This is a genomic window from Candidatus Accumulibacter necessarius (assembly GCF_036625085.1).
Genome location: NZ_JAZKUM010000002.1, coordinates 229,537 through 287,207 on the forward strand (window position 1 = coordinate 229,537; position 57,671 = coordinate 287,207).

The 57,671-nt window shown below is 60.5% G+C and carries 48 protein-coding genes and 4 pseudogenes (2 of these 52 only partly in view); 26 read left to right on the forward strand and 26 right to left on the reverse strand.

Going from position 1 to position 57,671, the window contains the following annotated elements; genetic code table 11:
* Positions 1-129, forward strand: the 3' end of a protein-coding gene (locus tag V5B44_RS05310; protein ID WP_332358068.1) for a hypothetical protein. The gene continues 804 nt to the left of window position 1, outside the view; the window shows 129 of its 933 coding nt (coding positions 805-933); its start codon lies off the left edge, out of view; it ends in the stop codon at positions 127-129.
* A gap of 1,165 nt (positions 130-1,294) precedes the next feature.
* Here the strand turns inward: V5B44_RS05310 and V5B44_RS05315 are convergent.
* From V5B44_RS05315 to V5B44_RS05330, 4 genes are all read right to left on the reverse strand, one after another.
* Positions 1,295-2,338: a hypothetical protein gene (locus V5B44_RS05315; RefSeq protein ID WP_332358069.1), complete on the reverse strand. Its 1,044-nt coding sequence runs from the start codon at positions 2,336-2,338 to the stop codon at positions 1,295-1,297.
* A gap of 258 nt (positions 2,339-2,596) precedes the next feature.
* Positions 2,597-4,063, reverse strand: coding sequence for a toll/interleukin-1 receptor domain-containing protein (locus V5B44_RS05320; protein ID WP_332358070.1), 1,467 nt, complete (start codon positions 4,061-4,063; stop codon positions 2,597-2,599).
* 419 nt (positions 4,064-4,482) lie between these two features.
* Positions 4,483-5,475: a caspase family protein gene (locus V5B44_RS05325; RefSeq protein WP_332358071.1), complete on the reverse strand. Its 993-nt coding sequence runs from the start codon at positions 5,473-5,475 to the stop codon at positions 4,483-4,485.
* A gap of 5 nt (positions 5,476-5,480) precedes the next feature.
* Entirely contained in the window at positions 5,481-5,852 is a 372-nt protein-coding gene (locus V5B44_RS05330) for a TIR domain-containing protein (RefSeq protein WP_332358072.1), read from the reverse strand.
* A 160-nt stretch (positions 5,853-6,012) separates the two neighbouring features.
* On the opposite strand from V5B44_RS05330, the gene V5B44_RS05335 reads away from it, so the two are divergent.
* Genes V5B44_RS05335 through V5B44_RS05345 form a run of 3 tightly spaced genes read left to right on the forward strand, consistent with a single transcriptional unit; the run spans position 6,013 to position 8,729 of the window.
* Positions 6,013-7,383 carry a caspase family protein gene (locus V5B44_RS05335; protein WP_332358073.1) on the forward strand — a complete coding sequence of 457 codons (1,371 nt, stop codon included), beginning with the start codon at positions 6,013-6,015 and terminating at the stop codon, positions 7,381-7,383.
* A 17-nt stretch (positions 7,384-7,400) separates the two neighbouring features.
* Positions 7,401-7,805: a hypothetical protein gene (locus V5B44_RS05340; RefSeq protein ID WP_332358074.1), complete on the forward strand. Its 405-nt coding sequence runs from the start codon at positions 7,401-7,403 to the stop codon at positions 7,803-7,805.
* A 3-nt stretch (positions 7,806-7,808) separates the two neighbouring features.
* Complete coding sequence (locus V5B44_RS05345) at positions 7,809-8,729, forward strand: hypothetical protein (RefSeq protein WP_332358075.1); 921 nt, start codon at positions 7,809-7,811, stop codon at positions 8,727-8,729.
* Between the two features lie 248 nt (positions 8,730-8,977).
* On the opposite strand, the gene V5B44_RS05350 is transcribed toward V5B44_RS05345, so the two are convergent.
* Together V5B44_RS05350 and V5B44_RS05355 are read right to left on the reverse strand one after the other, a co-directional pair.
* Positions 8,978-9,406 (reverse strand): hypothetical protein, encoded by a 429-nt coding sequence (locus V5B44_RS05350; protein WP_332358076.1) that lies wholly within the window; start codon positions 9,404-9,406, stop codon positions 8,978-8,980.
* Between the two features lie 50 nt (positions 9,407-9,456).
* Positions 9,457-9,930 (reverse strand): hypothetical protein, encoded by a 474-nt coding sequence (locus V5B44_RS05355; protein WP_332358077.1) that lies wholly within the window; start codon positions 9,928-9,930, stop codon positions 9,457-9,459.
* A gap of 242 nt (positions 9,931-10,172) precedes the next feature.
* Between V5B44_RS05355 and V5B44_RS05360 the strand changes: the two genes are divergently transcribed.
* From V5B44_RS05360 to V5B44_RS05375, 4 genes are all read left to right on the forward strand, one after another.
* The gene (locus V5B44_RS05360) at positions 10,173-10,835 is read left to right on the forward strand and encodes a hypothetical protein (protein WP_332358078.1); all 663 of its coding nucleotides are present in this window, start codon (positions 10,173-10,175) and stop codon (positions 10,833-10,835) included.
* Between the two features lie 925 nt (positions 10,836-11,760).
* Positions 11,761-12,276, forward strand: coding sequence for a hypothetical protein (locus V5B44_RS05365; RefSeq protein ID WP_332358079.1), 516 nt, complete (start codon positions 11,761-11,763; stop codon positions 12,274-12,276).
* Positions 12,273-12,509, forward strand: a complete 237-nt coding sequence (locus V5B44_RS05370; RefSeq protein ID WP_332358080.1) for a hypothetical protein — start codon at positions 12,273-12,275, stop codon at positions 12,507-12,509. Before V5B44_RS05365 ends, V5B44_RS05370 begins: the two co-directional genes overlap by 4 nt.
* A gap of 315 nt (positions 12,510-12,824) precedes the next feature.
* Positions 12,825-13,262 (forward strand): DUF488 domain-containing protein, encoded by a 438-nt coding sequence (locus V5B44_RS05375; protein ID WP_332358081.1) that lies wholly within the window; start codon positions 12,825-12,827, stop codon positions 13,260-13,262.
* On the opposite strand, the gene V5B44_RS05380 is transcribed toward V5B44_RS05375, so the two are convergent.
* From V5B44_RS05380 to V5B44_RS05445, 7 genes and pseudogenes are all read right to left on the reverse strand, one after another.
* Positions 13,216-14,049: a hypothetical protein gene (locus tag V5B44_RS05380; protein ID WP_332358082.1), complete on the reverse strand. Its 834-nt coding sequence runs from the start codon at positions 14,047-14,049 to the stop codon at positions 13,216-13,218. The two genes, V5B44_RS05375 and V5B44_RS05380, sit on opposite strands and share 47 nt — an antisense overlap.
* A gap of 138 nt (positions 14,050-14,187) precedes the next feature.
* Positions 14,188-17,007: pseudogene (locus tag V5B44_RS26580) on the reverse strand (ATP-binding protein).
* A gap of 111 nt (positions 17,008-17,118) precedes the next feature.
* Positions 17,119-18,084, reverse strand: coding sequence for a PDDEXK nuclease domain-containing protein (locus tag V5B44_RS05425; RefSeq protein WP_332358089.1), 966 nt, complete (start codon positions 18,082-18,084; stop codon positions 17,119-17,121).
* A gap of 1 nt (position 18,085) precedes the next feature.
* Positions 18,086-20,977, reverse strand: coding sequence for a DUF1156 domain-containing protein (locus tag V5B44_RS05430; protein ID WP_332358090.1), 2,892 nt, complete (start codon positions 20,975-20,977; stop codon positions 18,086-18,088).
* Positions 20,978-22,030: a hypothetical protein gene (locus V5B44_RS05435; protein ID WP_332358091.1), complete on the reverse strand. Its 1,053-nt coding sequence runs from the start codon at positions 22,028-22,030 to the stop codon at positions 20,978-20,980.
* A pseudogene (locus V5B44_RS05440) lies at positions 22,027-25,556 on the reverse strand (helicase-related protein). The gene V5B44_RS05435 and the pseudogene V5B44_RS05440 overlap by 4 nt, the downstream one beginning before the upstream one ends.
* A 2-nt stretch (positions 25,557-25,558) precedes the next feature.
* Entirely contained in the window at positions 25,559-26,452 is an 894-nt protein-coding gene (locus V5B44_RS05445) for a WYL domain-containing protein (protein ID WP_332358092.1), read from the reverse strand.
* Positions 26,453-26,621: 169 nt separating this feature from the next.
* On the opposite strand from V5B44_RS05445, the gene V5B44_RS05450 reads away from it, so the two are divergent.
* From V5B44_RS05450 to V5B44_RS05470, 5 genes and pseudogenes are all read left to right on the forward strand, one after another.
* On the forward strand, positions 26,622-26,837 hold the full coding sequence (locus tag V5B44_RS05450) for a hypothetical protein (RefSeq protein ID WP_332358093.1): 216 nt from the start codon (positions 26,622-26,624) through the stop codon (positions 26,835-26,837).
* 155 nt (positions 26,838-26,992) lie between these two features.
* A pseudogene (locus V5B44_RS05455) lies at positions 26,993-27,120 on the forward strand (DUF1016 N-terminal domain-containing protein); the annotation flags it as partial.
* A 410-nt stretch (positions 27,121-27,530) separates the two neighbouring features.
* On the forward strand, positions 27,531-28,544 hold the full coding sequence (locus V5B44_RS05460; protein ID WP_332358094.1) for a zinc-dependent alcohol dehydrogenase family protein: 1,014 nt from the start codon (positions 27,531-27,533) through the stop codon (positions 28,542-28,544).
* Between the two features lie 228 nt (positions 28,545-28,772).
* Positions 28,773-28,874 (forward strand): annotated as a pseudogene (locus V5B44_RS05465) (alternative oxidase); the annotation flags it as partial.
* A 104-nt stretch (positions 28,875-28,978) separates the two neighbouring features.
* Entirely contained in the window at positions 28,979-29,947 is a 969-nt protein-coding gene (locus V5B44_RS05470; RefSeq protein ID WP_332358095.1) for a homocysteine S-methyltransferase family protein, read from the forward strand.
* Positions 29,948-30,208: 261 nt separating this feature from the next.
* Here V5B44_RS05470 and gpmI read toward each other — a convergent pair whose 3' ends face one another.
* Both gpmI and V5B44_RS05480 read right to left on the reverse strand, forming a co-directional pair.
* Positions 30,209-31,849 carry a 2,3-bisphosphoglycerate-independent phosphoglycerate mutase gene (gene gpmI / locus V5B44_RS05475; protein WP_332358096.1) on the reverse strand — a complete coding sequence of 547 codons (1,641 nt, stop codon included), beginning with the start codon at positions 31,847-31,849 and terminating at the stop codon, positions 30,209-30,211.
* 295 nt (positions 31,850-32,144) lie between these two features.
* The gene (locus tag V5B44_RS05480) at positions 32,145-33,140 is read right to left on the reverse strand and encodes a hypothetical protein (protein ID WP_332358097.1); all 996 of its coding nucleotides are present in this window, start codon (positions 33,138-33,140) and stop codon (positions 32,145-32,147) included.
* Between the two features lie 259 nt (positions 33,141-33,399).
* On the opposite strand from V5B44_RS05480, the gene V5B44_RS05485 reads away from it, so the two are divergent.
* Positions 33,400-36,081, forward strand: coding sequence for an HAD-IC family P-type ATPase (locus tag V5B44_RS05485; RefSeq protein ID WP_332358098.1), 2,682 nt, complete (start codon positions 33,400-33,402; stop codon positions 36,079-36,081).
* A gap of 100 nt (positions 36,082-36,181) precedes the next feature.
* Here the strand turns inward: V5B44_RS05485 and V5B44_RS05490 are convergent, their stop codons facing one another.
* The 9 genes from V5B44_RS05490 to folE2 are packed head-to-tail and all read right to left on the reverse strand — an operon-like array spanning position 36,182 to position 43,933.
* Complete coding sequence (locus V5B44_RS05490) at positions 36,182-36,619, reverse strand: nuclear transport factor 2 family protein (RefSeq protein WP_332358099.1); 438 nt, start codon at positions 36,617-36,619, stop codon at positions 36,182-36,184.
* Between the two features lie 11 nt (positions 36,620-36,630).
* Positions 36,631-37,398: an SDR family NAD(P)-dependent oxidoreductase gene (locus V5B44_RS05495; RefSeq protein WP_332358100.1), complete on the reverse strand. Its 768-nt coding sequence runs from the start codon at positions 37,396-37,398 to the stop codon at positions 36,631-36,633.
* A gap of 4 nt (positions 37,399-37,402) precedes the next feature.
* Positions 37,403-37,945, reverse strand: coding sequence for a DUF3833 domain-containing protein (locus V5B44_RS05500; protein ID WP_332358101.1), 543 nt, complete (start codon positions 37,943-37,945; stop codon positions 37,403-37,405).
* Positions 37,945-39,222: an MFS transporter gene (locus V5B44_RS05505; protein ID WP_332358102.1), complete on the reverse strand. Its 1,278-nt coding sequence runs from the start codon at positions 39,220-39,222 to the stop codon at positions 37,945-37,947. Before V5B44_RS05505 ends, V5B44_RS05500 begins: the two co-directional genes overlap by 1 nt.
* A gap of 2 nt (positions 39,223-39,224) precedes the next feature.
* Positions 39,225-39,749 (reverse strand): chalcone isomerase family protein, encoded by a 525-nt coding sequence (locus V5B44_RS05510; protein WP_332358103.1) that lies wholly within the window; start codon positions 39,747-39,749, stop codon positions 39,225-39,227.
* Positions 39,746-40,978, reverse strand: a complete 1,233-nt coding sequence (locus V5B44_RS05515; protein WP_332358104.1) for a cyclopropane-fatty-acyl-phospholipid synthase family protein — start codon at positions 40,976-40,978, stop codon at positions 39,746-39,748. Before V5B44_RS05515 ends, V5B44_RS05510 begins: the two co-directional genes overlap by 4 nt.
* On the reverse strand, positions 40,975-41,757 hold the full coding sequence (locus tag V5B44_RS05520; RefSeq protein WP_332358105.1) for a DUF1365 domain-containing protein: 783 nt from the start codon (positions 41,755-41,757) through the stop codon (positions 40,975-40,977). Before V5B44_RS05520 ends, V5B44_RS05515 begins: the two co-directional genes overlap by 4 nt.
* Positions 41,754-43,085, reverse strand: a complete 1,332-nt coding sequence (locus tag V5B44_RS05525) for an NAD(P)/FAD-dependent oxidoreductase (protein WP_332358106.1) — start codon at positions 43,083-43,085, stop codon at positions 41,754-41,756. Before V5B44_RS05525 ends, V5B44_RS05520 begins: the two co-directional genes overlap by 4 nt.
* Positions 43,086-43,102: 17 nt before the next feature.
* Positions 43,103-43,933 carry a GTP cyclohydrolase FolE2 gene (gene folE2 / locus V5B44_RS05530; RefSeq protein ID WP_332358107.1) on the reverse strand — a complete coding sequence of 277 codons (831 nt, stop codon included), beginning with the start codon at positions 43,931-43,933 and terminating at the stop codon, positions 43,103-43,105.
* 389 nt (positions 43,934-44,322) lie between these two features.
* Between folE2 and V5B44_RS05535 the strand changes: the two genes are divergently transcribed.
* Positions 44,323-45,285 (forward strand): MerR family transcriptional regulator, encoded by a 963-nt coding sequence (locus V5B44_RS05535; RefSeq protein WP_332358108.1) that lies wholly within the window; start codon positions 44,323-44,325, stop codon positions 45,283-45,285.
* Between the two features lie 114 nt (positions 45,286-45,399).
* Here V5B44_RS05535 and V5B44_RS05540 read toward each other — a convergent pair whose 3' ends face one another.
* Together V5B44_RS05540 and V5B44_RS05545 are read right to left on the reverse strand one after the other, a co-directional pair.
* Positions 45,400-45,945, reverse strand: a complete 546-nt coding sequence (locus tag V5B44_RS05540) for a thioredoxin family protein (RefSeq protein WP_332358109.1) — start codon at positions 45,943-45,945, stop codon at positions 45,400-45,402.
* A 39-nt stretch (positions 45,946-45,984) separates the two neighbouring features.
* A complete protein-coding gene (locus V5B44_RS05545; RefSeq protein WP_332358110.1) occupies positions 45,985-47,487 on the reverse strand; it encodes a response regulator in 1,503 nt (500 codons plus the stop codon).
* Between the two features lie 663 nt (positions 47,488-48,150).
* On the opposite strand from V5B44_RS05545, the gene ribBA reads away from it, so the two are divergent.
* The 11 genes from ribBA to V5B44_RS05600 form a co-directional block, all read left to right on the forward strand.
* The gene (gene ribBA / locus V5B44_RS05550) at positions 48,151-49,284 is read left to right on the forward strand and encodes a bifunctional 3,4-dihydroxy-2-butanone-4-phosphate synthase/GTP cyclohydrolase II (protein ID WP_332358111.1); all 1,134 of its coding nucleotides are present in this window, start codon (positions 48,151-48,153) and stop codon (positions 49,282-49,284) included.
* Positions 49,284-49,799 (forward strand): 6,7-dimethyl-8-ribityllumazine synthase, encoded by a 516-nt coding sequence (ribH, locus tag V5B44_RS05555; protein ID WP_332358559.1) that lies wholly within the window; start codon positions 49,284-49,286, stop codon positions 49,797-49,799. Before ribBA ends, ribH begins: the two co-directional genes overlap by 1 nt.
* The gene (nusB, locus tag V5B44_RS05560) at positions 49,799-50,293 is read left to right on the forward strand and encodes a transcription antitermination factor NusB (protein WP_332358112.1); all 495 of its coding nucleotides are present in this window, start codon (positions 49,799-49,801) and stop codon (positions 50,291-50,293) included. The genes ribH and nusB overlap by 1 nt, the downstream gene beginning before the upstream one ends.
* A gap of 44 nt (positions 50,294-50,337) precedes the next feature.
* The gene (thiL, locus tag V5B44_RS05565; RefSeq protein ID WP_332358113.1) at positions 50,338-51,291 is read left to right on the forward strand and encodes a thiamine-phosphate kinase; all 954 of its coding nucleotides are present in this window, start codon (positions 50,338-50,340) and stop codon (positions 51,289-51,291) included.
* Positions 51,278-51,769, forward strand: coding sequence for a phosphatidylglycerophosphatase A family protein (locus V5B44_RS05570; RefSeq protein ID WP_332358560.1), 492 nt, complete (start codon positions 51,278-51,280; stop codon positions 51,767-51,769). Before thiL ends, V5B44_RS05570 begins: the two co-directional genes overlap by 14 nt.
* Positions 51,766-52,275: a CinA family protein gene (locus V5B44_RS05575; protein WP_332358114.1), complete on the forward strand. Its 510-nt coding sequence runs from the start codon at positions 51,766-51,768 to the stop codon at positions 52,273-52,275. Before V5B44_RS05570 ends, V5B44_RS05575 begins: the two co-directional genes overlap by 4 nt.
* A gap of 214 nt (positions 52,276-52,489) precedes the next feature.
* Positions 52,490-54,217: a type IV pilus assembly protein FimV gene (locus V5B44_RS05580; protein ID WP_332358115.1), complete on the forward strand. Its 1,728-nt coding sequence runs from the start codon at positions 52,490-52,492 to the stop codon at positions 54,215-54,217.
* A 164-nt stretch (positions 54,218-54,381) separates the two neighbouring features.
* The gene (recA, locus tag V5B44_RS05585) at positions 54,382-55,398 is read left to right on the forward strand and encodes a recombinase RecA (protein WP_332358116.1); all 1,017 of its coding nucleotides are present in this window, start codon (positions 54,382-54,384) and stop codon (positions 55,396-55,398) included.
* A 22-nt stretch (positions 55,399-55,420) separates the two neighbouring features.
* Complete coding sequence (locus V5B44_RS05590; RefSeq protein WP_332358117.1) at positions 55,421-55,858, forward strand: regulatory protein RecX; 438 nt, start codon at positions 55,421-55,423, stop codon at positions 55,856-55,858.
* A gap of 5 nt (positions 55,859-55,863) precedes the next feature.
* The gene (gene lptB / locus V5B44_RS05595) at positions 55,864-56,598 is read left to right on the forward strand and encodes an LPS export ABC transporter ATP-binding protein (protein WP_332358118.1); all 735 of its coding nucleotides are present in this window, start codon (positions 55,864-55,866) and stop codon (positions 56,596-56,598) included.
* Between the two features lie 81 nt (positions 56,599-56,679).
* On the forward strand, positions 56,680-57,671 hold the 5' portion of the coding sequence (locus V5B44_RS05600; protein ID WP_332358119.1) for an RNA polymerase factor sigma-54. The gene runs 430 nt beyond the window's last position; only the first 992 of its 1,422 coding nucleotides appear in the window; it begins with the start codon at positions 56,680-56,682; its stop codon lies beyond the right edge, outside the window.

A 57,671-nucleotide genomic window follows, 5' to 3' on the forward strand; every position in this document is an offset into this window, starting at 1 on the left:
GCCCGCATGTCAGCCCTGTTCGAACTAGCGAAAGACTGCTGCACGGACGATAGCGAACGGCAGGCACTGGATCAAATGTTTTCAGATTGGTGGCGCCCCGGCTTTGGCAAGCAAATCGATCTATCTTGAGTCACTCTGCCGGAGTCCGGGCAGTTCGTTGGTTGTGTCGCCGCGCATGCTGACAGAATGCCTCTAGACCCGGGAGGCTTCGATGCTCTCGATACGATTTGCCATGACTAAGTCTTGGCTCGGTTAGATGAGGTGCAAGCGCGTGCAGGTTACAATTGCACCGCTACCAATTGGTGTCCGAAATATGTAGCTTATTTCGGACAGCTGGATCTGGGCTGCGCTCTTCCAAGCATCTGGGCAGAGGTCGGTTTGACGTATGTCTCCGCCCGCTTGATTAGGCGAAGTCGGGGTCGATTATCCGTGGGAGTGGGTGTATCAGTGCCGCCGTTCCAAGCCGCGGAAACTTGACGGTATCGCTGACGGTATCAAGAGGGAGGAGTCTATGAGAAGTCTTGCAGACATTGGGTGCGCAGTGTGCCGTTGACAATCAGTGGGTATTGCCCACCCTCTACTACGATTCGTTGCCACAATTAAAAGCACAACTCGCGGATTCCGGTCTGTTCGTTCAGTCGCATGCGGAAAGCACCACGTCATAGACAGCATAAGATGAGTTCTTACGCTGATCGTCCCAAGACTTATAAGAAGCGGCAGGTTAATGTTGCGATATCGGAGAGGAATTGAATACTACCTGCTCTCGGTAGCTGCATGCCTCGGAGTTGGAGCCGAATCAATCAAGCCATTCCCTACCCTGGCTATTAGTGCAAACTTGCGCGCAGTGTCCGGAAGAACTCTTTCGTGGAGTACCCGCGAGCCGAACTTTCAGCAAGAAAATGGCGCTTATCCCGAAAGACGTCCGCTGCGGTCTTGGAGGCCGCCGCATACAGGTCCAAGTCTGTCAGGGAGCGAAGGTAAGGCCACTTGCGTAGATATTCCGGAACGGTCGTGGTTCCGCCTGCGTACGTAGCGAGCGGATACGCCTTTTCGGTGGCTATGCCGATTCCCATGGCACCCACCACGAAGACCGCGTCGCTTCCGAAACGATAGCCAGCAGTTGGGTGCAATTGCCTAACTCGTCCATTACGTGATCACCAAGCGCTTCACCGGAGAGATCCAGCGAGGGATCGATCACGTCTAGGTAGCTTTGAATACCGTGAACATTGAAAATGTCGCGCCGAAAGCTCGGTTGCTACTGTTGAGTCTGCCCGCTGGCGAGAGATAAATCTCGTTACGTTGTGTATCCAGTGTGGCTCTCCTTGTACTCAGAGACGGCACCGTTTTCGTCGATATGGATCAACCAATCACGAGGAAAGCCTTCCTCGCAATAGAGTGGAAGAAACGTACGCGCATGGGTCGAGTCCGCGAGAAAACAATTGAATTCATCGTCACTCACCAAATTACCTTCCGGACAAATGTTTATGAGCTCCAGGTCAGTCTGCTCCGAAATCGCCCAAGTCAATTCGTCTGCAGGTATTTCCACAATCTTTCGGTTTACACGATCCGGAGTAAATGCCATCTCTAAACGCTGTGAAGGACCAAAGTCCCCCATGTGCTGCTTAATAAAAAGCACAGCATCTGAGTGGGCAGCGATCTGCGAGAACCAAACAGCCCATGCCGGCACGCCGTTAATTGGCTCCTCTAGCCCAACAATATGGTCTAGGAACAAAAACTGTCCATACCATCCACGCGCGCCAAGGCTCGTTACCACATCAACTGCATTGCGGTAGATATCGTAGCCTGTATTGCCACACCCTCGGAACGGGTGAGAAACTAAAATTCGCGGCCCACCCAGACCGTGGACTAAATAACCTAGCTTTCTGCCTGGATGATAGAGTTGGCGAGATAAGCGGGCATTTATCACGTTATGGTTGAATCGACTGATCTCTATTTGCGTGTGAATTATGGTGTTGTCCCAAGTTGGCTGCATCGGCTCAGGTAGAAGTGCTCCTAATTCTTCTCCTTCCAGAATCTCAAGAAATACCAACTGATCTCTGGCTGCCGACCAAAAGTGATCAAACTCTTCGGGTTCCTGCGTCTGCGCGAGAAGCACCAATTGAAATAGTCCATGACCACCATATCGCAATTGTATTCGACGTAGATCTTCGGGCTCAATTTTCGAAATATTCTTGAGCATACTACCCTTGTCGCCACTGACTCTCCCTGATTCAGCGCGTGCCATAAGACTCAAGGAAAGCAGGTCATCAAGCGAAAAAGACTTCTCGGCACCACGAAGGAGCTGGTTCACGGGAATCAACCACGGTTTAGAAAGCATTGCCGAACTCCATGTCAAGTCAAGTAAGTCGTTATCGGGGGGAAGGCAAACAAAGCTACTGGTCGTCAGCATCAAGCGTGAAAAAGGCATCACTCAATTGTTTGAGAAATCAGTACTTGGTCTCATTTCTAATACGACTGTTGCGATTTGGTACTCGGTTGGCCTCACTAAAGTCATCGTTGCTTTAGCCTGTCCCGGAAATTCTCGGTGGCACGTCCACTTTCCAATGCAAATTTGAGGCATGTTTTCGTGCTGGCCTCATTTATCGTTTGCGGGAGGTCCTTCGCCAAGGATCTCCGCCAGCACCTTAGGCGGGAGAGCGAGCCGGGTGATGGAATCGACCGTTTCTCCTCCCCCCGATTGGATTCGACCGATGGGCGCTTCGGTAGCCAAGTCTGCGAATGCGAAGGCGCGGAACTGAAAGCCAACTTTGGTTGGTCGCTGCAGAATGAGTAGCTTTCGGGCCAATGGCTCTAAGTCGGCAATGATCTCTCCCAACTGCAACGGCAAAGACCGAATCGTTCTTCCCGAGTCGACATCCAGAATAATGGCGCTGCCAGGCTGATCCGGATCTATGCGGGCAAGATTGGCGAGCCCCGGGTCGCTGGCAAATCCTAGCACCTTGTCGCCACCTCTCGACGTTAGCTGCCCGTGATATACCGCGGCAGGAAATGCGGGAAACCTGTTCCAAGCAGGACCTGAGACCGCCGCCTGCACGATTACATCTCGGGCGTTGATACCCGGTTCGATGCGGTTGGCCTCGCCAGCCAGGAGTGCGGCAAGCGCCGGATCGCTCCCCATGCGCGCGCGAGCTGAGTTGAGGAGGTTCTCGGCCGAGAGTCGTCGGGCAAGCCGCTGTTGTTGTTCGGCCAGCTTCGTCGCGGTGCTGGCGCGACTCTGAGCTGCGCTAGCCGCTTCACTCGCTCGCTGAGTCTGCGCAGTCGCGATGTTGAGCGCCGTCTTCTGTGCTTCGAGGTCTTCCACTGTCATCTTAAGGTCTCGGGCCGCGCTTTCGGCGCGTGCGCTAGTGACCTGAAGTTCTATGCGGCTTGTATCGAGCGCCGCGTTCGCGGAGGCGTTGTCAGAAGCCAGATCATGGCTGGCGACGCCGAGGAGCCCAATGCCTGCCAACATCAGGACCAACATCAAAGCTGTTGCGGACGCGATTCGGCGCAGACGCTGATCGCGGCGGCGAAATGTCAGTGCGTTCGTGAGACGCTCGACGATATTGGCTCCCGGGCTAGCCGCGCCGGACCCGCCTGGATCCACCGTTATCGGGAGCCCTTCGATCATGGGCCACCAGCGCGCCTCACGTATCGTTCCGTCCAGATCAATCGGAATGATCATTCCTAGTGTGTTGATGAATCCCTCGATCTCCGCCGTGACGTGAGGGGACGCACCCGAGGCTCGCGTGCCTACAATGACTAAGGCTCTGCAGTTGCGAAGAAGCCGGTGCACCTTTTCGGGTGTTCGCAGACCTGGAATTGTCATGCCCCATTGATCGATCACACAGGCAAAACCACGCTCTGATAGCTGCGCAGCGAGCGCGAGCGCATAGCCAGCGCCATCGGCTCGCGAATAGGAGATGAAAACATCTTTCCCCCAAAGCTTCTGCAACAGGCTCAGGTACCTCTTGGCACCGCGAATTTCCGCTTCGGGTTGCCGCGTTTTAGTCGCCCAATAGGTCTCATGTTGCGGGTCTGCAGTCTGGCTCTTCTTGTCCATTCACATTCCCCTAGTTGCGCGATATCGTCAAGCCGACCGCCACAACGACACGATATTACCTAGTACAAGTGGGGTCGGCTCGATCAGGTCAAGCGCAGGCCCTTACGCGCCCTTTCACTTCGACTTAGGGGTGTTATTCGCTGCTTGGAAGGCCATCTTGATTAAAGGTAGGTATCTCTGCACTTGCTCACGGTCGCTGCTCTTTTCGTCAGTCGATAGTTCTGTATAGGGCATTGACATCTGCCGCTCCCAGCGCGACACAAGCACACCAGGCAGCAACAGAGAGCCATCGGGTCGTCGCCGTCCTGTCTCATGAACATACCGCTGCCAATGAGACCAGCGTTCGTGCTCTATGGCCGCAAGTCTTTCGATTAGCGAGTTCAGCACTTCATCGATATCGTCAGACGTCATGGAAGCCCCTAGATAAGCCCGTCGGCAACGAGCTGCCGGTAATGTTGTCCCAATACAGTGAGTTCGCAGGATTTGCTTTGCATTGATGCGTGCCACATGTGTGTGGCGCCTACCGGACGAACGAGATTGACTTTTACATATCGCTGAAGGACAGCAAAAATCGCTGTTTTCTCAGCCTCTGGGGGCGGAATGGACGAGTCCTTCCGCTGCTCGTCGGATCGCTCGGGCTCATATTCTGGGCCGAGCTGAAATTTAAAATCAGGTTCGGGGAAATGAGTGGCGAGTGCCTGAAGATCTGCCAGCGCAATAGGCGGGGCAGCCTTTCGCAATGAAACAAAGGTCTTCACGTTCGTCTTGAATACTGGACGTTGCGCCCAAGGGCCGAGCGACTGATCAATGTGGGCATAGACGCTTCCCGGCGTCACGTCGCCAATCAGATTGGCCGCGGCTCCTCCAAGTGCGTCGACGAAGAGGGTTGTAAAGACCCCCGCCCCGCCACCGGGAACCTCCATAGCATATTGTTTTTCGGTGGAAGCCGTCAGGATCGTTATGCCATCTTTGATTTCAGCAACGCTAGTCGTACCAGGGTGATTCCCTACAATCCCGCTGTGACAGCTATCTAAAATTATGACTTTATTTTTTGCTGCCGACTGATTTGCCAGTGTCATTACTTCAGCTAAGGGCAAGCCATCATCGCCAGTTGAACAATCGCCCGCGCAGAGGAACCCTCCAGTGTCCTCAATGTATCCATGGCCTGCAAAGTACATCAAAGCGATTTCAGGATCTTCGCTAAAGAGATGCCGCACTGCTTCTTTCAGCTCATGCCTAGTCACTACGTCAGCTGGGCCGGTTCCAGTCAGTATGCGGGGCATAGCAAAATTGACCGTGCCGTCCGCGTGACGCTCAAGGATGCTCTTGACCGAGTGAGCATCGTTTACGCACCCACTGAGCGCACTCAAGTGCCGGTAGTAATCAATACCAACGATTAGAGCTTTGCGCATGACAACTACAGTGAGTCTATGAAGTCACTGATATTCTTGTCGCTCCAACCGTATGTGGCGACGCCTTCAATATTTGTACGATCATCGCTATATGCCCAGATGCCGCGAATTGGTTTCTTCTCTTCCTTGGCGCATTCAAGCTCCCATTTCTGTCCGGTCGAAGTCAGGGAATTTTTGCTCACCAAGGCGATCACCCCGTGAGATCGCTTTATGCGTGTCCGTACGCGATCCTTCCAGTCTTTATCGTACGGCTCTTTAACAGACATATCGATAAATTCGAATGGAGCCCTTGGGTGAAGCGATTGCCCTTTTAAAAAATCACGTTGTCTTTCATCCTCAATTGCAAATGCAATGAAGAGGATTTTTTTATCTGCCATTTTCTATTCCCCGCTTACTTATGCCGATGGACTGACGCGAGTTGCCTCGTCGCTACTATGCACGGCAACTAAAAGTAATACAAGAATATAGAATACAAGTTCAGATTTTTTGCTGCCCCATATGGCTGCGGAATGAGGACAGATAGTTGGAGGGTAAGGGATGAACCGTGCAGCGGTACTGATCGGGGTAAACCGCGTGAGGGGACTGCCGGCACTGAACGACGCTGTGCGTGGCACCCACCGGATGAATGACTGGGTGCTGTCCCAGGGCTTTGCGCCCGCGCATGTGGCCCTCATCACTGATGAGGGAGGGCCGGTAACGGTGGCGGCCGTGCAGGATGCTATTGAGCGCCTGCTGGACCCCATGGCCGGGGTCGAACAGTTGCTGATCTATTTTGCCGGCCACGGGCTCAACATTAATTACGGCGAATTTTGGCTAATGAACCGTGGACTCGAGCGTCCTACCGAATCGGTGGACGTGGCCCGTAGCGCGGTGCTGGCCCGCTACTCGAGCGTGCCTCATGTGATATTTATTTCGGACGCTTGCCGGACGGCCGCGGCCGGAGTGCAGCAGCAGTTCATTACTGGATCGCCGATCTTCCCCGCAGTGGCGGGGGGAACCGCCGAAAAGGCGGTGGACCAGTTCTTTGCCTGTACGCTGGGCAATCCGGCACTAGAGGTCCAAGCTCAGGACGCTGCTAACGCCGGCACGTTCTCTGCGCTTTACACCGAGGCACTGCTAGAGGTCCTAAGCGGCGGCGAGCCAACGATTATCGAAATTGCCAACGATGGCGAAATGCCGGAAGGACTAATCCGTCCGTGGCCTCTAAAGCGAGTGTTGCGCGAGAAAGTGAGTAGTCGCCTTATCGCCCTCAATCTGCACACCCGAGCCTTCCAGACGCCAGATGCGCGAATCTCTTCCGATCCGGGATTGGCTTGGATTGCTAGGCTGACGCCGCCCTCGCCCAGACCAGTGTCGCGCGGTGGCAATCTAATGTTTAAAGGCAGTAGGAGGTTAGTTCTTGGGTCTCCGCGTCCCTGTCCTGAGCCAGACGTTTCGCTGGAGGTCAGCACGCCGGACTGGGTCAATTCAAGGCTCAATGAGTTGCTGAGTGGGAAGGAGTCTTGGACCCATACGAGCAGCCCATGTGATGAGTTGGAAATCGTCACACAGGCCGATCGCCAGGTCGAGGAATTCGAACCTCTGCATTTTGAAACCCGCTGTGGCATCAAGCTGCGTGGCGGCAAGGCCGTTGAGGCGGTCTGCCCAAGTACGCACGTGGAGTGGGTCGTCAAAGGTGAAATCCTGCGTGCGTATCCCAGGTCGGCCCAGGCTATGGACTTGGTGCTGCTGATCTTCGACGACGGCTCAGGTGCGATGGTGCCACTGTTGCCCGAGTTCATCGCCGAACTGTCCTTCGAGAACGGTGAATGGGTGGGGCTCGCCTACGAGGCGTCGGAGAACTCCCTTTTCCACGATCCAGATCCAGCGAGCCGCCGCAAACGCCGCTATCTGCGGAGTTCGTACTAGCGGCGGTTGAACGCGGCGTGTTCCAGCCCGACCGGGACATCTTGGTTGCGCTTGTTGCACGCCTGCTTGAAGCGCCAGTGCCCGACCCGATTCTGTTGCTCTATCTTGCCTACGCACTAGATGACGCCGGAATGGTTTGGCGCCTCCGCGAACTGGTCACCGAGATGCAGGCCAGGGGCGCCGCGCTTCTTTTCGACGTGGTGGTGCTGGCCCACCGGCCCGGTGAGGGGCAGGACGAATTACGTGCCTCCTCACCAGGTATGCCCTTGCTCGCTCGCGGCTGGTCTGGCCTCGCCGCTCGTGAGGTGGCGTTCTACGAGGAACTGGCTAATGTTTCGCGGATGCGCCAGCCCGGCCTGTGGTCCCGGTATACACCGGCTGCCGTCCATTTCTTCCAGCAACAACCATTTCACCGGAGGTGAGTTATGCGTGATCTCGTTTTTGTCCATGGCCGTGCTCAGCAGAGCAAAGATTCCAAGGCTCTTAAGGCCGAGTGGATTGCCTATTGGGCCGATGGTCTCAAAAAGAGCGGACTTTCTGTGCCGCTGCCCGACAATCGGATTCATTTTCCATACTACGGTGACACTCTCGACCAACTGGTGGCGGGCAAATCGCCCGAGGAGGCAGCCAAAATCGTCGTTCGCGGAGTGGCCCCCGAGGGTGGTGGCGAACTCTCGCTGGAAGAAAGAGCTTTCATTGAGGCAGTGTTGCTCGAGTCGATCGGGCGCTTCGAAGGGGATGCAGAAGGCGCCGTATGGCGCGCCCTGCCTCCTGGCGCCATCGTCGAAAAAGGTGTGCTCAACTGGGGTTGGGTGCAAGGCCTTCTTGAAGTACTTGACAAACATATCCCCGGCGCAAGTAGTGCTAGCGTGGCGCTGGCGACGCGAGACGTTTTTCAGTACCTCACCAACGACATCATCCGTGATGTGATAAATGCGGGCACCGTGTCGGCAATGCCCGCAGAAGAGGAAACAGTAGTCGTGTCCCATTCCCTCGGCACGGTAGTCGCGTACAACGTACTGCGGCTCAACGCTAAACAGAAGGGCTGGAAGGTGCCGCTTTTCGTGACGCTAGGGTCGCCGCTGGCGGTTTCCGTCATCAAAGAGAAACTCGCTAGGATTAAGCCGATCGCCTTTCCGGTAAATGTGGCCACATGGTTCAATGCGATGGACGAGCGGGACGTGGTCTCTCTTTACCCGTTAGACAAAGAAAACTTTTCCCTCACGCCTGCCATCGTCAACAAGACCAACGTGCGCAACAGTACGTCGAACGCCCACGGTATCTCGGGCTATTTAGGCGACAAAGAGGTCGCGAAAAGGATTTACGATGCGGTGACCGACTCCTGAGCCTTCTTGGTTTTCTCTGGCTTGTTAGCCACCACTTCGAAGCAGCCCTTCAGGTACCGTGCCGCATCAACGTCAGCAAGCTGCGCGATACCGGTCATTCATTGGAGCGAGCGCCACCGGAGGCTTTGGCCGATAAACAGACCGGTGAACACTGTGCAGGCCATGTCTGCCGAGGCCAACAGCCAACGCTAATCGGCCCCCGCCTCGCCAGACGTGGCACCGCACGGCGAGGCAGGCTTTGTCGATGCTCACCTCTTGCCCCGCTCTCTGGGGCGCCACGCCGCTGATCGGCCGAACTGCTGATCCAGAACCAGCAACGCCTCCAGTTCATCCGGCAAAGCAACATCACCTTGCTGGCACATCTTTCGAAACGCTTCGATCTGCCTCGCCATGGGTACGTCATGTCCTCTTGCCTGACATTCCCGGAAGAAGGAAACCAAGGCATGCGTACGCGTGCGCTGCAGGGCGTCCGCAATATCGTCGAGCACATCGATGCGCCATAACGGGCATTCGCGCATGAAATCGTCAGTCGGTACGAATGCCGCTTCACCTGCATTCCGGTCGACGTAGAAGCCGCGCAGGGCGCGACGCGATGGCAATAGTTGCAATTCCTCCTGCGTTGGCACGTCGATGCCAGGGCTCAGCCAGTACGGGCTGCGTGATTTGATCTCGTCCATGTTTATTCCTTAAGAATGATGAGTAGAGGGAGGTGTCGAGCGGGGCGTGGTCAGGTCGCGTTTCCGCCATGGAGGTCGGGGCCGCGTACGGGTGTCGGTGACTCGGTGGGCGTGACGCGCATGCTGCCGAGGTAGACGCTGGTAATCGATATCCGCCCGTGACCGAGGCGAGCAGCGATCTCCTTTCGGGCCTGCAAGTCGAGCGCCGGGTCCGCCTTTGAACCGCCAGCGATCGGTGGTGGCACCTCCGTGATGCTTTGATAGTCGTCGGCCGCGCCCTGATGCCGCAGACCGTGTGGCACAACACCCAAGCCGGTGCGCGTGATGCCGAAGCGCTCCATCACATAGCGCAACCGCCGCATCGCCTGCTGCAGCGTCAGGCGTGGGTCGCTGACACTCTCATTGATACCCAGCGCCACCCGGCGCGCGTAGGCGATGGCTTCCTCCCGCACCGCGTTATTGATGGGAAACAGGCGTTCCCGCCCGCCCTTGGTGCCCCGATGCGTATCCAAATAGAAGGCCACATCGCCATCCTGCCTTGCCCGCCTGCGCGGCGCTGATCACGTCGGTGTGCGGGCGGAACATGACGCTCTCCTTGAAGCGCAACTGGAATGCCTGCATCAGTCTCAAGGATGCGGCGGCATGCACGTCGTAGGCCTCGACTTCGCTTGATGACGACATCCACGTCGACCCCCTGGGCGCGCCATGACTTGTCGACGCCGGCCGCCAAGCGGCGTTGATACAGCTTCGGATCATCGAAGTAGCATTGGATTGGTTTCAGCAGCTTCGGCTTGCCGATCCAGCCGGCGAAGGTTTTCATGAAGCTGAAGTAGGTCTGGATCGTCGCCGGGCTCAGCCGCCCGGCACGCGCTTCCTCCAGCCAGTAGCGAGTGACGGCTTCGACATGGCGACCGCTGAAGGAGCGCGGGTCCAGCTTGAAGTGCTTCGGATGCCCGCGCAGAAAATCGAACAGCCAGATGCAGAAGCGCGTGCGCTCCGCCATCGTCTTGTGGCTCACGCCCTTGGGCTTGCTGCTGTGCTGCCAGTTGTGCCGCTGCAGGATCAACTGCAGCACATAGCCGCTGCGCTTGGGGTTCAAGGGTATGTCGTCCAGGGCGGGCTGTTCGTAGGTGCGCGACTGCCCACGGCGTTTGCCGTGTCGTGGGGTGGAGCGGTCATTTCAACCGTTGCATTGCTTGTCCATGGCATCTTTCCTTTTTTCCATTCGTCGATTCGGTGGAACCCGGGTGTTCGTGCATCGGCGGGTTCCGGGCGCCGATGCCAAGCCAGTGTTTGCCGTCATCGCCAGAGCGACGGCGGCGCGGAGGTGCGTAAAAGTGATCGCCAGCCAGCATGCGTCGGGCGCAATGTGGCGTTCGCTGTAGCGAACCAGGTTCTCAAGGAACCCGAGGCAACCCCGGAGGCGTGACCTCCGGTACGGTGCCCGAGCGGCACCGCGAACTCGTTCCCCATCGCCGGCTTGACTGGCAACGTCCGTTCCGCGACGGACGCGCAATGCCGTTCACGCGGGCCGTGGCGCCGCACCCAGGTGCGGCAGCCCACGGCTGACCGAGGTCAGGGCGTGAGTGCGAGGGGAAGGAACTCGAACGCCGGCCCCGCAGGGCTGGCGTCATTCGCGGCCTGGAACAGGCGCGAGAGAGGGAAATGGCCAAGGCGGTCGCAACGAAGTGCGATCGCCGGCAGGAAGGTGCTCAAGGCATCGGTGGTCGGGCCACCGTCTATGGCATCGCCGCTCGGGGCGGACGATGCCCAAGGCGCATCCTCGTATCCTTGCATCGGGTGCGAAGGAAGGAACTGGCGCCATGGTCAAGCCATGGGCCGCGCCACTATCAACAACAAAACACCAGGGACGCCAAGCGTCCGGAACGACAGGCGCTCAAGGCGCCGCGGTGAAGATCACCACTCAAAGGGCTTGCGTTTCCGTGCGCGATGCACGCCGGGCCGCTAGCTGGACCGGGCTGATGCAGTTTCATTGTGGCGCTGGAAACGCGCCCTTGCAATCCCGAAAACTGCCGATTAGCGTGCCGCGAGCCGCAAGCGCCCGGATTTACCGTGGCCTTGACATGGCATCGTTCTACCTCTGGTTCCGAAGCGATGAGCATGGTGGCAGCGCAGGCCTATTGCCGTGTCACCCCAGTTCAAATGGGGTGTGTGGCAAGGCGTCCGGAAGCGATGTTCGCTCCGGGCCCTGGTACTGTGCTGTCACTCCGATCACAGCACAGTACCACTGGAGATCGAGTGCGGCGCGTTGACGGACCGCCCACTCGAATTACCGGGTTGAAACGGGCATGTGGTGCGAGACGCTGGACAGGTCTTTCCAGGGGAGAACTGTCATGCCAACGCTGCAAGCCATCCACGGGCGCCTGGTCGAGGTGCGCCGCTTTACCAACGTCCATCTCTACATCGGCCGTCGCCCACTCGGCCCAACCGACCGTTACGAACTGTGGCTCAAGCCGCCCCATGGCGCCGAGCGCAAGTTCACCATCAACACGCGAATCATGCCGGCGCGGCGGGGGCACGAGGTGAGTCTGATCGTCACCGCGCACAAGGTGCCGCAGGTACTGGGACTGGCCAACTGGTCCACGATCGATGGCGTCAATTACGCGCGCACCGATGCGCCGCCACTGGTCCGCGCTCGGGACTTCGTGGTGTTGCCGGCAGCGTTCCTGGCCGCGGCTATCCTTTACGGAGATATCGGCATGGTGCTGTTCGTTCCGGCGGCGGTGGCGTACTTGGCGACGGCCGCCTTCGGGCGGGCTATGGCGCGGACCCGGCGGGCTGCCCAGGTGGACCGGGCTATCGATGCGGAGGCGCTCCGGACGAGCCGATCTGTGCGGACGCTGCAATGACCATCCGCTTTGGCAATCAAGTGAGGCTGGCCTCGCGCGATCGCTTCCGGCTGATGCTGCTCATCGAGCGCGACCCCGGCCACATCGTGTCATTCGCCGAGTTGCAAGCACTGATGCAGCGGCATCGCGCCCAAGTGCGGGGGGTATCCCGTGACGCCGAGTTTCTCCGCTGGCTGATGGACAGAGAGTGGAACCGGTTGGCGCCCGGGAGCGGCTACCGAGAACCGCTTTGAGCCGTGTTCATAGCCAGTTTGGTCGGACCTGTAGCACGGAATGACGCACTTACGTCCTTCGTGTTCAATCTGGGGGGGCGCAGCGGCCAAGGAATGCTCGAAGTGGGTGGGGGTAAGCCGACCTTGCCCGGACTGGTCGTGTAAAGGCGCGCGGAATCGATTTGTTATGGAACTTGACCGGCTGAGGAAGTACAAACCGCAGAGCTTATCAAGATTCCCATCAGCAACGCATACCGTTAAACTTCGCTCTCAAAAAAGGCGACGACCATGAAAATTTGCACAATTGGCTACGAAGGACTCGACATCGACGCGTTCATGTCGTTGCTCGCCGAAAACGATATTGAAACCGTTGTCGACGTCCGAGAAATGCCGTTGTCCCGCAAACCGGGTTTCTCCAAGAAAGCGCTCGAGGCCGCTCTCAATCTTTCCGGGCGTGACTACGTCCATATGGTGGCGCTGGGCTGCCCGAAGCCGATCCGTGATCGATATCGCGAGGACGGCAACTGGAAACGCTATACAGAAGGTTTTTTGAAGTATCTGGCGACGCAGGACGATGCGGTTGCCGAGTTGGCGGCGCTTGCGGAAACGTCCAACTGCGCGTTGCTCTGCTACGAGGCCGACCACAATTTCTGCCATCGGTCGATGGTGGCCAATGCGGTGAAAGAGAAGACCCATGCTCGAGTCCAGCACCTGCAGGCGAGCGCCGTCAGAACTGAAAACTACCCTGGGGCGATTCCTCTGATTTTTGCTTAGGCGGGTAGATCACGCTGATGATCAGCCACTGATGGGGGAACCGGTGCTGGTTACCCATCAGGAACATCAAATCTTTTCCCGGTAACTGCTCGCCGAGTTTGGCGCGGAAAGGTATTTCCCATCCTTTACCGTGACTCGTACGGCAGTTCCAGAACAACATCCCAGCCTCCCAGTCGACGATCTTGTGCTGGAATGCCTTTTCACCATCGGGTGTGTCGCAGACATACCGATAGTGAAAATTGTAGGGTACCTTCCTCAGTTCTTTGACGTGTTGGCGTGCCTCTTCCTCAGTGAAGAGATTGCCCTGCATCTCGTCCTTGAGCAGAATGGCCTTTTCCTCGTCGGTCCAGTCAGGGCTGTCGGCATCTGTAATGAGCAATTCAACCAGCTGCTTTGGGCGTAGCAAGGCCAGCGTCGTGCCATGAGCCAGTCGGCTGGCCTCAATTTCGCCGAAATTGGTGAATGACGGAATCTTGTCGATCCACGGCAATCGATCGGTCCAGTTACGCTTGGGCTCGATGGTCTCGTGGCATGAGATCGTGTCCACATAGATCTTATGGCTCTCGCGTCGGTGATCGGCCGGCGCCTTCTCGATCAGTGTTTCAATCCACTGCCACTTCTTGAACTGTTGGCCGCGCTCGATCAGCCGGAATGGCACAGGAAACAGCCGCCTCATCACACCCTTGTCGGTGATGCCTGCGACGCAGGAGGTCTCCGAATACTTGCTGCTCGGCGAAGGGTAAGTTTTCGCCAGAATAAGGATGCGCTCTCTGCGTCTTTTTTCCATCGGTGGCCTACGTTCTCATGGAATTTACTGGATAGCACGCTTCAAAGACGGGCATATAGATGCTGTGATTCACTCGTGAATCGGAATTCCAGAACTCCAGTTTGAAACGACGGGTAATCAGCCTGCACCGATCGGAGATTAACCTTCCTCAAACTCGGCGTTCTTGAACCGCAGCACATTGCAGTTCTCCTTCACTGCACGCTGCAGGCTGTCGTCGAAACCGGATGATGTTTCGGCCTGAATCTCGATGGCGATCTTGACCTTCACGCCGGGGCGCGAGGTGAATTGCAGGATGACTTCATCGACGAGGTCGGCGAATTGCTTTTTCGCTTGGATGGCATCGAGCTCGATGCTGCCGTAGAACTGCTTCTTTGCAGCCTGTGGCGCAGCACTACCGCCTGAGGCATAGGTCGGCTTGGCCGAGTCCTCGACGCGCGGCGGGGTGCCGCCGTCGCCGTAGTGCCCGGCACATGGTCTGCTGGCTTCGGGCGTGCAGCATCTTCGGCCGCACGTTGCGCCTCGGCGTATCCAGCCGCAGTGACTGGCTCGATCAGCAGCAGCGACGAGTCGAGGAATAATGATGTGCGCTTGCCGAACGTGAAGCCAACGTAGCGACCATCTTCCTTGCCTTGCGCGAAGCCGAAAGAAGTCCCGGCTCTCGGCGCCGGCGGCCAATGTGTGTTGAAAGACCGTGTCGTCGCGAAGCGAGGCAGATACAGCTGCTGGCACTCTGCTGCCACACGTTGAGCGCGCTGTCTCCTTGATGTCGTCTTTCCAGAACCAGTCTTCAGCACAGTGGCCAAGTGGATCGGTGCCCACTCGGTAATCAGGAGTTCGTTTTCCTTCAGCACGCGCTCGATCTCCTGCGACAGGTTCTGCGTGCCCGGATTGACCGGGAAATGCTCCCACTGGATTTCGGACAACCCTTTGCCCGGTCGGGCCTCCTGCATCGGCGCGACGATCCATTTGTAGGTCTCGCGGATCATGCGCCGCAGGGCCTCGTTGGAATCTTCAAGGCTCTTGCTGGCCTGCCGTGACTGGAACTGATCGAGGTTGAGCTTCATCTCCTTGATGTCGCCACGATGGACTGCCACGCCAAGGTCGAACGCACCTGATCCTTCAGGCGGCTCACGCTGTCGTAGTCGGCGGCAAGGAAGATCAAGCGGTTCTGCTTGAAGCGCGGCTGGTCGCCACGGTTCTTCAGAATCTCGGTCGCGCGGTCGATGGCAAGGCTCTGGCCGCTGCGGCTGAAAGCGGCATCTGGCGGCAGCACCACGAGCGCAGTTGCCAGTCATCGGGAACGTCGCCGCTGGCCGTGAAAACGTGGATGCCGCCAAACACACCGGACGCAAAGCTCGCGCTGCACGCGGTCGCGGACGGCGGGGAACACATCTTCCTTGTCCTGGAAGCGGCGCTTGCGCTCTTCCATTTCCCGGCGCAGGTTGGGCCGGGTATCGAACCAGAAGCGGTTGTTGCCGCTGTTCAGGTAGTGCAGGCGGTCGCCAAGCGGCGCAGCGCATCCTTGATACAATGCCCACCTGCTGGCCCGGCTGCGCAGACGCCCAAGAACGACGCGCTCCAGTTCAAGGCCGCGCACCATCTGGTTTGCCGTGCTCGGCGCGCTGCCCAAAAAAATAGTCCGCGCCGAACGGCGGCAGGCCTGCACGCGCCGAGCGGGTGTCGCGGTTCTCAATCTCGGTGGTCTCGGCGCGCTCGCCATCCACGTCGCGCTCGACCACCGGGTCCCAGCCTTGCGGCAGGTAGTAGATCACCTCGTTGCGGGTATCGGCATCTTGCAGCGGGAAGCTGCCCGGCATGATGAGCGGGTCTTTGTCGTTGTCCTTCCACAGCCGGTGGATCACCTTGGCCATCAGCTTCAGCACACCACGGGTGCGCTGGAAGTTATCCAGCGACGACCAGTCCTCGTACAGCCGGTCGAACACCTCCGGGTGAATCGGGTAGGCGTGCATCAGCGGTCAAAGTAGCGGCTCTCCTGCGTCTCGTGCGGAAAGTCGTCACTGTTGCCGTGTAGATAGTCGGCAAAGGCACGGCACACCGATTCCGCCGCCAGTTTGTCGTTGATGCTCGCTGAACAGGCGGCGGCGCACGATCTCGAACGCCTCCTCGGCCCCACCGGCTTCCACAGCGCCTGAATGCGGCCAAAGTGGTGCGACAGCGCGCCAGCGCCTTCACGCCGCGCTGGCTGCCTGCTTCTTTGTCCGACTCGGGCAGCGAGGCCAGCAGCACCGCCGTGGGCACGGCTTTCAGCGCCTCGGTCAGCGCCTGCACGAAACTCAGGTTGGAGTCGAAGCTGCCGCCGGTCAGTGCCTTGCCTTCCTCAAACTGGCGCACATAGGCCACCAGCTCGTCGATCAGGATCACGCACGGGCGCGTAGCGCTGAGCAGTGTTTCCAGCACGGCCTTGCCGGGAGATGTGCCCGAGGCATCCGCATCCGCACCAGAGCGTAGCCCTCGGCGCCCCAACTGCCACGCCAGGTCGCCCCACAGCGTGGATCGTCTGCCCATCGCGCATCACCGGCTGGTTGGGCGACGACTTGATGCCGTCCAGCACCGCAACCCGCGCATGCGGCAATTCCGTTACGCCGGCTGCGTCAAGGATGGCGGGACGCCCGGCAAGTCGCTGCCGCAACGCTTCGCCCTTGGCGAGGTGATAGACCGCCAGCATCGTGTGCGTCTTGCCGCCGCCGAAAGCGGTTTGCAACTGAATGACCGGATCGCCACCTTGCCCGACAGGCGCTTGACGACCGAGTCGAGCAGCAGGCGCATGCCCTCGGTGATGAAGGTGCGCTGGAAGAACAGCGACGGATTCTGGTACTCGGGCGTCGCCGTGCCTTCATGCACACGCGACAAGTCGGCAGCGAACTCGGCTTGCTGGAACGTGCCCTTGAGGACGTCTTCATGCGGAACGGCGACTTCGCGCCAAGGTTTCAGGTTCATTCTGCTGCTCCTTCAGCTTCTGTGTTCGTATCGGGCAGGTGTGGCAACTGGCCGCTGGCCGCGCGCTCACGGGCCAAGCCACGGCGCGGTGCAACTGCGCCTGCATCAGCTTCATGTCGGGGATATGCGCCAGATACTCGGCGACGCGGATATTGGCAGAGCCAAGTCCATCAACTCGACTTGCTCGGCATCGGCCCCGGCGCACAGGATCAGGCCAATCGGCGATTCCTCACCAACGGCGCGGTCGTGACGGTCCAGCCAGCGCAGGTACAGTTCCATTTGCCCCTTGTGTGCGGGCGCAAACGCTTCCAGCTTCAACTCGACCGCAACCAAGCGGCGCAAGTGCCGGTGATAGAACAACAGATCAAGGTAGAAGTCGTCCGCGCCGACACTGATGCGCTTCTGCCGTGCAACGAAGGTAAAGCCGGCGCCCATTTCCAGCAGGAAACTTTCCATCTCACGAAGGATCGCCGCCTCAAGGTCGCGTTCGCTGTAACCCTCGGGCAAGCCGAGAAAATCCAGCATGTAGGGATCGCGGAACACCATGTCGGGCGTCATTTGCCCGCCAGCGCGCAGGTGGCTGATTTCGGCCTGCACTACCGCCTCGGGTTTCTTGGCGATGGCCGTGCGCAGGTAAAGCTGGCCGCCGATACGCTCGCGCAGGGTGCGCACACTCCACCGCTCGATGCGGCACATCTCGGCGTAATACTCGCGCTCCAGCGGCTGCTTGAGCGGCAGGATTTCGACGAAATGGCTCCAACTCAATTCTCGCGACAGCGTCGCGACAATCTGTTCATCTGGAAAAGCTTCTGAAAACTGCACCATGCGGCGCAGGCTTTTTTCAGTGAACCCCTTCCCGTAGTCACTCGCCAATTGTCGCGACACTGTCGCGACAATTTGCTCACCATATTCAGCCCGCTCGTCGCGCAAGACCTCCCGACGGATTCGCTCTCCCAGCTTCCAGTACAGCAACGTCAAGGTGCTGTTGGCAACTTGGGCAAGGTGATGCCGTGCCTGCTCAATCAGTCCTCGTAACTCGGAGAGCAGTACTACATCGATTTTCGCAATGTCGGCCATATCAGATATCCAGTTTCGCCTGCGACCCGACAATGCCGGCGTCCGCAGAGGCCTGCTCAATACTCGACCATGCAGAAACCAGCTCGTTATAGGCACGAGCTTCTTCTGACCAACCTTTTCGTTCGCAGAGCGTGTAGAGGCGATATGCCAGTGCGCGCATTGGTTCGGCACGAGCGGGCATGCGGGCGAGTAGCGCACCAGCCGCCGATTCGCCGTCTTGGTTCAGCGCACGGATCAGGTGATGCAGTGCTTCCCAGATCGGAGTCCGAGTGTCAGTCTCGGGTGACCAGTCCTTGGGCAATTCAGCCCAGCGCAGCAATCGCAGCTTACCGGCGCCACTCTCGACAACGCCCGAGTCTTGAAGGCCACCGACACTGGTGCCTTTGGCGCGTGCGAGCACATCGGCGTCGCCAAATTTGCCTTCAGCCCAACCTTGCCCTTCGAACCAATGCAGGCAGAACTGCGTGTCGTGGTCAAAGTCGTCCTCGGCGAAGAAGCGGTTGATGAGTTGCAGTGCCGTGCGTACGCTCATCGGCTGTCCGTCAGCCTCCAGCACGGCGGCGTACTGGCTGAAGATAGCCATTCCTGGGCCGATAATGGCTTGTGAAAGATCGACCGGTGCAACCGGCGAATTGACACCCCCACGTGTCATGTCTAGCAAGGCCTCTGGCAGATTGGCGTTAAGTTCGCGGATGAACTCGCGGCGGCTAACCGTGGGCGCATTAACGGCTCGCTTACGGCAAACGAGGATGATGCTTGACGCAAGCGCATTTGTGCCGATACCAATCGAGCGTGCATCACGTTCGGTGCGCATTGGCCATGTCCCAGTAAGTGCAAAGCCAGCGCGAAGAACGGCTTCAAGAAAAGTTTCCCATCCTGTACTTGAGGTTCCTACATGATCTTTCGTTTCTGCTTGCTTAAACGCATAGTAAATAGTTACGGGGAAAGCTGGATGGGCCTGTTCTGCCACGTTGTTCATGGCATGAGTCATACCATCAAGAAAAAAGGCTTCGGCCTTATCTTTGCCTCCATGACGAGACGGCGTTGCAACCAGTTCTTCTGACTTGGGAACAGCCAACGTGGCATAAAGGTTCGGAAAGATCGGTTTTAGAATCTTTCTCAACCAAACGTAAAAGAAATCTGAGAGGTCCGCATAGCAGATGTTGTCGTAATACGGGGGGTCCGTGGAAACGACCTTTTGCGCACTAACTTTTTGCGTCTGTGCATCTGCCTGAGTCGCGAAGCCAGGCACGTGAGTTGAGAAAGAGGTTGGTAATACTCTCGATACCGCCTCTGTAATTTTTGCAAGGCTTCCACTTGAATCAGCGAACGGGTTCGACTCCGCAAAATCCCAGGTCATTGCGATTGCTTGCCGCCTAAATGTGCTGACTACAAGTTCATTTTTTGGAGCCGAACTCCAAGTGCAAAGTGACGTGTGGCACTCGGTCAATTTCTCAATAACAAACGCCAGATAGACGCCGATTGCTTGTGAGTAGGCAGTAGCACCGGCGCCGCCTGCATCCAGTCCCACTTGATCATCAGGCATACCAGACCGAACTGCATCAGCATGGGCCCTTTCGATAGCGTCCGAAACAAGATCGGAAAAAGTGGTCAGAGCGACCAATTGGCGGCCTGTGAAGACCTTCTCAAATTTGGTCATGCCATAGAGTGGCAATTGATCCGCGCTCTTCCCAACAAGTTCTTGAGTCGGGCCCCATGTAGGATTTGCTTTTAGTGCAATGGCCTCCATTTCGTTCGTCGGCGGCAGATAGACACGTTCACCTTGCCCCTCTGCCACAATCGCCATCATGCGTGATCCCATGCGACCGGCTTGTGCCTCCGCCTTGATGTGGTCACCGCTAATTGGAGTCTTGGACAGCACACAGAAAAAGCTGGAGCCACGCCCCTCTACTTTTGTGCCATTCTTGGCTAATGCCGTTGGAGGACCTGAACGCACAAGAAAAGAGTACTGGTCACCAGTAACAACTGGCTCTAAGTACCTTTCCTTGCCGGGCTTATTTGCAAGCAAGAAACTTGCTGCAAGGGGAACACTTACATGAGAGTAAGCTGGATTTGGTGACTTGACCGTGCGTGCCCACAACCACGCAATGACAGTTAGCCGCTGACCAATCAAGGGCTTCAGGTCTGGGCGTTCAGTAGCCATTGCAGCTGTAATTTCGACTTGTGGGTAGAGTTGACCGATGCGCCCTTCTGCTTCATTGCGCAACCAAGCACTGTAACGGCGTACGTCCTCGGCCAACCCTCTTGCACCGCTCCAGTCCTCGGATAGTTTGCCCTGCCTGTCCCTCTCCACGCGCGGCCCTACAGGTCTCCGACCGGCAAACCTGGGAGGAATTTCGATCATTGCTTTGTTAATGGTCACAGCCACGGGATTAAGGTCGGAAGCGAAGCTTTCCAAACCGAGGCGCTGAGCTTCGAGAGGTAGCGCCCCACCGCCAGCAAAGGGATCATGAAAGGCGGGGAGCTTCTCAGGGTTGAAAAGATCGGCAGCCAGCGGATGGCTCCGGTTTAGTTCGCAGGTTTCACGCCAGCTTCGCCAAATTTCGGCGCGCGCACGGTCCAGCACCTCCTCGTTGCTGGTGTTCTCCCACAGCACCAAGTCTTCCATGATCTTGAACAGGCGCTCGCGCTCGATGGCAGCCTTTTCCTTGTTCACCCCGTACTTGAACCCACCGCCTTGCTGATAGCCGGGGTCGTTGACCATCTGTGCAAAGATCACCGCCCGCGCTGCCGCTAAGGGTCGCCGCGCCCACCACAAGTGAAGCGTGCTCGGATGTCCGTGGCGAATAGATTTCTCGCGTGCAGCAGCCACGTTGATTGCATCGAGCGGAAGCGCGACCTCAATAAGTTTCTTGGGAGTTTTAATCATCATTCAATCGTCCTTTTCCCATCCAGCCTTGCCATCGCAAACGCAACATCCGGCAAAGTAACTGTGTTCCATATCGCCGGTATTCGGCTCGTTGCACCACTCACACCGCTCGACGTGATCGGTCCAATCGAAGCAATTGGCGCAGAAATAAATGTCCCCACGCTTCACGACGGTGTGATATCCGTCGCAGCTTGCACAGTTGGCGGGTTCCCAGCGGTCGTCACCATCGGCGATAGCCATGTGCACCGCATCGTGATTGGCCAATGCATCCGCCAAATCGTCGGAGTCGATTGCTGCGGCACAATGCTCGCAGGTCGCGTATCCCTCGTTCGCAATGACGATAGGCTGGTTGCAGTGTGGGCAATCAATCTCGACCTGGATCTCGGTGTGGTCGCACACCAAACAGCGCAGCGAGGCAATCTGATCATCGAGAGCATCCGGCACGGCCGCCTTGAAACCGCAAGCACTGCATGCCTTCGGCTTGTTGCCCGCCTTACGCGCTGCATCTAGGTCGGGCTTAAGCGCCTTGTACTTGGCACTCAGGTACTTTCTATGCGCCTTCATCGCCCGATCAGCCTGCGCAATGTCATCGCGAAAACCCCGGAAATATCCATCCCAGCGGTTCAGCAGCCGGTGCAAATGAAACCAAGAACGGCAATGCTCTGCGACGATTTTCGCCTTTGCCTCGCCATTCTTCTCCACATCAGCGTGGAAGAAATGGATCATCTTGTTGCGATGATTGGCAAGCGCGCGAAAGCTGTTGAATGCATCGTCTGCAATGTCCTCACCCGCGATGTCCCGTATTCGGGACCGCGCTTCATCCATCGTGACTGACGCGAAATCGCCTGCCATGAACTTTGCGAGGTTGGCCTGCTCAGGTTTGGAAACAATCAGCGACCAGTGCTCCATCATCAGCCGGGCCTTGAGCAGCATCTCCACAGCAGCACAGAAGTGAATAACCGAGTATTTGGGAGCCTTATCAAAATCGTCGATTGCTCGCCCTAAAAAATCGAAGGCGTTGCGGGCCAAGGAATCAAAAATATCGTGCTGATTCATCCGATACGCTCTGCTTTCGCAAGCAACTGATCGAGGTCGAGATTGATGCTGGTTACAGCCCAATCGGGCTCCTGCGTGAAGGGTGTCGTTACGTAGAACGGCCCCTCGTGCCGGTCGCCTTCAACAAGAACGATGGCCAGGATAAATTTGTCCTGCTGATTTAGCCCGTAAAGAATTTCGTTGCGGGTCACGGTGATCGTGCTTTGTCCCTTGGCGCGCCCCTTGACCTCAATGTGCCTGGACTCTGGCAACTTGCCGTCAATGGCCCTTGGCAAACTGGTTACGTCCCAGCCACACTTCTGCGCCGACACGTCAATCACTTCATGCCCGAGTGCGCGCTCAGCATCTATCACGGCCCTCATGGCAATCCACTCGACGCGAGCACGGGCATCGGCATCTGCCGTCCATCCCGGCTGGCCTTTGCGTTGTGCCAGCAGGCCCGCAGGAATTACCAATGCGCCCACCGGCCACCACGGGCGTCGCCGAGACGACGTGGCGCATGGCGAGGAGTTCTTTCTCGCGCGACTCGCGCCGGGCGGTTAGGTCATCAATCGTGCGGCGAACGTTTTCAAGTGTCAGGCGAACGTCCTTGCCGGCAGCGATGTCGTCCTTGAGCTTGATGTAGCGATCCGACCAGTAGTTGATTTCCTTGACCAGACGTTCGTGAACCGCATTCAAGGTCTTGTCGACGCTCTTCTCGCGCCTGCTACGCACCTCGTCGAAATGTTCGGGCACGAGATGCGTCGAAGCATGCGCCAAGGCTTGCTGTTCAAGGTTTTGCGTGATCCACGGCGCAGCCAGCACGTCTTCGATCAGTGCAATGTCTGCCTTGCCGATGGGTTCCAGGTCGAGGTGAGGTGCCCAGCCGGCATTGATTGCGCCGCCTTGCGGGTCGATCTCGACGAACTGCATGCGCCGCGAGACAACGTGCGTCAGGTCGGCACCTTCCTTTATCGAATGATCGATGATGAGCATCACCTTGGGCGTGATGCCCATGTCGCTCATATCAACCAGTATCGCGCCCTGCTTCAGCTTGTTGCGGTGCTGCTCCATCACGATGTCAGTCACCGACTGCATCAAGGGGTGGCCGGGGTGCATCAGGCTCGCCATCGGTGCGCCGATCTTGTCAGCGACGCGGACGTATTGCTTCTCGAAGCACACGCGCTCATACCGGCGCAGTACTGGGTCGGCATTGCGGCGATCCCGACCAGTGATTTGCCGATCCCGTTCGCGGATGTTGGCCGGAACGTGCGTGATTTCGTAGCGGCCTTGCTCGCGTGGCCGGAGTTCGCCGCCGAGTTGCTGGAATGCCTGATTGAAGAATGAGCGAATGAAATAGGGCTGAAGCTTGCGCGCTTCAGCCTTTTCCATTTCTTCCTTGACCGCGAAGAGGCGGCGCTCGTCCATCACCTCTTCGCACAAGGCGTTGCGCTTGATGATGGTTTCGAGGTGCTGGGTGTCCAGGGCGCCTTCAACCTTGCGATGCAGTCGGGCGCGAATCTCGGGGTCATCGCCGTAGCGAATGGCTTCGATCAACAGGTCTTTGAGGCTCTTGTCCTCGAACACTTCGCCGAGAATGTCGAAGACGCGACCGCCCAGCGCCTTGCGCTCGACTTCCAGTTTTTCGAAAAGACGCTGGAAAACGTCACCTTCGCGAGTTTCGGCCGCGACCATGTTCCACAGATGGCATACCTCGGTCTGCCCGATACGGTGAATACGTCCGAAACGTTGCTCAAGCCGGTTGGGGTTCCACGGCAGGTCGTAGTTGACCATCAGGTTGGCGTTCTGGAGGTTCACGCCTTCGCCGGCCGCGTCGGTCGCCAGTAGCACCCGAGTGGAAGGATCGTTGCGAAATAGCTCCTGCACCTTGCGGCGATCTTCGCGTTTGACGCCGCCGTGGATCATAACCACGGATTCTTCGTTGCCGATCAGGCCGCGAATTTTGACGGCGAGGTAATTCAGCGTGTCCCGGTGCTCGGTGAAGATAATCAGCTTGCGCTGGCGACCATCGGCGTCGCGCATCTCCGGGGTGTTCTGAAGCAGCTTGGAAAGCTCGTCCCATTTGCGGTCTTGGCCGGAATGGACGACTTGCCGTGCCTGTTCCTCCAAGCCTTCAAGGATGATGATTTCGGCTTCGAGTTCCTGAATGGTTTGGGCGGCGGTGGCCTGATCGACAACGGCTTCCTCGAAATTCTCGTAGTCGTCTGGTGACAGTGCGTCGGCGGACTCCCAAATGTCGTCGGAGACGTTGCCGAAACCATTCGGCCCTTGGGTTTCAGCCAGCGACTGCCCACGCTGGCGCAGCTTCTCGTCCTCGACACGACGCTTGAGTTTGTTGCTGCGACGGCGCAGCGACTGGTAAATCGCTTCCGGGCTGGAGGCCAATCGACGTTGCAAGGCAGTGAGCGCGAAGCCGACTGTGCCCTTGCGTGCGCCATCCTGAAGCTGGTCGGCGCGGTTCATTTCCTCCTTCACATAGTCCGTGACGGCAGCGTACAGCGCGGCTTCGGGGTCAGATAGTTTGTAGTTGGCGGTGCGTGCCCGGCGCTCGGGGAACAAGGGCGAGCCATCGAACTTGAGCAGGTCTTCCTTGACCATCCGGCGCATGAGGTCGGTTACATCGACCTTGTGCGCGCCGTCGCGGAACTTGCCGTAGAAACGGTCGGAGTCCAGCAGCGACATGAACAACTGGAAATCTTCTTCCTTGCCGTTGTGGGGCGTGGCCGTCATCAGCAGGAAGTGACGGGTAATCGAACCCAGCAACTCGCCGAGCAGGAAACGTTTGGTCTTATTGACCTTGTTGCCGAAGTAGCTGGCCGAGAGCTTGTGCGCTTCATCGACGACGATCAGGTCCCACTGCGAGAGGCGCAGCTTTTCCTGTAGGTCTTCGGCGCGGGACAGTTGATCGACGCGGGCAACCATCAGGTCGATGTCGTCGAAGGGGTTGCCGCTGCGCGACTGCTCGACCTGCTCACGGGAAAACAGCGTGAAGGACAGGCCGAACTTCTCGAACATTTCATCCTGCCACTGCTCAACCAGACTGCCGGGGGCGACGATCAGGACGCGCTTGGCGTCGGCCCGCATCAGCAATTCACGGATGAACAACCCGGCCATGATCGTTTTGCCCGCGCCGGGGTCGTCTGCCAGCACGTAGCGCAAGGGCTGGCGCGGCAGCATGGATTCATAGACGGCGGTGATCTGGTGCGGCAAGCGGTTCGACGTTGGAGGTATGAACCGCCATCATCGGGTCGAACAAATGCGCCAGATTGATCCGATAAGCTTCGGCAGCGAGCTTGAATTCCTCTCCGGGTGCATCGAATGCCCACGGGCGACCGGCTTCGGCCAGCGACAGATTGGCCTCGTCGGTGCGGAAGAGCATGCGCTCCAGCAGCTTGCCGTCCGGGGTCTTGAAATAGACGGTGAGTGCGTTGTCGCCGACAGGTTCCGTAGTGACGACGCGAACAACGTGCCCAGGCTCAATACCGGAGATGGCCGCGTTTTTCTTGATATCTTCGAGTTTAAGCATGGCTACACCTTCTCCGATGGCTCGTATCCGGGGGCGAGCATGAGGTTGGTCACGCCATAGAGCGCCTGACGGTTGCGCAGCCAAAGGTGAAACTCGGCACCTTTCAGGCTGTGGTCTTCGGTGCAATCGACATTCCAGCGCCGCATCAGGTAGCCAGCCATCGCTGCACGCACGCGCAGATTGAGTACGCCGTTTTCCATCCCATACTCGGCCTCGATGGTGTCGGGGTGCTGCACATTCGCCGGATGCGGGACCAGTTCAAGCTCAGCGATTCGATTCCACTGAATGTCTTGGTCTGAGGTTTCCTGCTCGCCGACGTTGCCAGTAACGATTTGGGCATCGGCGATCCGGGCCAGAACAAAGTCACGGAACTCGCCACTGCGCCGGTCGAAGGCGCGCACATGCCAACGCTGGCCGTTGTCGGCCAAGGCGAAGGGCACGATCTCGCGTTTGGTCAGGCCGCTAGATAGCGCGCGATAGGAAATCTCGATAGCGCCCTTCTGGTGAATTGCGCGCGTCAGCACAGATAGCGTTTCGAGATCTGGCTTGTTCAGCAGCGCTGGTCCTTCGCAAGACACGAAAGACTTGAGCCGTAGCGGTTCGCCATCCCCGTAACCTTGCGACAGCCAAGTGAGAACCCGTTCGACTGGAAACTCGAACGCCGGGCGAAACCACTTACCGCGTACATACACTTTGCCCTTGGTGTCGTAGTCGAGGTTGCGTGGGGCAATGTCCTTGTACTGCGCGATGTCTCGCGTTGCGGCTGCCGCCTGGATGCCAAATCGAGCTACTAAGTCCTGGCGGCGGATTTCCCCAACAAAACGGACACGCAGTTCTATGAACGCGAGACGGTCGCGCTGGTGCTGGGTCAATTCTGTGATCTTTTCGGCGGTCATCTTTGTTGGTCAATTTGATACATTTTGGCTATTGCACATAGTATATAGGTTGCTCTAGAATGTTCATAGCGTTGTATTAAACAACCAAGTGCGACGCATAATGATTATGATTTAAAGGCTTGGCGCGAACTAGGGATCATCAACAGCTGGACTGCTACAGGAGCTTGACATGGCGGCAAAACATTATCCAAAGGGCCTTGATGGCCGCATGCGGGATCAGGACGGCGAGATCCGCCAGAAGCGTAGCGATACGAAAGTGGAAACTCTGCGTAAGACCTACGGCGAAGATTTCGCCAAGGGTTATCGGTCGGATGCACAACTCGGCACGGTGCTCAAGCGTGAAGGCATCGAGACCTTGGATCAGCTGCTCAAGAAGAACAAGTAGCCGGGCGGCGGTAAAGGTCTCGAGCGGCGACCCGGGGTCAGATATTGATCGATCGACACCGTCTGCACGATAGATACCCTGAGTGCCTTGGCGAGCCGGTCCGGGTGACGCCGTGCGTAATCGCCCGTCGCAGCATGAAATGCTCCTGGACGTTGCCGATTCGTGACGCACTGCGTCACGAATTGAGCTGGACCCACTACCGATCCCTCCTTCGTGTCGAAGAACCCGCCGCCGCGCTTGGTACATGAACGAAGCCGCCGATCAGAACTGGAGTACCCGTGCATCCGGCTGCACTGGAGGTGGCGAAGTCGCAGCCGGGGAAGCAACTTCACCGACCGGGCCAGAGTCGAGGCCAGAGTCGAGGCCAGAGTCGGAGGACGAATGGCGTTCCCGGCCAGCGTGGTGGGCAGAGTGCGGGCCAGAGTCAAACAAGCTGCCCTGAGCGCTGGGTTCGATTCAAGCCGTCGCAGACGGTCCAGTGGGAGCCCGCGGTTTCCGGGTAGCCAGACGGGTAGCTGGCGACAAATCAGAAGCACACATTCTCTGCATGTTATTGATATTAAATGTATATTATGCAGTGAGCCTATCTATACGACATCGTTCTGATGTGAGCGCTGCTCCCCATAACCCGGCCATGAAGATGGCCCGGCAACCCCTGGCGCTGCAGCGGGCGTCGAATATCGGAGGTGGCAAATGCGCGTTTTTCAGATTCAGGACGACTGGGGAATGGCCAATCTCAAGCTTGCCAAGCGTCAGCGACCGGATCCGGGAGCCGGCCAGGTGCTGTTGCGAATGCTCGCCTCGTCGCTCAACTACCGCGACCTGGTCGTGCCCGAGCGTGGCTATGGCAGCTTCACCGGTACGCTGCCGCTGATTCCGGTTTCCGACGGTGTTGGTGAGGTGGTCGAGGTGGGGCCTGGCGTGACCCGTGTCGCCGTCGGCGAACGCGTCTGCCCGACCTTCTTTCAGGGCTGGATCGCGGGCGAGCCGGATCTGGCGCGCATGACGGGCTCGCTCGGCGGTCCGATCGACGGGACGATGGCGGAATTCATGTGCCTCTCCGAGCAGGGCGTTGTGACGTTGCCGGCCCACCTCAGCGACGTCGAGGCGGCGACACTGCCCTGCGCGGCGCTGACCGCCTGGAGTGCGCTGGCCACCCACGGTTCGCTCCGGCCAGGCGAACAGGTCCTGGTACAGGGCTCGGGCGGCGTCGCGCTGTTCGCGCTGGCGTTCGCCAAGCTTGCCGGCGCCCGGGTGACGGTGATCTCCTCCAGCGACGAGAAGATCGAGCGACTCAAGGCGCTTGGTGCGGACGCGACGATCAACTACCGGACGACGCCGGAATGGTCGAAGCCGGCGCGCGAGATCACTGCCGGACGTGGCTTCGACCACATCGTCGAACTTGGTGGCGAGAGAACGCTGCCGCAGTCACTGCGCTGCATTCGCCCAGGCGGCACTCTGTCGATGATCGGTGTTCTCTCGGGCTCATCGCTCTCGACGCCACTCGGCCTGATCATCACCCGCCAGGTTCGGCTACAGGGCATTACCGTCGGCCATCGCGATGGCTTCGAGGCAATGCTGCGGGCGATCGATCAACACCGCCCGCCGATCATCGTCGACCGGGTGTTCGAGTTCGACGAACTGCCGGACGCGCTGGCGTACCTGAAGAGCGGCACGCAATTCGGCAAGATCTGTATCCGCCATTGAGCGGCAGAGCGAACAGATGCAGTACCGGTCGCCGCCGCTGAGCGACTCGAGCGCAGGGGTTTGACTTCAGCGATTCGGTAATTGCCGTGGTGCCCGGGGGAGCGGAGCCCGGAGGGCTGATTGCCTGGCTGGCGATCAACGGGGCCGGACCGTTCGACGCCGAGCGTGATGACGTCGGCTGTAATACCGTACAATTGGGCGCCAGCGTCACCCACTGCCTTATTCGTTGCGTGCTTGCGTGACGTCATCCTCCTTGTCCGTGCAGATGAGGCGCAGCACCGCGACGTCAATCACGAATTTGCCGACCAGTTGGCTCATCGCCAGACCTGACTGCCAGCCTGAATTCAGCCAATTTCCGCTGAATGCCGGCAGACCGCCCAGCAGCCCTTGTGGCGGGGCGTTTTGTTCAGCGCTTTCCGAGGGTAACGTCACACATGAACCCTATCCCTTTCGCGGAGTTCCTCGAGCGTTTTCCGTGCATCCTCGGCGAGGGGGCGGTCATCGAGCGCCTGCGCCGCAACAGTGACCTGGATCTGGACCCCTATCTGCTCAATTCGGCATTCATTTATGAAGGCGAGAAACGTGCGGCCTTGGAAACCATCTATCGGCAGTACCTGGACATAGGTCGCGACGCCGGCCTCCCGCTCCTCATGTCCACCCCAACCTGGCGGGCAAACCGCGAACGAATCGACGCGGCCGGTCACGCCGGCAAGGACGTCAATGGGGACAATGTCAGGTATCTCGAGGGGCTGCGGAGGAGCTACGGCGAATATGCTGAGACGGTGGTCATCTGCGGCTTGATGAGTTGTCGCGGGGATGCCTATGACCCTGCCGAGGCGCTGGCCGTCAACAAGGCCCTCGAGTTCCACGCCTGGCAAGCTGGCAGGCTGGCTGATGCCGGGGTGGATTTCCTCCTGGCCGCCACCCTTCCGGCCTTGAGCGAGGCCACGGGTATTGCCCTGGCCATGGCCGCCACCGGTACGCCCTACGTCATCAGTTTCGTTGTCCGCCCCGCCGGGACACTGCTCGACGGTACGCCGCTGAAGGATGCGGTTGACGCGATTGATTCCCTCGCGGCCCCGCGGCCCCTGGCCTATCTGATCAACTGCACGCATGCCTCCTTCGCCCGGGCGGCGCTCACCCACGAGGCCAATTCTTCCCCCCGGGTCTTGCAGCGCATCATCGGGCTGCTGGCCAATACTGCTCCGCTCAGTCCCGAAGACCTCAACGACAGCACCATTCTGGTAGAAGAAGATCCGCAAAGGTTCGGACGAGCACTCGCCGATTTGCATCGGGAATTGAGTCTGAAGATCGTGGGCGGCTGCTGCGGAACCGACGACCGGCACATCCGTGCCTTGGCCGCACAACTTGCAACTGGATTGCAGGAGGGAAGACGAGTCTAAGGCGGGAAGCCGGCTACACTCTGGACGATCTGCATCCGTCATTGAGCGGCGAAGCGAACAGATGCGGTACCGGTCGCCGCCGCTGAGCGACTCGAGCGCACGGGTTTGACGTCAGTGATTCGGGAATCGTCGTGGTGCCCGGAGTGCCGGGAACGACCACACCCGCCGCAGGAGGGGTGCCTCGCACCTTCTGAGGGGCATTCAGATCAGGGGGCAAGGTCGACCCTGCGGTCTGGCCGCCTTGCCGCGCCTCATTTCACATTACTTGATCTCGAGCAGGCTCTCGTCCCACTTGGCGTGTTTCTCCAGGCCAAGCAGATTGGCAATCGTCGCGGCAATGTTGGAAAGACCCGCGGTGGGCGTCTGCCTGAGACCCAGCCTGCCACCGCTGACGTTGTCGTAGAGAACCAGGGGCACCGGATTGAGGGTGTGCGCGGTCTTCGCCTTGAAGGACCCATCCGGGTTCTTCGCCGGCTGCCCGGTTTTCTTGTCGATCTCGTACATTTCGTCGGCATTGCCATGGTCGGCGGTGATCAGCGCCACACCACCGAGAGCGTCGATGACTGGCAGCAGGCGTGCCAGCTGCAGGTCGACGGTCTCGATGGCCATTGTCGCGGCACGGAAGTTGCCCGTGTGCCCGACCATGTCGCCATTGGCGAAATTGCAGCGCAAGGTCCGATACTGCCCGCTCTTCAGCGCTTCGATCATGGCGTCGGTGATCTCCGCCGCCTTCATCCACGGGCGCTGTTCGAAAGGTACGACGTCGCTGAGCACTTCCTGGTAGGTTTCACCGTCAAACTTGTTCGACCGGTTGCCGTTCCAGAAATAGGTCACATGCCCGAACTTCTGCGTCTCCGAGCAGGCAAACTGGGTAATGCCGGACTTGGCAAACCACTCGCCCATGGTATCCAGAATGGCTGGCGGATCAACCAGGAAGCGTTTTGGCAGCTTCAGGTCGCCGTCGTACTGCAACATCCCGGCGTAGGTCACGCGCGGGACGCGGACGCGATCGAACTTGTCGAAAGCCGTTTCTTCAAACGCCCGCGTGATCTCGATCGAGCGGTCGCCGCGGAAGTTGAAAAAGACCACCGAGTCGCCGTCTTCGATAGTGCCGACGGGCTTTCCATCCTGGGCGATGACGAAGGGCGGCAGATCCTGGTCGATGGTCCCCGGGAACCTCGCGCGCAGGGTGTTGATTGCGGCCGAAGCGCTGTCGTACTGGTCCCCTTCGCCGAGGACGTGCGTGTGCCAGCCTTTCTCGACCATATTCCAGTTGGCCTCGTAGCGATCCATGGTGATGTTCATCCGGCCACCACCCGAGGCAATCCTGGCGTCAAAACTGCCGCTGCCGATTTCGGCCAGGAAGGCCTCGAAAGGCAGCACATAATCGAGAGCACTGGTCTCGGGGACGTCCCGCCCGTCGATCAGGATGTGAATCCGCACCGTCGGGACGCCTTCTTCCTTGGCGCGCAGGATCATCGCCCGCAGATGGTCGATGTGGCTATGGACATTGCCGTCGGAGAAGAGACCGATGAAGTGGATCACGCCGCGCCCGGCGTGGGCGCCGGCAACGATCTGTTGCCAGGCGGAACCCTGCCAGATCGAGCTCGCGGTGATGGCGCCGGCGACCAGGGCTGCGCCCTGACTGTAAACCTGACCGGCGCCGATCGCATTGTGACCGACCTCGGAGTTGCCCATGTCCTCGTCGGAAGGCATGCCGACGGCAATGCCATGGGCGCGCAAGGTGATATTCGGGTAGTTGGCGAAAAGCCGGTCAAGGGTCGGCTTTCTGGCAGCAGCGACGGCGCTTCCGACATCGGACTTGGCGATGCCGTAGCCGTCCATGATGATCGTGACGATAGGGCCCTGAATTCCAGGGAAAGAGGCAGATTTCTGCAACATGATGGATTCCTGGGGAAATGGAACGATGTGGACAAAGGCCGCCTTGCATCCATGACCAGCGGCGTCAATGCCAGTATACCGCAAGGCAGCCACCCCAGCTTGACAAAGAATATCATTTGAAAACGGTTACTTGCGCAGAAATGCCAGGTATTCTTTGATTGCCTGGGAGGGTTCAGTGAGCCGCCTTTACCCCCGCGGCCCGTGCCGGGGGTATCCGCCCGCGAGCGACGTTTTCGAACAGTCTGCTGCGCTCGGCCAAAGCCGACGGCCGTTCAACCGATCCGCTGAAATGCGGCTAGGGCTCCTGCAGGCCCACTGGGGAAGGCGGGCGCTTGAGCCGGATGCGCACGCGCTTGCGGGTGCGCATCCGCTTGACCTTTACTTGTTGGCTGCTCCGGGAGTGCCTCCTGTGGGTTCGTCTCCTGCCCCGGCGGCTGGCGATCGTCAGGGCAATCTTGCCAATCAGCAGCATCAGGATCACCACCCAGAACAGTGGATACTGCACCACTTCCAGAATGAACCGGCGGATCGTCCATCCGCCATCGGGCTCACCGGGTGTCGACAGTTGCTGTGGGCCGCGCTGGATCGTCTGCCGGGTCTGCTCACCCTCTCGACTGCCAGCGTGTTCGGTGACAGACAGCGACAGATCGCCATGCCCGATAGACACCTGCCCACCTTTCGCAGCGAAGTGAAACCCCTCGACACCGAAGAGCGAGAAGCTCGCCCGCCCTTCTGGGCCCATCCGCGCATCGGTTGCGGCGACAATCGCTTCAACAACCGACTCCTCCAGATCGCGAATGGCTGCCCCGATTTCTTCGCCAGCCAGCGAGCTCGCTTCCTGAGTGGACCCTGCCGGGCCCGCCGGAGACGAGGCCACATCTTGTCGAGTCCTGTCTGTGGCAGTCGGGCGACGCGCTGTGGGGGAGGGATTCACCTCCTTGTCGCCGGTGAGGGCTGAACGGACATCGATCGGCAGTTGCCCCGGCTCAAACGGGCGAAGCGACGGCTCGCTGCTGATTCCAGGGGGCGTGTCCGCAGGTGGCACGAAGCGGCCGTCATCCGGCAGCGATACCGGGAGGGGCTGCCGCGGCAGATCGACGGGAAGCGAACGCCCGCTGGTCAGAGCGGCTACATCACCTGGATCCCCCTGGTTGGTGCCACCCGCTGCAGATAGCGCACGATCATCCTGGACAATTGGGTGCGCCAGAGTGTCGGCAACCAGCAGTGTGGCCGAAAGGAACCCGATCAGCACCGCCCATCGTGTCCGAGGTGACATTGTTCCAACGATCATGGCAATCTTCTTGGACCCCCCCTCCAGGGTGGCTTTCTCCCGCCTGTTGTGTCGCCTCGCGCGATACCGACAACGCGGTTCTGACCAACTTGTCTGACGGATCGCCGCACGCGAACTGGTAGAATAATGCAAAAATCTCGGTCGGCCGCTACTTTCTGGCGAGAATCTGCCATGAATACAGGTGGTTCGGCTATCGATGGTGGCTGCCACAGGGATGCCGCGAGGCCCGGGAGTCTGCGCCGGCATCCCGGGAAACCAGATGAGCGAGGAATTCGCGCAACCGACCGCCTGGCATTGCCTTCCCGCTGACGAAGCTGCAACGCGCCTGACAGCCAGCTTCGAGGAAGGGCTCGCTGACGATGAAGTCGCCAGCCGCCGCGCGAAACATGGCGAGAACCGGATCACGCCAAGACCGGGAAAGGGGCCGTTGCTGCGCTTTGCCCTACAGTTCGTCCAGCCGCTGGTCGTGGTGCTGCTACTCGCCGGCGTGGTGACGGCGATTCTCGGCGAGTGGGTCGATTCCGGAGTAATCTTTGGCGTCACGCTGATCAACGCGGTGATCGGCTTCATCCAGGAAGGTCGTGCGGAGAACGCCCTGGAAGCTCTGGCGCGTTCGGTCACCAGCGAGGTGATCGTCCTGCGTGGCGGCTGCAAGCAGCGCCTGCCGTCGACGGCTCTGGTTCCCGGCGACATTGTTCTGCTGGCTGCGGGTGACAAGGTTCCGGCTGACCTACGGCTGTTCCGTGCCAAGGACCTGCAAGCCATCGAATCGGCATTGACCGGCGAATCAGCGCCGGTCCCCAAGCACGGTGATGTGTTGCCGGAAGACACCCTGCTGGCCGAGCGCTGCAACATGGCTTACGCGGGCACCTCGATGATCAGCGGACAGGGTGCCGGGGTGGTGGTGGCAACTGGCGATCATACCGAAACCGGCCGCATTTCCCGGCTGATCGCCGGAGCCCCCGATCTGACAACGCCATTGACGCGCAGGATGGCGGTGTTCAGCAACTGGCTGCTGATTGCCATCGGCTTGCTGGCTGCGCTCACTTTTGCCGTCGGTCTGTGGCGTGGCGAATCGGCGTTTGCCATGTTCATGGCGGCCGTGGCGCTGGCCGTTGGTGCGATCCCCGAGGGACTGCCGGCAGCCATGACCATCACCCTGGCCATTGGCGTTTCGCGCATGGCCAGACGGCGGGCCATTATCCGAAAATTGCCGGCGGTCGAGACGCTCGGCAGCACAACCGTCATCTGTTCGGACAAAACCGGCACCCTGACCGAGAACCAGATGACCGTGCGCGAGCTATACGCCGGCGGTGTCCGAACGATGGTCAGCGGCAGCGGTTATACGCCCAGCGGCAAGATCGGCGAGGGCCACAACGTCGCTGGCGCGTTGCGTGAGTGCCTGCTCGCCGGCGTGCTGTGCAATGACTCTGGCTTGAGCAGGAGTAATCGCCACTGGGAGGTGGTTGGAGACCCGACCGAGGGCGCCCTGCTGGTTGCCGCGCGCAAAGCTGGACTGGACGAGCGAACCCTGCAGAAACTGTTTCCACGCCTCGACGAAATCCCCTTTGATTCAGCGCGCCAGTACATGGCGACCCTGCACGAAATCGAGGGCGTACGCCTTGCCTATTTCAAGGGAGCTCTTGAACAGTTGCTGCCGCGCTCGACGAGCATGCTGGATGGTAATGGGCTAACCGTCGCACTGCGCAAGGAAGAGATCGAGGTGAGCGCCCGCAGCATGGCCGCCGAAGGTCTGCGCGTGCTGGCCGTGGCCCGTCTGATTGCTGGCTCGACCATGTCGCTGGATGTCACCAGCGCTGATGCCGGGCTGCAGTTTGTCGGTTTGGTGGGGATGGTCGATCCGCCACGGCCGAAAGCGATCGCCGCCGTCAGGACCTGTCATGGCGCCGGCATCAGGGTCAAGATGATTACCGGCGATCACGCCATCACGGCACTTTCAATCGCACGGCAAGTAGGCATCGCCAAGGCGGGTGAGGCCGTGCTCACCGGTCGCGAACTGGCGGTGCTCGACGACGAGGGGCTGCGTGGCGTGGTGCGAAAGGTGAACGTCTTTGCGCGCGTCGAACCAGCGCAGAAGCTGCGCCTGGTGCGGGCACTGCAGGCCAACGGCGACGTGGTGGCAATGACCGGCGATGGCGTCAACGACGCGCCAGCCCTCAAGCAGGCCGATATCGGCATCGCCATGGGGCTGGCCGGAACCGAAGTTGCCAAGGATGCGGCGGATATGGTGCTGACCGACGACGACTTCGCGGCCATCGAGGCGGCGGTCGAGGAAGGACGCGGCGTTTACGACAATCTCGTCAAGTTCATTACGTGGACGCTGCCAACCAACTTTGGCGAGGGCCTGGTCATCGTTGCCGCGATTCTCGCCGGCGCCACGTTGCCGATCACGCCGCTGCAGATCCTCTGGATCAACATGACCACGGCCGTTTTTCTCGGCCTGATGCTGGCCTTCGAGCCGATCGAGCACGGCGTCATGCGTCGCTCGCCGCGGCCACCGGGCACACCGATCCTAGATGCGGCGCTGGTCTGGCGGATCGTGCTGGTCAGCGTCCTGCTGCTGGCGGGTTCCTTCGGACTCTTCCTGCGCGAACTGGCACAGGGACAGTCGCTCGCCGAAGCGCGCACCGTCGCACTCAATGTCTTTGTCGTCGTCCAGGCGATGTACCTCTTCAACTGCCGCTCGCTGACGCTCTCGGCGCTGCGCATCGGCCTGTTCGCCAATCCGGCGATCTGGTACGGCGTGCTGATCATGGCCTTGCTGCAGGCCTTGTTGACCTACCTGCCGCTGATGAATCGTTTGTTCGGTACAGCGCCGATTGGTGGGTCGGAATGGCTCGAGATCTTCGCCGTCAGCGTGCTGGCGTACCTGGTCGTCGGCATCGAGAAGCGGCTCCGTGTGGCGGCAGCCAAGCGGTGACCACCCTGTGAGCTGCCAGGGCAGGTGCCTGTTGCATGCCCCCGAGCTCGGCTGTCAAGCCGCGCAGGGAGTTCGCTCGTCGCCAGATAGGCGCTGTCGCTCAGGCCGCCAGCCGCCTGCCCAGGGTTCGCATCAACCAGCCGATCCCCGGCAGCTTGGCGTAGAGCTCTTCGGCGGCGTCCCAGTAGTCGCGGTGCCAGACCACCTTGCCGTCGGCGTCAAACCTGAGATGCGAGGCGCCGCGGATCACCTGCGGCTTGGCCTTCCCCCATCGCCCCTGGGGCCGGTAGCGGAGTTCCCAGACCAGCAAGGCGCCGCGTTCGTCGACGACTCGATCGAGGACGACAAAACGCGGTTCCGCGACCTGTCTGAACATGTGCATGAAAATGTGCTGGATTGGCAGCACACCACGGACTTCGTTGAAGGGATCCTTGAAACAGGCGTCGGCTGCGTAGTACTCGGGAAAGCGGGCAACGGTTTCAGGGCTGAGTCCCTCGAAAAAGTCGATCAGCGCATCGACGGCCAGGCGGTTGTTCATACTGGATTCCTTCACTCTCCGGCCAAGTGACGAAGCAGCGGAAAGTAGATCCGGTACGGCAGATGGGCAAGCAGCTTGAGCACCCGTGTGAAGCGCTTCGGATAGTGGATCTCGAAAGCGCCACCGGCAAAGCCGGCGATGGTTTCCGCTGCCGCCTGCTCGGGGGTGAGCAGCGCCGGCATGGCGAAATCGTTTTGGGCGGTGAGCGGCGTCGCGACAAACCCGGGATTGATCAGCCGAACACCAATTCCTTTCGGTTCAAGATCGAGGTACAGCGCCTCGGCAAAGTTGATCAAGGCGGCCTTGGTGGGACCGTAGATCAGCGACTTCGGCAGGCCGCGATAGCCGGCGACACTGGCGACGAAGCCGATCTGGCCGTTGCCCTGACGCAGCAGCTGCGGCAGGACACAGGCGGCGAACGAGACAGCACCGCCGAAATTCACGGCTATCATGTGGCGCGCCTTAGCTACATCGAGTTCCCAGGCGCGCATCGGCAGATAGTCGCCAGCGACGTAGAGGGCCACGTCGACACCGCCCCAGGCTGCCAGCAAGGCCTCCCAGGCCGTGCGCAAGCTGGCTTCGTCGGCGGCATCGCAGGGCAGCACCAGTGCCTGTTGCTCACCCGCTGCGACCTCCAGCAGGCGAGCCGCGTTGCGCGCCGAGAGCGCGACGCAGGCGTCACGCGCGAGCAGCGCTCTGCCCAGCGCCGCGCCGATGCCGCTCGAGGCGCCGAGCAGCCAGACGCGCTTTCCCGACCAGTCGTCGATACGTGGGTTCATCGCGTCACCGGCGGGTGAAACTCAAGGTTACCTGGCCGAGGTGGAGGCCGAACTTTTTCATCTCCGAGCGGTTGAGCATCACCCGGTCGTCGATCAGGAACATCCAGTCGTCGAAGTCGACGTGCCACACCCGTCCGTCGATCGGCAAGGCCAGCACGTAACGCCAGCGCAGCGCGTTGCCAGCCGCCTCGCCACGCGCCTCGCCAACGACGTCGTCAGCGCGCCCGACGTAGCGCGAAGCGTCGACCCGGGTGATCGTCCAAACCCGGCGTGAGGTAGTGCCGTCCGACCACGAGAAGTTCTCGTCGAGGGTCCCGACGTCGACCCCATCGCGCACTTCCCAGTGCGCTTCGATTACCACGTGAAAGCGCTTGATCACGGCGCCGGAACGATCCTGGAACATCCCCCAGCCGTCGATCGTGCCGCTGAAATAGCGGGCCAGATCAAGCGCCGGTTGTTCAGCCCGGTAGCGTTCGACGGATAATCCGCCGCAGCCGCCAAGACCAAGGAGACCACAGGCGAAGCAGGTCAGCCACAGGGTTTTCATCAGCACACCTCGAGAGTTTTTCGCCAGCGCCACGCGAGCACGGCAGCGGTGGTCTTGAAGAACAACGGCAACAGACAGTACACCGCCGCCAGGCCCCTTGTCGCCTCATCAACACCCGGCTGATAACCGACCAGATCAAGCAACGGTAGCGACAGGCCAGCGGCCAGCGCCAGATTGAGCTTGGCAACCAGGTTCCACCAGCCAAAGTAGGCGCCGGCCTGCGCCGGCTGGCTTTCCTTCTGCTTGTCAGTAGCCGGTTGTTCTGAAATATCGGCCAGTAAGGCGGCCGGTAGCGTCAGGTCAGCGCCGAGCGCCGCACCCGAGAGCAGACAGACAACGGCAAAGGGCCAGACGTCGCCGGCGCCCAGCCCCCAGGCCCAGACAAAAGAAGCGATTGCGACGAACATCGAGGCCACCCAGCTTGCCACACGGCCAAAGCGCCTGGCGAGCACCACCCATAGCGGCAGAAAGGCGACGCCGCTGACGAAGTAAAGGGCCAGGAAAGCGCCGCTCCACGCTTCGGCCTGCAGCACATCGGCAACAAAGAACAGCACCAGCGTTGCCGGCAGGGCGGCGGCGATGCCATTGACCACGAATACCGTCAACAACCGCCGGAAGCGACGATCGTCGAGCACAGCACGCAGATCGCCGAAGAAATTGCCGTTTGCTCGTGGCCGCGCGACCGATGGCGGTGCTCCGAGGAATGTCCAGCTTGCCAGCAGCAGCAGGAGCAGTGGAAAGATCTGCGCCAAGCCGGAAAGTCCCTGGGCAAGATCGTTCGATAGCAGCCCCGGCAGAGCCGCCGCGATGACCACGCCGAGCAGACCGAAGCCCTCGCGACTGGCAGTCAGGCGGGTACGCTCGCCGCCATCGCGGCCGAGCTCTGCGCCCCACGCCTGATAGGCAACGCTGGCCAGCGAAAAGCCGAAATAGGTACACATCAGCGAAGCCAGCAGCCAGAGGGGCGCTGCCACCGCTGGCGGATGCAGCAAGGCGAGCATCCCCAGTGCCAAGCAGGGCAGGGCGATGCCGATCAGACGCCGGCGACTCGGCGTGCGGTCGCTCCAACCACCGAGCAGCGGATCAATACCGGCGTCCAGCAGACGCGCTGCCAGCAGCAGGGCACCCAGCAGGCTCAGGCTCATGCCGGCGGCTTCGGCGTAGAGCCGCGGCACATGCACGTACACCGGCAGGGCGGCCATCGCCAGTGGCAGCCCGAGCGCGCCGTACGCGAGCAGATGCCGAAGTGGCGGCGTCAGCGTCGGGAGAGTACTCACGTTCAGCTGTCCGGTCGCTTGAGCAGTGCGGTCCGCAGACTGGGGCTGCGGCTGCGTGGGTCGAGCCAGATGGCGAAGAACAGGCGCGCGAAGTCCGCATCCCGCACCTCGCCGGTCGGGCGGCCGCGATGAAAGAAGGCTGCACCCCGCCCCGGGTAGTGCACGCCAATGATGCTTTCGCCTTCCTTGACGTCAGGGAAGACCCGCCGCAACTCGGGCTCCCAGCGCTGCAACTGTCCTTCGCTGGCGCCCAGTCGACGCATTTCGTCGACACTGGTCTGCACCAGGCGGTCGCGTGGAATGTCGCGCTGGTAGTCCAGCTGCAGAGCAGACGGGGAGCTTGCCGGCAGTTCAGTGGCCGGCTCACCGACCACCCACAGGGTCGCACGATAGAGCGAAAAACCCAGCCAGGTCATTTCGCCGCTGCCCCACTGCCGCCAGTCAGCTTCGCCCTTGCGCACCGCCTCGGGCAGGGCATACACCAGGCTGCTGCAGGCAAACAGGAGGAGTGCGATCAGTGCCCTCATCGCGGATGCCCCAGTTCGAATTGCATCACGTCGGTACAGCCGCTGATGAATCCGGCCTGGCAATACGCCAGATAGAATCGCCACAACCGGCGGAAGCGTTCATCGAAACCCAGCGCCTGGATCTGCGGCCACTGCTGTTCGAAGTTGGCTGACCATTCGCCGAGCGTCCGCGCGTAGTCGTGGCCGAAGGAAAGACTGTCGCGCAGCTGCAGCCCCGCCGCCGCCACACCGTGTCCGAAGGCCGCCGGACTCGGCAGCATGCCGCCCGGGAAGATGTGTTGCTGGATGAAGTCGGTGCCGCGACGGTAACGCGCGAACAGGTCGTTGCGAATCGTGATGCTCTGCACGACCACCCTGCCGGCGGGCGCCAGCAGGCGCTGTAGAGTCCTGAAATAGGTTGGCCACCAGCGTTCGCCGACCGCTTCGAACATCTCGATCGACACGATATGGTCGAATTGCTCACCGATCAGGTCGCGATAGTCACGCAACTCGATGTTTACCTGCTGGTCGAGCCCGGCAAGTTGCATGCGCTGACGGGCAAACTGAAGTTGTGCCGGCGACAGCGTCAGTCCAACGACTTCGAGGCCGGCTTCACGTGCCGCGGTTTCGGCGAAGGCACCCCAGCCGCAGCCGATTTCCAGCACCCGTTGGCCAGGGCTGGCGTCGAGCCGCTGGAGGATGCGGCGGTACTTGGCGAGTTGTGCGGCGGCCATGGCACGCGGTGCGGCCGTCGAGTAAAGGGCGCTCGAATAGCTCATCGTCGGGTCCAGCCATAACCGGTAGAAGTCGTTGCCCAAGTCGTAATGGGCCATGATGTTGCGGCGAGAGCCGGCGCGCGTGTTGGCGTGCAGAAAATGCCGCAGACGTGCGGCCAGCAGACCCCACCATTGGCCATAGACCGCGCCAGCGATTACCTGACGATTGTTGGCCAGCACCGTCAGCAGCGCGGTGAGGTCAGGACTGTTCCAGTCGCCGGTGATCCAGGAGTCGGCGAAGCCGACATCACCCCGTTCGAGCACGCTGTCGAACACCGACCAGGCATCGATTTCGAGCATCGCGTCTTGCTGGCCCGGCTGACCAAAGCGCTGCCGCGATCCGTCGGGCAGGCGAACCTCCAGCGTACCGTGGGCTATCTTCTCCAACAGTGACAGGATGACCCGCGCACTTCGCGGTGGCCGCCGTTCGGCAGACCTGGCCGGCAGGGTGAGGGTGTTTTCGAGGGCATTCATCGTGTTGTTTCCTCCAGTGGAGGTTCAGGTTTGGTGAAGAAGGGCACACGCTTGACCCATAGCTTCAGGGCTTGCCAATGAATGCGCAGGACGATACCAAGCGTCAGTAGCGGAAAGCGGACAAAGGCCTTCAGCAGGGGGCCAGTAGTCAACGGTTCAGCGTCGCCCGAGATCGAGGTATGCAGCAGGTCGCCGCCAGCATCGCCGTGGTCGATGCGCGCCAGACGCCACGCGGGGTTCCCTTCTTCGTCACTGCGTGCATGAAAACGGAAATGGTAGTGTCCATCAATGGCCATGAACGGCGAGACATGAAAGACTTTGCGCCGCTCGATCCGCTCGCCATCGCGGATCGGTCGACCATCGGCGTTGGCCAGTAGGTAGTTGTGCCGCTCGCCGAAGGTGTTGTTCACTTCGGCCAGGACGGCGACCAGATTACCCTTCGGGTCGTGGCAGAACCACATGCTGATCGGGTTGAAGACGAAGCCGAGAACACGCGGAAAGCACTGCAACCAGACTTCACCATCGGTGCGAATACCTTCCGTTTGCATCAGTTTGCGTATCCAGGGCAGTGGGTGCGAGCCGTCACGGGCACCGTGATCCGAGAAGCGGAAGCTGAACAGATTCCAGCGGTTGACCGAGAATAGCGCGCTGGTTGCCTGCTCGACGCTGGAAAGCGGCAGCAGGCAGAAGTAGACCGGGTAGACGAAGCGGTTGGCGGCTGGACGCAGGCGCCGATGCATGACATGTCCGAAGAAGAGGCGCGGCGGCGAAGCGTTCATGCCGCGAGTTCTTTCAGCGGCCTAACAGCCGGCTTCGCCGGGGAAGCTGCCGCCAGGCCTTGCCAGGGAGCGCGACAGGCGAGCGCGTTCGCTACCCGCAGCGCCGACTTGAGGCCGTCTTCGTGGAAGCCGTAACCATTCCAGGCCCCGCAGAACCAGACGCCGTTGTCGCCCGAGACGGTCGGCAACTCGCGCTGGGCGGCGATCGCCGGGCCATCAAAGATCGGGTGTGCGTAGTCGAACTCGGCAATCACTTGCGCTGGCTGGGGCTCACGCTGCGGGTTCAGCGAGACCATGACCGGTGTCTTGAACGGCAGGGGCTGCAGGCGGTTGATCAGATACGAGACGCTGACCGGACGGCGGTCAAGCTCCGGGGCGCTGGACAGATAGTTCCACGCCGACCAGAGGGCCGGCGAACGCGGCAGCAACGCGGCGTCGGTGTGCAGTACGGCACGGTTCGGGGCGTAACGGATCGCACCGAGCAGTCGACGCTCCGCATCGGTCGCGGACTCGCCGAGAATTGCCAGGGCCTGATCGCTGTGGCAGGCGAGGACGACCTGGTCGTACTGCTCGACCGCTCCGTCAGTATGCAACTGGATGCCGCTCTCGCGACGCTCCAGGCGGCGGACCGGCATCGCCAGGCGAATGTCGTCGAGACCAGCGGCCAGTTTCCTCACGTACTCGCGCCCGCCGCCGCTGACCGTGCGCCATAGCGGGCGGTTGACGACCTGCAACAGACCATGATTGCGGCAGAAGCGGACGAAGCTGGCGAGCGGGTAGTCGAGCATCTGGCCCGCAGGGCAGGACCAGATCGCCGCCGCCATCGGCAGCAAATACCACTCGGCAAATGGTCGCGAATAGCCCCCGGCGGCGAGGAAATGGCGCAGGCTGCGATCGTAGTCGGGATGCCGTTCGATCCAGGCCACGCTCTCGCGGTTGAAACGCAGGATATCCGCCAGCATGCGCCAGAAGTCTCGCCGCAGCAGGTTGCGCTTCTGCCCGAAGATGGTCGCCAGGCTGCTGCCCGCCCATTCCAGGCGGGGCTCCTCAAGACTGACCGAAAACGACATCTCGGTTTCGACACTGGCCACACCGAGGTACGCGAAGAGGGCGGTCAGATTCGGGTAGGTCTGGCTGTTGTAGACCAGAAATCCGGTATCGACTGGGTGACTGATGCCTTCGACCGTCACATCGACGGTGTGGGTGTGGCCGCCAAGGTAATCTCCAGCCTCGTAAAGCGTGACCGCGTGCTGCTGCGAAAGCAGCCAGGCGCTGGCGAGACCGGAGATTCCCGATCCGACGACGGCGATACGTTGTCCGCGAAGCATTCTTGTCTCCTCGAGGTTCAGGCGCTTTCGGCGTCGAAGCCGGCGTCGCCGCCGTTCTCGCCGCTGATCTCGGCGTAGGCGGAGTGGTTGTGAATCGACTCGAAGTTTTCGGACGCGACAGTCCATCGCGCAATGCGCGGTTCGCTCATCAGGCGCAGTGCGATGTCGCGGACCAGGTCTTCGACAAATTTCGGGTTGTCGTAGGCACGCTCAGTGACCCACTTCTCGTCCGGACGCTTGAGCAGTCCGTAGACTTCGCAGGAAGCCTCGTCTTCGGCCAGACGCACCAGTTCGTCTGGCGTCATTCCGGCGCGCAGTCGCGCGCTGATGGTGATGTGCGAGCGCTGGTTGTGTGCCCCGTAGTCGCTGATTTCCTTGGAACATGGGCAGAGACTGGTCACCGGGGCCACGACCTCGAGGGTCAGTTGCGCGGCCCGTCCTTCGCGTTTGGCGACAATCATGCGCACATCGTAGTCAAGCAGGCTCTCGACGCCGGAGACCGGGGCGACCTTGTTGATGAAGTAGGGGAAAGCAAGTTCAATTTCGCCGCTCTGTGCATCCAGTCGCAGCAGCATGTCGTCGAAAATGCGCAACAAGCGATTGACGTTCAACGGAGGACGACGCCGTTCCAGGATCTCGACGAAGCGGGACATGTGCGTGCCCTTGACGTCGGGCGGTAGACCGACTGACATTGACAGGCGAGCGACGGTGTTTTGCACTTTGCCGCTAGCGTCGAGCAGCGCAAGCGGATAGCGCAGGCCCTTGACTCCGACCTTGTTGATCGCCAGTTGCCTCAGGTCGACACGGGCCTGGATGTCGGGGAGCAAGAAACGCTCTGGTGCATTCATGACAAGTCTCCAGTGGGGCAGCAATGAATCATCGACGGCATGGACTGGCATGGCCGGAAAATCCCAGGGCAGTGGCTGGGTGAAGCGTGCGACAGCGCAGCCGCGCATCTTTGGCGTTCGCTCGAATGTCCAGGACAAGCCGACCGCTTCGCCCCTGCTAGCAGGGCCATGGCGGTCATTGAACGCCTCGGCCAGAACCCTCGGCGGCACGATGTCCAACGTACATGACTGCCGGGGAGAGGTCTCCGGGGGGTCATTGACGGGGTTGATTGAAACTTGGCTCTCATTGAAACGTTCCTTTTTGTCGTGGACAATTCGACCATTCGCCGCTACTATATTCGCACCACTTCAACCTTGTCAACGGTTTTTGGCAGTTTGTCCAGGACAATATGAATACTCGTCCAGCTTTGAATATCAGCGCCGTCGAGCGCGACACCGGACTCGGCAAAGACACCTTGCGCGTTTGGGAACGCCGTTACGGTTTCCCGCAGCCAACCCGCGACAACCACGGCGAGCGGGTCTATCCTGCCGAGCAGGTCGACCGATTGCGACTGATGAAACGCCTGATTGATCATGGTTACCGCCCTGGCCGGCTGTTTGCGGCGAGCGAGGACGAGTTCTCTTCGCTCTGCAATGCGTGCGCGGCGAAGAGCGTCGCCGAGCCGGGGAGTGGCGACGCGGTCGTGCGACACGCCATCCGGCTGATCAAGGCCAACGATCTGCCGATACTGCGTCAGGCCCTTAACCAGGCGATGATGCGGCTTGGTCTGCAGGGATTCATCATCGACATTGTTGCGCCACTCAATCAGGCGGTTGGCGAAGCGTGGATGAGTGGCGAGTTCCAGATTTTCGAGGAACACTTGTACACGGAGCAGATGAAATCCCTGTTGCGCCAGGCGATCGGCAGCCTGCCACCGAGTGTCGTCGGTCCACGCATCCTGCTGACCACCGTCCCCGAGGAGCAGCACCTCCTGGGTTTGCTGATGGTCGAGGCCTTGCTGGTACTTGATGGTGCGACCTGTATTTCGCTCGGCACGCAGACGCCACTTTTCGACATCCAGATGGCCGCCGTGGCACACAGGGCCGAGATCGTTGCCGTATCGTTCTCCGCAGCCTTCCCGGCAAGACAGGTTGCACCCCAGGTCAGCCAGCTGCGGCAACTGCTGCCGTCGGAGGTTGACCTATGGGTCGGCGGAAGCGGCGCGCAGCGCCTGGCGCCACAGCCCGGCGTGGTTGTGCTCGCCAATCTGCGGGGCGCGCTGGAGGCACTTGAGGCCTGGCGGGGATGTGGACATGGCGATCAGTCTTCCCCCCGGAGCTCGACGACCGATAGCTCACCGCCGAGGCGTTAGCACCGCGTACCCCCCGAGCAAAGCGATGGTCGCCATCCGCCCAGAGTGACTTGCCGCTCACCCGGTGGCGCTGACCCAGAACCGGCTGAAGTGGGTTCCTGGCGGTCGGCTCGCTTACGCGACGATTCGCCCCGGATGATCCGGACCGAGCCGCTGCAGATCGTCATCTGCCTGCCAGCCGCACCGCGTCGCGCTGGAAAAGGCATATTGCCGACTCTGTTCTGCGCTCTGTTCCAGGAAAGCCCGCAGGGTCCGTTTCAGGTGAGCCGGGTAAGGCTGCATGGTGCCGTAGAAGAGGACCGATTGCTGCCGCTTGATGATCAGCGTCGGGAAGTTTTCCACGTCGATGTCGCCCAGTTGGTCTGCGTCCGTTTCAACATCCAGCCAGTGAAATCCTGCATCAGGGAACTGCCTGGCAACCTCCTGGAAGCCGTTTCGGTATTCCCGGCAAATGCCACACCATTCCGCACACAGGCATATGACCAGGAACTCGTTGCGGGCGGGCGTTCCTTCCTCTTGATCGCGGGGTCGCTGCTGATCGGTCACTTCCCGGTGGTCCTCTCTCGCCTGATGATCAAGGCATGGATGCCTGGGGCGCGGTGACTGCGAGTCGATTGCTTGCCGATGCGCCGGCACGGGCTGGGCACTGCTTGCGTCCACCAGGAGCTGGTCAGTACCGATTGCCCTGCCCGTTGCCCATCAACTACCAGCCTGGGCGATCATGAGCTGTTTGATATGGCTGATCAGTTGCTCTTCGGGATAGGGCTTGCCAAGGAGAACATCAACCCCGGCTGCAGCAGCCTCCGCACGCAACTGCTCATTGTCGGAAGTCACCATGATGATTGGGACACTGGCGGTAAGCGGATTGCCACGCACCTGACGTGCCAATTGCAGGCCATTCATGCCAGGCATGTCCACGTCCGTCACGAGAACGTCGGGCGCAGCCGCCTCGATCTGTCTTGCCGCATCCAGGCCATCTTCCGCCATCACCACTTGGTAGCGGTGGGCGGCCAGCAGTCGCCCCGTCTTGATCCGCACGACCCTTGAATCATCAGCCACCATGACCACGGTTTCTTCCTCAGTCTTGGCCTTCAGCTTCGCTGGCGGATGCGCGGCTGCAAGCGTCCGACGCAATGCTTCCTCGGCGGCCTGGCGTTCGGATTCCTGCGCGATCGCAGCCTCGACAGCCAGGCGCTCCTCCTCCTCCTGGCGCAGTGCCTCCTCGACGGCCAGACGGTCTGCCTCACGACGGGCCGCCTCCTCGGCCGCCAGGCGCTCGGCCTCGAGGCGTTCGGTCTCGCGACGAACTGCTTCTTCGGCCGCCAGGCGTTCGGCCTCGCGACGGGCCGCTGCTTCGGCCGCCAGGCGTTCGGCTTCGCGACGGGCGGCTGCTTCGGCCGCCAGGCGTTCGGCTTCGCGACGGGCGGCTTCTTCGGCCACCAGTCGTTCGGCCTCGCGACGGGCCGCTTCCTCGGCCGCCAGTCGTTCGGCCTCGCGATGGGCTGCTTCTTCGGCTGCCAGTCGTTCGGCCTCGCGACGAACTGCTTCTTCGGCCGCCAGGCGTTCGGTCTCGCGACGGGCCGCCTCCTCGGCCGCCAGGCGTTCGGCCTCACGGCGGGCCGCTTCCTCGGCCGCCAGTCGTTCGGCCTCGTGACGGGCCGCTTCCTCGGCCGCCAGTCGTTCGGCCTCGCGATGGGCTGCTTCTTCGGCTGCCAGTCGTTCGGCCTCGCGACGAACTGCTTCTTCGGCCGCCAGGCGTTCGGTCTCGTGACGGGCCGCTTCCTCGGCCGCCAGTCGTTCGGCCTCACGGCGGGCCGCTTCCTCGGCCGCCAGTCGTTCGGCCTCGCGATGGGCTGCTTCTTCGGCTGCCAGTCGTTCGGCCTCGCGATGGGCTGCTTCTTCGGCTGCCAGGCGTTCGACGGGTCGCTTCCTCGCGATGCGCCGGGCTCGCGAGGGAGGTGGCTTCTTCGGCTGCCAGTCGTTCGGCCTCGCGATGGGCTGCTTCTTCGGCTGCCAGGCGTTCGGCCTCGTGACGGGCCGCTTCTTCGGCCGCCAGGCGTTCGGCCTCGCGACGGGCTGCTTTTTCCGCTGCCAGACGTTCGGCTTCGCGACGTGCCGCTTCTTCGGCCTCGAGTCGTTCGGTCTCGCGACGGGTCGCTTCCTCGGCCGCCAGGCGGTCCGTCTCGGCGGTAATCCGTCCATCAGGTTCTCGGTCGCCTCGCTTGGGGGCGGCGCGTCGAGCGCGAAGCAAACGCAACACGAGAAAAGCGAAGAAAACTCCGGCTGCGATCAACAGCAAGACCTGACTCATTGACATTGAAGGTACCTTCGCATTGACTATCGTCCACCACCATCGGAACCTGCCGACGCACACCCAGCCACTGTTCATCGATCAGCCAACGAAGCAGCTGCATTCGTATCCATATGATAAAACGAATAACTCGACCGTTGGGTGATCGCCTCGCTGAGAACATACCGGATCCGGTACGATAAGGCTGTAAAACAGACGCCTGCCGCCTGCAAAACGTTGCGGACCCCGCGTGAGCATCAGCCTGGGTCTTGCGCCCCGGGCAGTGCTCGCCGCGATGTCCCCGCCCCAAGACTGGCCCGACCGGACGGTCGAACAATGGCCGGTTACCCATTCATCGACATCCTCACGTGGCGGTCAGGCCCGGAAACTGAGAGAATCGCGGATTCGGGAATGATCCGGGGAAGTTGGTGGCCGCTGGGTCGGCCCCGGTCGTAGCTGATGAGGGTCAGGATTTGCCGCGGCCACTGAAGGGCATCCTGCTCGTCGGCGCACCGGCAGTCGCAAGCCGGGCACCGGCCCACATTGCGCGCAAGACTGGCGCGGAGGAGTTATACATGGCACCACAGAGCACTTCTGCCGATGTCTCGCCGATCGAAGAGATCATTGTTGAAATGCGGGCCGGACGCATGGTTGTCCTGGTAGACGAGGAAGACCGCGAGAACGAAGGCGATTTGATCCTGGCTGCCGAGCATGTGAGTGCCGAGGCGATCAACTTCATGGCCCGTTTTGGCCGTGGCCTGATCTGCCTGACACTGACCGAGGCGCGCTGCCGGCAGCTGGGCCTGACCCAGATGGCGCGTGACAACAAGAGCCCTTACAGTACGGCCTTCACGGTTTCCATCGAAGCGGCCGAAGGGGTCACGACCGGTATCTCGGCTCAGGACCGCGCGTTGACCATCAAGGCTGCCGTGGCGAGGAATGCGCGACCTGAAGATATCGTACAACCCGGACATGTCTTTCCGATCATGGCGAAGCATGGCGGCGTTCTGGTGCGTGCCGGCCACACCGAAGCCGGATGCGACCTGGCACTTCTGGCTGGCCTGGAGCCGGCGTCGGTGATCTGCGAGATCCTCAAGGAAGACGGCAGCATGGCGCGCCTCAGTGATCTCGCCGAGTTTGCCCGTGAACATGGCCTCAAGATCGGCACCATTGCGGATCTCATCCATTACCGCAGTCGGCACGAGACGCTGGTCGAACGTACTCTTTCCAAGACGGTGCAGTCGGCGCACGGTGAATTCACCCTGCACGCGTATACCGATTGCAGCTCCAACGAAGTGCATCTGGTGCTGGCCAAAGGCGATATTCGCCCGGACAAGGAAACGCTGGTACGTGTCCACGAACCCCTCTCGGTCGTCGACTTCCTCGATCCTGGGGGTGGTCGGCACACTTTTCCACTCAACGTTGCTCAGGCAGCGCTGGCCCGCGTGGAGGCTGGGGTGATCGTGCTTTTGCACCGTCCTGAAAGTGGCCAGGACCTGCTGGCGATACTCCGTGAACCGGTTTCGACAAAACGTCCGGCGACCCGCTGGGACCCCCGGATCTACGGCATTGGTGCGCAGATCCTGCGCGATCTAGGGGTCGGGAAGATGAAACTTCTCGCCAGCCCACGCCGGATGCCGAGCATGACCGGCTTTGACCTTGAAGTGACCGGTCACATTGCCACGCCAGCCGACCTTGAGAGACTATGATGGGCACCCTGAAGAAACATGAAGGAACGTCTGCCACGGCAGGCCGCGAGAAGATCTACGAGTACGAAGCATCGCTCAAGGGCAAGGGCCTGGCGATTGGCGTCGTGATGAGCCGCTTCAACCAGGATATCAGTGAAGGCCTGCTCAGTGCCTGCACCAGCGAACTCAAGCGCCTTGGCGTGGACGATGGAAGCATTGCCATCGCCACCGTTCCGGGAGCTCTGGAAATACCTCTGGTGCTGCAGACGATGGCGCGTAGCGGCCGCTTCAAGGCACTGATCGCGCTCGGCGCGGTGATTCGCGGGGAAACCTACCACTTCGAGATTGTCTCGAACGACTCCTGCCGGGCGCTGATGGAAGTGCAGATCAGTACCGGAATACCGATCGCCAATGGCATTCTGACCTGCGAAGACGACGATCAGGCCATCGCGCGCATGCATCAGAAGGGGTCCGACTGCGCCCAGGTCGCGGTCGAGATGGCCAATCTGCTGGATGCCATTGGGGGACAATCGTGATGGCTGGGAAGCCTCAGGCAGCGCCAGAGAGCACTCACGCCGCGGTCAGGTCACCCCGTCGACTGGCCCGCGAACTCGTCCTGCAGGGCCTTTACCAATCGCTGGTGAGTGGTAACGACGAGGCAGCGATTGAAGCCCATCTGCTTGACAGCGAGGGCTTTGACAAGGCCGACCGCGAGTTCTTCACCGGCCTGCTGCGGGGTGTCCTCGCTCAGCGCAGGAGGCTGGAGGGACAGCTGCAGTCCTATCTCGATCGTCCCTTCACCGAACTCTCGCCAGTCGAGGCCTGTGTTCTCTTGGCGGGTGCTTTCGAGTTGAACAATTACCTGCAGACGCCATACCGGGTGATCATCAACGAATCGATCGAGTTGGCGAAGGGTTATGGTGGCACCGATGGTCACAAGTACATCAACGGTGTTCTCGACAAACTCTCTGCGAGCCTGCGTCCTGCCGAGGTTGAAGCCAGACGCGCGGCGCGTGGTAGAAGCCGTTGATCAATCGTCCGGATTGATCGGGCGAGCGAACTGCGGAAGCGACGATGACCAGCGAATTCGAACTGATCCGGCGCCATTTCTCCAGACCAACCCCACAGGCCATCCTGGGTCCTGGTGACGATTGCGCTCTCGTTGCCCCCTCTCCAGGGATGACTCTCGCGATCACCACCGACATGCTGGTCGAGGGAACCCACTTCCTGCCTGACACCGACCCCAGCCGGCTCGGCTGGAAAGCGCTGGCGGTGAATCTCTCGGACCTGGCAGCGATGGGTGCCCGGCCACGCTGGGCCTTGCTTGCCGGCAGTCTGCCGGAAGCCTGTGACTCCTGGATCGGAGCGTTTGCCGAAGGACTGTTTGCCTGCGCTACCCGATTTGGCGTCGATGTGATCGGCGGCGACACGACGCGTGGTCCGCGTAATCTGTGTCTGACGGCGATCGGCGAGCTGCGTGCCGGTACAGCACTCAGACGTGACGCCGCGCTGCCGGGCGACGACCTGTGGGTTTCAGGCCAGCCGGGTCTGGCAGCCCTGGGTCTTGCCCACCTACAGGGAATAACCCGGCTCCCTGAGGCGCTTGCCGAACGCTGCCTTGACTCCCTGCTGCGCCCGTTGCCCCGAGTCGAACTGGGACTGTGCCTGCGTGGCCTTGCGCATGCCGCCATCGACATCTCGGACGGCCTGCTCGCTGACCTCGGCCATATCCTCGAGCGTTCAGGGGTCGCCGCGGAAGTCTTTGTCGCACAGTTGCCGCCGCTGCCGCCGGATGCGGACCCGGTGCTGGCTCGCAGGTGTCAACTCGCTGGCGGCGATGACTACGAACTCATGTTTTCCGCGTCACCCGAGAAGCGCTCCGAGCTTGCCGCACTGGCGGGCAAGCTTGCTCTGCCGCTCTGGCGTTGCGGCCACCTGCGAGGCTCTGTCCCTGGCAGTCTGGCGGTTTTTGGCGAGGAGGGGCAGCTTCTGGCCATCGACCAGAGAGGCTACGATCACTTTGGCTAGTCCCCCTTCCATACACTTCCTGCTGGCGCATCCGGCACACCTGGTCGCCTGCGGATTTGGCAGCGGCCTCTCGCCGCGAGCGCCGGGTACTGTGGGCACCCTCTTCGCGTGGGCTTCATTCCCGCTGCTACGGCCGTGGATGAGCGACTTCGAGATGCTCTGCTTTCTGCTGATTTCTTTCGTCGGCGGGGTCCTGGCGGTGCACAAGACCGGCGTCGACCTCGGAGTCATCGATCACGGCAGCATCGTCTGGGATGAAATCGTTCCCTTCTGGCTGGTGCTGCTCTTCTGCCCGGCGCACTGGTCATGGCAGCTTACGGCCTTCTGCCTCTTCCGCTTTTTCGACATCGTCAAACCGCAACCAGCGCGCTACTTTGACGAGAAGGTGAAGAATGGTCTTGGGGTGATGGCTGACGACGTGTGCGCAGCCGGCTATACGCTGGTGATCCTTGCCATCCTGCGCTGGGTCCTCGAATGAGTGCTGGTGATCAAGCCTCGCTGGAAGGGCTGGCCGCCAAAGTCGGCCGCCAGCTTCTGGCTAACGGGCAGCGACTGGTGACGGCAGAATCCTGCACTGGTGGCTGGGTCGGGCAGTGCCTGACGGCTATCGCCGGCAGTTCGCGCTGGTTCGACCGCGGCTTCATCAGCTACTCGAACGAAGCCAAGGTCGAGATTCTGGGCGTCGCTGCCGATACGCTTGCAGCCCATGGTGCGGTCAGCGAAGCGACAGCCGCTGCCATGGCGCTGGGCGCACTCGAGCGCAGCCGCGCTGACTGGGCGCTGGCCATCACCGGTGTTGCGGGCCCGGACGGTGGATCTGCGACCAGGGCCGTCGGGACCGTCTGCTTCGCATGGGCCGGACCTGAGGGGTTCGTCGCTACCGCTACTTGTCATTTTGACGGTGACCGCAAGAGGGTGCGAGCGCAGTCGGTTGCCCATGCGCTGACAGGGATCCTCCAGCGCGCTGGGCATCGTCTGGTCTGAAGGTCTCGTTGGCGGGCGAACTTTGCCTTTATCTCGAGCAGTCGAGGTCTCGTAGGCTATTTCGGGCAATTGCTAGCGCTTTGTAATAAAATTAACCACTTAAACGTGCCTTTCCTCCCGCCCAATGCGCTTCGGATTCGTAAGCCCTCCTTTTTTCCGGGTTGTTTCATTTCTGCTGCCGATCCTGTGCTTGCCTGCCGGAGAGGTTGAGGCCGTGGGCCTCGGCAAGATGACCGTGCTTTCGCGCCTTGGTTCTCACTTTGAGGCGGAGGTTCAGCTTCTGGATACCGCGCCAAACAAGCGTCCCGTCGCCGAGTGTTTTCGGCTTGGGTATGCCGGCGAAGCCGACGTCCCGATGCTCACGCGCGGCCGGCTGACTGTTGAGCAGGGCGGGGGCGGATTTCGTTTGCGCATCGTTTCCGGCGAAGTGATCAACGAACCGCTGCTGCAGGTTAGCCTGCGTGCGGGATGTGGCGCCGAGGTCGTGCGGAACTACCTGCTGCTGATTGATCCGCCCACGAGCAGGGCGCCGCTGAAGTCAGTGGAACTGCCTGCTGTCCGCGGTGTGTCCGTTGAGGAATCAACTTCCCGTCTGGTGCCGCCGCCTGGCTCACTGCATGGTATCCCCGACAGCCGCTATGCGCCGCCACCCGGCAGCACCGTCGTGACCGTCAGGCCCGGTCCGGCAACACCAAGCCTGCCAGCATCGCGCCCGGCAAGACAGCCTGTCAAAAGCCCGATCAGTGCGGGCAATGTAACCGACCGCCTGTTTCTTTCCAGCGGCGCCGACAGCGAGGACCACCGACCCGGATTCGACCGGCCGTTGCGTCTGAGTACCAGGCTCTCGACACACCTCCTGAGCAAGACGAGCGAGAGCCAGCGCTCGATACTCCGCATCGAGTACAAGCTGCTGTCGGCGCTGCACACTCAGGCCGAACAGCAACTGGCGGTCGCTGAGCAGGTGCGCCGGCTTGAGCGAACGCTCAACGAACTGCACCACAGGATCGAAGGGCAGAAGCAGACCGAAGGGCAGAATCGGCCCACGATCGCGTCGGAAGGGGCGGCGATGGCTGTGACCTCGGCCACACGACCCGCCGAGCCTGGGCGCAAGCCGCTATCGGAGGTGGCAGCAGATACTGCCACGCGAGCCAGCGAGGAACCGGATTGGTGGCTTGAGACAGGCTTGTTGCTCGGGCTGATTGCTGGCTTGACCTGGTTCCTTCGCCGCCGATCCGGCAAGGGCGCGATCCGGCAGGAAATTGCGGTGCCCGCGGCACCGGCCGTCGATTCCAGCGATGATGCCGGCTGGGAACTGCAAACTTTCCGGCACCCCGACCGTCTGGCGGTCGTTACCGAAAGGGAGCCGGCAGTTGAGACTCTTCTCGTTCCGGACGTTCCAGTCGCTGTGTCCGCCCAGCTCCAGATAAGCAGAGACGAAGATGAGGTGACGGCGGTGCTCGAACTCGCCGAGATCATGATTTCCTTCGGTCGCCTCAAAGGGGCTGAACAGGCTTTGGAACAGTTTGTCGAGCACAAGCCTGTGGCAGCGGTGACTCCCTGGCTCAAGCTGCTTCAGATTTATCGGCAGAACGAACAGCGTGAAGCTTTCGAAGCCCTGGCTGTGGAGTTAGCGCGCAATTTCAATGTTGCTCCGGCAGCGTGGGAGGAAGCGGCGGGACTTGCAAACCCGGTCATTTCCAACAGCGAGAGACAAACGGCATCGATTGAGCAACTCCTGGCTCGCTTGCCTGCGATTGGAAAGTTGGCGCACATCAGGAGCGAGGTTTCGCGCATCTGGGATTCCCCTCAGTGTCTCGCCTACCTGCACAAGCTCCTTCGCGACAATCGCAATGGAGAGCGAAAAGGCTTTTCTCTCGGCACCGTCCGTGAGTTGCTGCTTCTGATAGACCTCCAGGAAAGCTCCCGCACGCGCCGGATCTGACGCGGCACATCACGACTGAGAGCCGCACCAGCCGGTTCGTCGGTATTGGTCATTTCACCAGTGCTGTATATAATCACAGCACCATGGCAATGCTGATACTGGCATCTTCAGTACGTTCGAACGTGGGATAATTCCGCTCAATAAAGAAGAAGGGATAGGCAACAATGGACGACAACAAGTCGAAGGCGCTGGCTGCAGCGTTGGCACAGATCGAAAAGCAGTTCGGCAAGGGCTCGATCATGCGAATGGGTGAAGGGAGCGTCGTGAATGACCTCCCGGTGGTTTCCACCGGATCACTGGGACTTGACATCGCCCTGGGCATCGGCGGACTTCCGCGCGGGCGCGTGGTCGAGATTTATGGTCCCGAATCGTCTGGAAAGACTACACTGACCCTGCAGGTGATTGCTGAAATGCAGAAGCTCGGCGGGACGGCGGCCTTCATCGATGCCGAGCATGCCCTTGATCCAGCCTATGCGCAGAAGCTTGGGGTTAACCTCGACGAGTTGCTCATCTCGCAGCCCGATACCGGCGAGCAGGCTCTGGAAATCGCCGACATGCTGGTGCGCTCGGCGAGTGTCGACGTAGTGGTCATCGACTCGGTCGCTGCGCTTGTTCCAAAGGCAGAAATCGAAGGCGAGATGGGCGACTCCCTGCCTGGTCTGCAAGCTCGCCTGATGAGCCAGGCGCTACGCAAGCTTACGGCCAATATTAACCGTACCAATACGCTGGTGATTTTCATCAACCAGATCCGCATGAAAATCGGCGTCATGTTCGGTAGCCCTGAAACCACCACCGGCGGCAATGCCCTGAAGTTCTACGCATCGGTGCGTCTGGACATCCGCCGTATCGGCAGCATCAAGAAGGGTGACGAAGTGATCGGCAACGAAACCCGCGTCAAGGTTGTGAAGAACAAGGTCGCGCCCCCTTTTCGCGAAGCCATCTTCGACATCCTCTACGGCGAGGGAACCTCCCGGGAAGGGGAGATCATCGAACTCGGCGTGCTGCACAAACTGGTCGACAAGTCAGGCTCCTGGTATGCCTACAACGGTGAAAAAATTGGACAGGGCAAGGACAATGCCCGTGATTACCTGAGAAGCAAACCGCAGATCGCCAGGGAAATCGAGGCCAGGATCCGCGCCGCGGTAAACGTGCCATCGCCGACGGTGATCACCGCTGCCTAAGGGACCTGCCATGCAGCATGCCTTGCGCGAACGTGCTCTGCGCTTGCTCGCGCATCGCGAGTATACCCGCCAAGAACTGTCAACCAAGATTGCGCCCCTCGCCGAATCGCCAGAACAACTGGCAGCTTTGGTCGACGAGTTGACGGCAAGCGATCTGCTTTCCGATCAGCGTTACGCCAGCACACGAATCAATTCCCGCGCAGGACGCCTTGGTGACGCGCGCCTGGCGCACGAGCTGCGGGTAAAGGGTGTGTCGACCGAATTGGTGCAGGCAGCGCTGGCTGCCGGCGAAGACGAATTGACCCGAGCGCGACGGGTCTGGGAACGTCGGTTTGGCTGCCAGCCGATTGCCGCCGTCGCTGACGCAACCGAGCGAGCTCGTCAAATCCGCTTCCTCGCGGGGCGAGGCTTTTCTGCTGAAACCATTCGCCGCGTGCTACACACCAATAGTGAAGAATAGTGACCATGTCAGACAAGCAGAGCACTCTTTCTACCCATAACCTGAACAAACGCTACAAGTCACGTACGGTGGTGCACGATGTTTCCTTTGACCTGGTCAGCGGAGAAGTCGTTGGCCTGCTCGGTCCCAACGGCGCCGGCAAGACAACCTGTTTCTACATGGTGGTCGGTCTGGTCGCTTGTGATGGCGGTGACGTTCATCTCGACGGCGTGAAGCTCACGCATCTGCCCATTCACAGGCGTGCCCGACTGGGGCTCTCGTATCTGCCGCAGGAGGCTTCCGTCTTTCGCAAGCTGACGGTCAGCGAAAACATCAAGGCTGTGCTCGAACTTCAGCCGCTGCCTCCGGACGAAATCGAAGGGCGCACGGAAAGCCTGCTCGAAGAACTGCACATCAGTCACCTCCGGCTGAACCCCGCAACTTCGCTTTCCGGTGGGGAGCGGCGACGAGTCGAGATCGCACGTGCTCTGGCCACCGGGCCACGTTTCATTCTGCTTGACGAACCCTTCGCTGGCGTAGATCCGATCGCCGTGCTCGACATCCAGAAGATCATCCGCTTTCTCAAGGAACGCGGGATCGGTGTACTGATTACCGACCACAACGTTCGTGAAACGCTGGGTATCTGCGACCATGCGTACATCATCAATGAGGGCCGCGTCCTTGCCTCTGGCCGTCCCGATGAAATCATTTATAATGAAAACGTCAGAAAGGTCTATCTTGGCGAGAATTTCCGCCTATGAACCCGACGGCCCTCCAGCCATAATTCGAGAACCATACGGGCAGTTTCCCATGCCAATGCGGCGGCTCATCCGGTTCCGTACATGAAACCATCCCTCCAGCTCAAACTCTCCCAGCATCTTGCGTTGACCCCTCAGTTGCAGCAATCAATCCGATTGCTGCAACTGTCGACGCTCGAACTTGAGCATGAGCTGGAAAAGTATCTGCTCGACAACCCGTTGCTAGAACGTGCAGAGGAGTATCCTCCGTCTGGGGCGCAGCAGAGCGACGCGAGTCGTGACGGATCCCCGGAGCCGAACACGGCCGATGAGCAACGCGAGAGCGCCTCGCCAGACGAGGAAGGCTGGCTCGACGACCACGTGACCTCCTTTGGCTCGTCCGCCTCCCCTGACGACGATGACGGCGACAGCGATTATCAGGACGTACAAGCGGCCACAATCTCCCTGCGTGAGCACCTGTTGTGGCAGCTTGGCCTGATGACCATTCCCGACCGTGACCGTGTGCTGGTTCGCTGTCTGGTTGAGGCATTGGACGACGATGGCTACCTGACCTTGTCGCTCGAGGAACTCGCTGAGGCGATGCCGGCGGAACTCGAGATTGACCCCGAAGAATTGCAGATCGCACTAAAACACTTGCAACACTTTGACCCCAGCGGCGTTGGTGCGCGCAGCGCGCAGGAGTGCCTCTCGCTGCAACTGGCAACGTTGCCAGCTGACCGCACCTGTACATTGGCCCAAGAGATCGTCCGCCACCATCTGGAACTGCTTGCCAACCACGATTTTCCGAAGCTCAGAAAGCAGACGGGTTGTGACGACGATACTCTGCGCGCCGCACACTTTCTGATCTGCAGCCTGAATCCGAGGCCTGGTGCTGCCTATGCCTCTCCTGACACGCGCTACATCACGCCGGACGTGGTGGTGCGCAAAGTGCGGGGCCAGTGGCTGGTAAACGTCAACGCGGATGCCTTTCCCCGTCTGCGGATCAATAGCCTCTATGCCCAGATTCTGTCCCGGCAGCGTGGCTCCGGCCTTGCCGGCCAACTGCAGGAGGCCCGCTGGCTGATAAGGAACGTACA

What these genes read in the sequence shown, in the direction of transcription:
- V5B44_RS05480 (WP_332358097.1), bottom strand. Translation starts at nt 33,140, where the DNA reads ATGATCGTTGGAACAATGTCACCTCGGACACGATGGGCGGTGCTGATC.
- V5B44_RS05345 (WP_332358075.1), top strand. Translation starts at nt 7,809, where the DNA reads ATGCGTGATCTCGTTTTTGTCCATGGCCGTGCTCAGCAGAGCAAAGAT.
- ribBA (WP_332358111.1), top strand. Translation starts at nt 48,151, where the DNA reads ATGGCACCACAGAGCACTTCTGCCGATGTCTCGCCGATCGAAGAGATC.
- V5B44_RS05510 (WP_332358103.1), bottom strand. Translation starts at nt 39,749, where the DNA reads ATGAGGGCACTGATCGCACTCCTCCTGTTTGCCTGCAGCAGCCTGGTG.
- V5B44_RS05365 (WP_332358079.1), top strand. Translation starts at nt 11,761, where the DNA reads ATGCCAACGCTGCAAGCCATCCACGGGCGCCTGGTCGAGGTGCGCCGC.
- ribH (WP_332358559.1), top strand. Translation starts at nt 49,284, where the DNA reads ATGGGCACCCTGAAGAAACATGAAGGAACGTCTGCCACGGCAGGCCGC.
- V5B44_RS05485 (WP_332358098.1), top strand. Translation starts at nt 33,400, where the DNA reads ATGAGCGAGGAATTCGCGCAACCGACCGCCTGGCATTGCCTTCCCGCT.
- V5B44_RS05450 (WP_332358093.1), top strand. Translation starts at nt 26,622, where the DNA reads ATGGCGGCAAAACATTATCCAAAGGGCCTTGATGGCCGCATGCGGGAT.
- V5B44_RS05460 (WP_332358094.1), top strand. Translation starts at nt 27,531, where the DNA reads ATGCGCGTTTTTCAGATTCAGGACGACTGGGGAATGGCCAATCTCAAG.
- V5B44_RS05330 (WP_332358072.1), bottom strand. Translation starts at nt 5,852, where the DNA reads ATGGCAGATAAAAAAATCCTCTTCATTGCATTTGCAATTGAGGATGAA.
- V5B44_RS05375 (WP_332358081.1), top strand. Translation starts at nt 12,825, where the DNA reads ATGTCGTTGCTCGCCGAAAACGATATTGAAACCGTTGTCGACGTCCGA.
- nusB (WP_332358112.1), top strand. Translation starts at nt 49,799, where the DNA reads ATGGCTGGGAAGCCTCAGGCAGCGCCAGAGAGCACTCACGCCGCGGTC.
- V5B44_RS05320 (WP_332358070.1), bottom strand. Translation starts at nt 4,063, where the DNA reads ATGGACAAGAAGAGCCAGACTGCAGACCCGCAACATGAGACCTATTGG.
- V5B44_RS05335 (WP_332358073.1), top strand. Translation starts at nt 6,013, where the DNA reads ATGAACCGTGCAGCGGTACTGATCGGGGTAAACCGCGTGAGGGGACTG.
- V5B44_RS05370 (WP_332358080.1), top strand. Translation starts at nt 12,273, where the DNA reads ATGACCATCCGCTTTGGCAATCAAGTGAGGCTGGCCTCGCGCGATCGC.
- V5B44_RS05495 (WP_332358100.1), bottom strand. Translation starts at nt 37,398, where the DNA reads ATGAACCCACGTATCGACGACTGGTCGGGAAAGCGCGTCTGGCTGCTC.
- V5B44_RS05445 (WP_332358092.1), bottom strand. Translation starts at nt 26,452, where the DNA reads ATGACCGCCGAAAAGATCACAGAATTGACCCAGCACCAGCGCGACCGT.
- V5B44_RS05425 (WP_332358089.1), bottom strand. Translation starts at nt 18,084, where the DNA reads ATGGCCGACATTGCGAAAATCGATGTAGTACTGCTCTCCGAGTTACGA.
- V5B44_RS05535 (WP_332358108.1), top strand. Translation starts at nt 44,323, where the DNA reads ATGAATACTCGTCCAGCTTTGAATATCAGCGCCGTCGAGCGCGACACC.
- V5B44_RS05430 (WP_332358090.1), bottom strand. Translation starts at nt 20,977, where the DNA reads ATGATGATTAAAACTCCCAAGAAACTTATTGAGGTCGCGCTTCCGCTC.
- V5B44_RS05350 (WP_332358076.1), bottom strand. Translation starts at nt 9,406, where the DNA reads ATGGACGAGATCAAATCACGCAGCCCGTACTGGCTGAGCCCTGGCATC.
- V5B44_RS05470 (WP_332358095.1), top strand. Translation starts at nt 28,979, where the DNA reads ATGAACCCTATCCCTTTCGCGGAGTTCCTCGAGCGTTTTCCGTGCATC.
- thiL (WP_332358113.1), top strand. Translation starts at nt 50,338, where the DNA reads ATGACCAGCGAATTCGAACTGATCCGGCGCCATTTCTCCAGACCAACC.
- V5B44_RS05520 (WP_332358105.1), bottom strand. Translation starts at nt 41,757, where the DNA reads ATGAACGCTTCGCCGCCGCGCCTCTTCTTCGGACATGTCATGCATCGG.
- V5B44_RS05525 (WP_332358106.1), bottom strand. Translation starts at nt 43,085, where the DNA reads ATGCTTCGCGGACAACGTATCGCCGTCGTCGGATCGGGAATCTCCGGT.
- V5B44_RS05325 (WP_332358071.1), bottom strand. Translation starts at nt 5,475, where the DNA reads ATGCGCAAAGCTCTAATCGTTGGTATTGATTACTACCGGCACTTGAGT.
- V5B44_RS05575 (WP_332358114.1), top strand. Translation starts at nt 51,766, where the DNA reads ATGAGTGCTGGTGATCAAGCCTCGCTGGAAGGGCTGGCCGCCAAAGTC.
- lptB (WP_332358118.1), top strand. Translation starts at nt 55,864, where the DNA reads ATGTCAGACAAGCAGAGCACTCTTTCTACCCATAACCTGAACAAACGC.
- V5B44_RS05315 (WP_332358069.1), bottom strand. Translation starts at nt 2,338, where the DNA reads ATGCTTTCTAAACCGTGGTTGATTCCCGTGAACCAGCTCCTTCGTGGT.
- V5B44_RS05490 (WP_332358099.1), bottom strand. Translation starts at nt 36,619, where the DNA reads ATGAACAACCGCCTGGCCGTCGATGCGCTGATCGACTTTTTCGAGGGA.
- V5B44_RS05500 (WP_332358101.1), bottom strand. Translation starts at nt 37,945, where the DNA reads ATGAAAACCCTGTGGCTGACCTGCTTCGCCTGTGGTCTCCTTGGTCTT.
- folE2 (WP_332358107.1), bottom strand. Translation starts at nt 43,933, where the DNA reads ATGAATGCACCAGAGCGTTTCTTGCTCCCCGACATCCAGGCCCGTGTC.
- V5B44_RS05435 (WP_332358091.1), bottom strand. Translation starts at nt 22,030, where the DNA reads ATGAATCAGCACGATATTTTTGATTCCTTGGCCCGCAACGCCTTCGAT.
- gpmI (WP_332358096.1), bottom strand. Translation starts at nt 31,849, where the DNA reads ATGTTGCAGAAATCTGCCTCTTTCCCTGGAATTCAGGGCCCTATCGTC.
- V5B44_RS05515 (WP_332358104.1), bottom strand. Translation starts at nt 40,978, where the DNA reads ATGAATGCCCTCGAAAACACCCTCACCCTGCCGGCCAGGTCTGCCGAA.
- recA (WP_332358116.1), top strand. Translation starts at nt 54,382, where the DNA reads ATGGACGACAACAAGTCGAAGGCGCTGGCTGCAGCGTTGGCACAGATC.
- V5B44_RS05380 (WP_332358082.1), bottom strand. Translation starts at nt 14,049, where the DNA reads ATGGAAAAAAGACGCAGAGAGCGCATCCTTATTCTGGCGAAAACTTAC.
- V5B44_RS05545 (WP_332358110.1), bottom strand. Translation starts at nt 47,487, where the DNA reads ATGGACGGATTACCGCCGAGACGGACCGCCTGGCGGCCGAGGAAGCGA.